Genomic DNA, 55,822 nt, shown 5'->3' on the forward strand with positions numbered 1-55,822 from the left:
GGTGAAGTACGCCTGATAGGGCGTCCCGCGGAACATGTGTACGGCGACGTAGGCGCTGTCCCGGCCGGACGCCGTGGACAGGGCGATGTCGTCGGCGGGGGCGGTACGCACCTCGACGGGGAAGCTGATGCGCAGGTCCGACCGGTCGACCATGGCCTTCAGTTCGCGCAGCGTCTCCACCAGGGCCTCGCGCGGGACGGCGTACTCCATCTCCACGAACCGCACCCGGCGCGGGGAGGTGAAAACCTTGTAGGGGATGTCGGTGTACGTACGGGCCGACAGGGCGCGGCTCGATATCCGGGCGATCGCCGGGATCGTGGCGGGCACCGCTTGGCCGACCCAGTTGGCCACCTGGAAGACGCCGTTGGAGAGGAACTCGTCCTCGAACCAGCCGCTCACCTGCCCGATCGGCCGACGGGGGCCGAGGCTGCGGTTGTTGCGCTTGGTGTTCGTGTTCCCGGTGTGGGGGAACCAGTAGAACTCGAAGTGCTCGTTCTCGGCCCACAGTTCGTCGAACTCGGCGGTTACCTTCTCGAACGGCATCGGCTCTTCGCGCGCGGTGAGCAGGAAGAGGGGCTCCACCGCGAAGGTGATCGCGGTGATGATCCCGAGTGCGCCCAGGCCGATGCGGGCGGCGGCGAAGACGTCCGGGGTCTCCCGCTCCGAACAGGTGAGCACCGAGCCGTCCGCCGTCACCAGTTCGAGCCCCTTGATCTGCGCGGCGATCGAGCCGGAGTCCCGGCCGGTGCCGTGCGTGCCGGTGCTGATGGCGCCCGAGACGGTCTGCTCCATGATGTCGCCCATGTTCGTGAGGGACAGTCCCTCACGCGCGAGCGCCGTGTTGAGTCTCTTGAGGGGAGTGCCCGCCTCGACGGTGACCGTGCCGGCCGCACGGTCGATGCCACGGATCCCGGTCAGCAGGTGCGGGCGGATCAACACGCCGTCGGTGGCGGCGGTGGCCGTGAAGGAGTGTCCGGTGCCGACGGCCTTCACTCTGAGCCCGTCCTCGGCCGCCTTCCGCACGGCGGCGGAGAGCTCCTCGACCGAGGCGGGGGTGACCGCCCGTACCGGCCGGGCGGTGACGTTCCCCGCCCAGTTACGCCACGTGCCGTTCTTCCCGCTCACTGTGGTGCTCATGGGACCCTCCCCGCCGCGGATCCGGCCTGCCCGGCCGGTGACGCCCGTACGGCCGTTCGGCGAGGGCCGTTGTGATCACCGGGGGTGCGACGGACAGGCCCGCAACGAACAGCGCCATGGTCGGAGACAGTAAGTTTCCGACCAGTAGGAAGGGGATCATACTCACGGCCTCGGCACATGCGCCCAGCAATCGTCGGCGGCGGGTGGCCGGTCCTCGTGTCGGTGGTGGGTGGCAGGATCGGAGACATGCCCGACGCACTCGACGCCAGCCCGTACGACGCCCTGCTGCTCCTCTCGTTCGGAGGCCCGGAGGGCCCGGACGACGTGGTCCCGTTCCTGGAGAACGTGACCCGGGGACGGGGCATCCCCAAGGAGCGCCTGAAGGAGGTGGGGCAGCACTACTTCCTCTTCGGCGGGGTCAGCCCCATCAACAGCCAGAACCGCGCCCTGCTCGACACCCTCCGCAAGGACTTCGCCGACCACGGCCTGGACCTGCCCGTCTACTGGGGCAACCGCAACTGGGCCCCCTATGCGACCGACACCCTGCGCGAGATGGTCGCCGACGGGCACCGTCGCATCCTGGTCCTCGCCACCAGCGCGTACGCCTCGTACTCCGGCTGCCGTCAGTACCGCGAGGACCTCGCGGACGCCCTGGCCACCCTGGAGGCCGAGGGTCTGGAGCTGCCGCGGGTGGACAAGCTGCGGCACTACTTCAACCATCCGGGCTTCGTGGAGCCGATGATCGAGGGCGTCCTGAAGTCGCTGGCCGACCTCCCCGAGGACGTCCGGGCCGAGGCGCACATCGCCTTCACCACGCACTCCATCCCGACCTCCGCGGCGGACACCTCCGGTCCCGCCGAGGAGCACGGGGACGGCGGGGCGTACGTGCGGCAGCACCTCGACATCGCACGGCTGATCGCCGACGCGGTGCGCGAGCGGACCGGCGTCGACCACCCGTGGCGACTCGTCTACCAGTCACGCTCGGGTGCCCCGCACATCCCGTGGCTGGAGCCGGACATCTGCGACCACCTGGAGCAGCTGCACGGTGCCGGGGTCCCGGCGGTCGTGATGGCACCCATCGGGTTCGTCTCGGACCACATGGAGGTGCTGTACGACCTCGACACGGAGGCCACGGCGAAGGCCGGGGAGCTGGGACTGCCGGTGCGCCGCTCGGCCACCGTGGGCGCCGACCCGCGGTTCGCCGCCGCGATCCGTGACCTGATCGTCGAGCGCGCCGCGACCGAGCGAGGGCAGCAGGTGACCCCCTGCGCCCTCGGCGCCCTGGGCCCGAGCCACAACGTCTGTCCGGTCGGGTGCTGCCCGGCCCGCGCCCCCAAGCCCGCCGCGGCGGGCGCCGACAGCCCGTACGCATGAGGAGCACCGTGACCGAGCAGTCCGAACCGAAACCGATCGAGCGGCTGAAGGCCGAACTCCTCGAGATCGCGCTGGAGGCCGCCACGCGCGCGGGCGCCTTCCTGCGCGACGGGCGCCCCGACGACCTCGGGGTGGCCGCCACCAAGTCCAGCGCCATCGACGTGGTCACCGAGATGGACATCGCCGCCGAGAAGCTGATCACCGGGCTGCTCGCCGACCGCCGACCCGACGACGGCCTGCTCGGCGAGGAGGGGGCGAGCGTCGAGGGCAGCAGCGGTGTCGAGTGGGTGATCGACCCGATCGACGGCACCGTCAACTACCTGTACGGACTGCCCAGTTGGGCGATCTCCATCGCGGCCCGCAAGGACGGGGAGACGCTCGTCGGGGTGGTCCACGCGCCCATGCGCCAGGAGACCTTCCGAGCCGTTCTGGGCGGGGGCGCGTTCCTGAACGACCACCCCGCGCGCGTGCGTCCCGCGCCCGAGCTGGGCCTCGCCCTGGTGGGCACCGGCTTCGGCTACCTCGCCGAGCGCAAGGCCCGGCAGGCCGAGGTGGTCCGGCGGATGATCCCCGAGGTGCGGGACATCCGCCGGGGCGGCTCCGCCGCGATCGATCTGTGCGACGTGGCGGCGGGGCGCCTGGACGCGTACTACGAGCGCGGCCTGAACCCCTGGGACTACGCGGCGGGCGAGCTGATCGCCCGCGAGGCGGGCGCCCGAACCGGCGGCCGCCCCGGGCAGCCGGTCTCCCCGGAACTGACGATAGCGGCCCCACCACCCCTCTTCGAACACCTCCAGACGCGGCTGGAGGAACTGGGGGCGTGGCACGACTGAGGACCCGACGACCCGCCCCGCGCGTGCGCCTCAGGGCGGCGACGGTGGGCGCAAGGGTGCCCGACGCCGGCCGGACCCGGCCCTGGAGGCCCGGACCGCCTTGCGCGCCCCCGTGGGGCCGCCGGGCCCTCGCGTCGCAGCAGGCTCCGGTACACACGAAGCGGGGCCCCGGCCTGGATCTGCCGGGGCCCCGCCTGCTGCGAGCTGATCAGACGCGCGTCGCGGTGACTTCCACACCGTGCTCGGCGGCAAGGCGGTGCAGGTCGTCGAGCTCCGACTGTTCGACCTCCGCGAGGAAGTCGTCGCCGGTTTCGCGAGCCCGCGTCAGGTCGGACTCGGTCGCCCGTATGCGCTGCAGAAGTCCTGCGGTGAATGCGTCCATGCTGCGCCCCCTCGTCCTGGGTCGTGGGTCGGTGGCACGGGGGTGTGCCGTATGGGAAGGGGCGATCACGTCTCCGTTGGGTGCCCAGCGCAGCCCTGGCTGGGCGGCGACGGTGCCGGACACCCACGCCCGCTCTACGGGAAGCGGTGAGCAGCCGACCACGTGGTGGTGTGCCACATGCAGAGCGTGATCGCGGGGTGTAAAGCCGTCCTCCCCCCGCTCCCTTCCGCGGAAACCTCAACCGCGCGAGAAAATTTCGCATTCCCGGACCTCCGGATCCGCCTCCGGATCCGCCCCCGGAGCCGCTTCCCGCCGCCTTACAGCCGGTTTACGGTCGAAAAGGGCAGGATGGAGCCCTCAACCCGTGACAGAACCTGCCCGTGGGCTGCCCGCAAACGGGTCACCCGGGTGGACAGAGGAAGGACAAGCGACGTGCGCGTACTCGTCGTCGAGGACGAGCAGCTGCTCGCCGATGCGGTGGCCACCGGACTGCGCCGGGAGGCCATGGCCGTCGACGTCGTGTACGACGGTGCGGCCGCCCTGGAGCGCATCGGCGTCAACGACTACGACGTGGTCGTTCTCGACCGTGACCTCCCGCTCGTGCACGGCGACGACGTCTGCCGCAAGATCGTCGAGCTCGGCATGCCCACGCGCGTGCTGATGCTCACCGCGTCCGGCGACGTCAGCGACCGCGTGGAGGGCCTGGAGATCGGCGCCGACGACTATCTCCCGAAGCCGTTCGCGTTCAGCGAGCTCATCGCGCGCGTGCGCGCCCTCGGCCGGCGTACGAGCGTGCCGCTGCCGCCCGTCCTGGAGCGCGCCGGGATCAAGCTCGACCCCAACCGCCGCGAGGTCTTCCGCGACGGGCGCGAGGTGCAGCTCGCCCCCAAGGAGTTCGCCGTCCTGGAGGTCCTCATGCGCAGCGAGGGCGCGGTCGTCTCGGCCGAGCAGCTGCTGGAGAAGGCCTGGGACGAGAACACCGACCCCTTCACCAACGTCGTACGCGTGACCGTGATGACCCTGCGCCGCAAGCTCGGCGAGCCGCCCGTCATCGTCACCGTTCCCGGCTCCGGATACCGGATCTGATGACCGTGGCCACGACACCCGCACCACCCACGGCACCGCCCAAGCCCACGTGGGACCCCCGCAGGCCGGAACTGCCGTTCCCCTGGCTGCGCCCGACCATCCGCATAAGGCTCACGCTGCTGTACGGCGGCATGTTCCTGATCGCCGGCATCCTGCTGCTGTCGATCATCTACCTGTTCGCGGCGCACGCCCTGAACGTGGGCAGTGAACTTCCGTTCAAGATCATCTCGGGCCAGGTCGCCAGCGACACGTGCAACCTCCCGCAGCAGACCTCGGCGAGCGTGCTCAACGACGCCCTGGACGCCTGCGTGAACGAGCAGCGCCAGCACGCCCTGGACAACCTGCTCAGCCAGTCGCTGCTGGCCCTGCTCGGCCTCGCCGTGATCGCCTTCGCCTTCGGGTACGCCATGGCCGGCCGCGTGCTCTCGCCGCTCGGCCGGATCACCCGCACCGCGCGCGCGGTGGCCGGCTCGGACCTGTCCCGCCGTATCGAGCTGGACGGCCCGGACGACGAGCTGAAGGAGCTCGCGGACACCTTCGACGACATGCTGGAACGGCTGCAGCGCGCGTTCATGGCCCAGCAACGGTTCGTCGGCAACGCCTCGCACGAGCTGCGCACCCCGCTCGCCATCAACCGCACGCTCCTCGAGGTGCACCTGTCCGACCCGGGGGCGCCCGACGAACTGCAGCAGCTCGGCAAGACGCTGCTGGCCACCAACGAGCGCAGCGAGCAGCTCGTGGAGGGCCTGCTGCTGCTCGCCCGCAGCGACAACCAGATCGTCGAGCGCAAGCCGGTCGACATCGCCGAGGTCGCCTCCCAGGCCATCGACCAGGTGCACGCCGAGGCGGAGGCCAAGGGCGTCGAGATCCGCGGCGAGCGAGCCCCCGTGGTCGTCCAGGGCAACGGCGTCCTGCTGGAGCGGATCGCCCTGAACCTCGTCCAGAACGCGGTGCGCTACAACATTCCGGAGGGCGGCTGGGTCGAGGTGACCACCCAGGCCCAGCACGGCCAGGCGGTACTGGTCGTCTCGAACACCGGCCCGGTGGTCCCCGCGTACGAGATCGACAACCTCTTCGAGCCCTTCACACGGCTGCGCACGGAGCGCACGGGCAGCGACAAGGGCGTGGGCCTCGGCCTGTCCATCGCGAGGTCCGTGGCGCGCGCCCACGGCGGCCACATCAGTGCACAGCCGCGCGAAGGGGGTGGGCTTGTGATGCGTGTCACCCTGCCGCTCTGACAGATGCCGGGATCTCGCCCGACGTTCGCTTTGCGCGGAATTTTCGGGCATGGGTTCCGGTTTGGTCATGTGTGATCAATCACAAGGATATTTTTCCAGCCACCTACTCTCCGTGACTCTGTGAGTGCCCACAAAGCCGGAATATCCGTGTTTTCCGGTGCCTTGATCACGGGTAGTACGCGGTGAGATGCCTTTGTACTGTGCCACCGGGACCGTGTACGGTCCGCTTCGCCATCCAAGCCGATCACTCTTGAGGGGTCCGGTTGGGTGTCGATTGAGTAACAGACCTTGATGTGAGGCAAAATCTCCGCCTCGAGGCGGGCACAAGTCCGGCCTCTCACGCGTTACGTGCGCTGGAGACACCGCAGACACCCAAGAGGGGGAGAGCGAAATGGCAACGGATTACGACACCCCACGCAAGACCGACGACGACGTGGACTCCGACAGCCTGGAAGAGCTGAAGGCCCGGCGGAACGACAAGTCCGCTTCCGCCGTAGACGTCGACGAGTTCGAGGCCGCCGAGGGCCTGGAACTGCCGGGCGCCGACCTTTCCAACGAGGAGCTGGCCGTCCGGGTGCTCCCGAAGCAGCAGGACGAGTTCACCTGCATGAGCTGCTTCCTGGTGCACCACCGCAGCCAGCTGGCCCGGGAGAAGAACGGTCAGCCGATCTGCCGCGACTGCGACTGAGGCAGGGTCGGCCGTGACCGGCTCGACCCCTCCTTGGAAGCGCCGCTTCTCGCACAGGGGAGCGGAGCAGGAGCCCGACGAGGGCTCCCACGGCGTACGTGACGACGAGCGGGGCTCTTCCGGTGAGGGAACAGCCTCGCTCGAACCGCACGCTCCGGCGGCCCCCGTGGGGCCCCTGGTGCCGGCCGATCCCCCGGCACCCGCCGCCCGACGCCGTGCGGTCGCCGTCCGCGAGGGAATCCGTACAGGAGTCCGGGAGGGCGTCCGCAAGGGCGGCAGTGCCGCCAGAGCGGCTCTGGCGTATCTCGCCGACCGGATCATCGACATGGCCCCGCGCATCCCGGTACGGGACCTCGAGACCCTGCGCAGGCAGTTCCCCGGCCTCGGGCCCGAGGAAATCGCCGACAAGCTCGTCGCGGGCGCGGCAGGGGCGACGGCCACGGTCGGGGCCGGAGTCGGCGCGGCGGCGATGCTGCCGGTGCCGCCCGCCCTGCCGACCGAGCTGGCCGCGGAGATCACCGGCGTCGCGGCGATCGAGCTGAAGCTGATCGCCGAACTGCACGAGGTGTACGGGCTGCGGCCGCCGGGCACTCTCGCTCAGCGCAGCACCCTGTATCTGAGGTCCTGGGCCGGCGAACGCGGGATCGACATGACCAACCCCGCCACGATCGACGCCGCCCTCGGCGGGCGCATGAAGCGGGAACTGCGGCAGCGGATCATGAAACGGATGGTGCGGGACCTGCCGAACCTGATGCCGTTCATGGTGGGGGCCGCGGTGGGCGCGGTCATGAACCGCCGTGACACGCGGAGGGTCGCGCAGCGCATCCGCAAGGACCTGCGCAGGATGCAGGTGCCGTGGGAGGCGCTGCCGGAACTGCCGCCCCTGGAAAGGGCACCGGGTCCCTCGCCGCTCGAGGAGTGAGCGGTCCTAGACCGTGCCCCGGCTCTCCGCCCGGGCCGCCTCGATCGCCGCCGCCAGCCTCTGCGGTTCCCTGGTCGACAGGTACAGGTACGGCGTCGGGTCCGCCGGATCCGTGACCTGCACCTTCAGCGCCGTCGGGATGTACGCGCGCAGCAGCATGAAGGCCCTCGTGTCCGCCTTGTACGTGCGCCAGGCGCGGGCCTCCTCCTGGTCCAGCACCTCCGCCGCGCCGAGCGCCGACACCGGGATCCTCGCCTCGCCCGCGATCAGCGCGTCGCCGACCACACGGATGCGGGGGGAGCCGTAGGAACTGGCCACGACCGCCGACGCCGCAGTGCCGCCGACCAGTCCACCGAGCAGCGGCAGCGTGCCGAACGGCAGCAGCACCAGGGCCATGGCGACGCCGACCAGGAGGCACATCAGCCACCAGGAACGGGGCGCGGTCAGACGTTCTTCGTACGGCGACGCGGAAAGCTGCATGGAGCCAAGCTTGGCACGGTGTCCGCGGCGCGTTCACGCGCGGGTAAGGTCTGCGCCTGTGAGTGGTACTTCCTCCGGTCTTACGCCCCCCGCCGACGCGGTGGCGCCCGTACGGCACCCCGACGCCCCGGCGCCCGGCGAGCCGCTCGGCGCGCACTACGGACAGTGCTTCGGGTGCGGGGAAGAGCAGCCGCACGGGCTGCGTCTCGAGGCGCGGGCCGGTGAGGGCGTGTCCGTCACCGCAGAGTTCACCGTCCGCCCCGCCCACCAGGGCGCGCCCGGCCTCGCCCACGGCGGGGTCCTCGCCACCGCCCTCGACGAGACCCTCGGCTCCCTGAACTGGCTGCTGCGCACCATCGCGGTGACAGGACGGCTGGAGACCGACTTCGTACGGCCCGTGCCGGTGGGTACCGTGCTGTATCTGGAAGCCGAAGTGACGGCGGTGGCGGGCCGGAAGATCTACTCGAGGGCGACCGGGCGGATCGGCGGCCCGGAGGGCCCCGTCGCCGTCCGTGCCGAGGCCCTGTTCATCGAGGTGAAGGTGGACCACTTCGCCGAGCACGGCCGCCCGCAGGAGATCCGGGCGGCCATGGACGACCCGGACCAGCTCCGGCGTGTACGAGCCTTCGAGGTGAACCCGTGAGCAGCGAGCCCGTGAACGTGCTGATCCGGCGTGTCGACCCGGAGGTACCGCTTCCGGCGTACGCGCATCCAGGTGACGCGGGAGCCGATCTGCGCACCACCGTCGGCTGCGAACTCGCGCCCGGGGAACGGGCCGTTCTGCCCACCGGCGTGTCTGTGGCGCTGCCCGAGGGGTACGCGGCCTTCGTGCATCCCCGGTCCGGTCTCGCCGCACGCTGCGGTGTCGCCCTCGTCAATGCCCCGGGGACGGTGGATGCCGGGTACCGTGGGGAGATCAAGGTGATCGTGGTGAATCTCGACCCGCGCGAGTCCGTGCGGTTCGAGCGCTTCGACCGGATTGCCCAACTGGTCGTCCAGCAGGTCGAGAGGGTCCGCTTCCAGGAGGTCGCGGAGCTTCCCGACTCCGCGCGGGCCGAGGGGGGCTTCGGGTCCACCGGCGGTCATGCCGCCGTGGGCGGCACAACGGGTGGGAATCGATACGCTTCGGTCGTATCCGACCGGGAAGGACAGTGACGTGTTCGGACGTCGCAAGAAGAAGGGTGCCGCCGAGGACGCGGCCGGCGAGGCCGAGCAGGTCGTCGACGGTGTCGACACTGAGGCGGACGACGAGGTCGAGCGCGAGCGCGTGAGGCTGGAGCCCGAGCCCCGGCCCGACGGACCCTGGGACGTGTCCGAGGTCCGGGAGCCCGGCGAGGGCCGGGTGGACCTGGGCGGGCTCTTCGTGCCCGGGGTCGAGGGCATGGAGCTGCGGGTCGAGGTCGCGGGCGACGCGATCGTCGCGGCGACCGTCGTGCTGCGTGACAGCGCCATTCAGCTCCAGGCGTTCGCCGCGCCCAAGCGAGAGGGCATCTGGGGCGAGGTGCGCGAGGAGATCGCCGGCGGCATCACCCAGCAGGGTGGCATCGTCGACGAGGTCGAGGGTCCGTTGGGCTGGGAGCTGCGCGCGCAGGTGCCGGTGCAGCTGCCGGACGGCACGAGCGGGTTCCAGGTCGTGCGGTTCGTGGGCGTGGACGGTCCCCGCTGGTTCCTGCGCGGCGTGATCTCCGGGCAGGGCGCCGTGCAGCCGCAGGCCGCCGGCCTGCTCGAGCAGATCTTCCGTGACACGGTCGTGGTCCGCGGCGAGGGCCCCATGGCACCGCGCGACCCGATCGTCCTGAAGCTGCCGAACGACGCCCAGATGGTGCCCGAGGGCGTCCAGCAGGAGGAGGGCTCCCGCTTCTCCGGCGGCATGGGCCAGCTGCAGCGCGGCCCGGAGATCACCGAAGTCCGCTGACAGCCGGGGCACCGCCGCCGGGCGGGCAACACCACGGGGCCGCATCCCTCGCCGAGGGGCGCGGCCCCACATGCTTTCCCCATGCCGGACGCCGGTCCACGCAGGGGTATCAGGGTTGCGTCAAAGATGCCCCGCCCCCCGTCGCCTGCCCCATATGCCGTGATTATTGGCCGTAAGGTCGACGCAGCGTGCGCAGCTGCGGCGGGAAGACACCGGAAGACAATGGGGCCATGGGACGCGGCAAGCTTCGGATCTACCTCGGTGCGGCACCGGGCGTCGGCAAGACCTACGCCATGCTGTCCGAGGCGCACCGGCGCGTCGAGCGTGGCACGGACTGCGTGGTCGGCTTCGTGGAGCACCACGACCGGCCGCGTACCGGGGTGATGCTGCACGGACTGGAGCAGGTCCCGCGCAGGGAGCTGGAGTACCGCGGAGCCTTCTTCACGGAGATGGACGTGGACGCCGTGCTGCGCCGCGCCCCCGCCGTCGCCCTGGTGGACGAACTCGCCCACACCAATGTCCCCGGCTCCCGTAACGCCAAGCGCTGGCAGGACGTCGAGGAGCTGCTGGCCGCGGGGATCGACGTCGTCTCCACCGTCAACATCCAGCACCTGGAGTCCCTCGGCGACGTGGTGGAGTCGATAACGGGCATACGGCAGCGTGAGACCGTCCCCGACGAGGTGGTGCGCCGCGCCGACCAGATAGAGCTCGTCGACATGTCTCCGCAGGCCCTGCGCCGCCGCATGGCGCACGGCAACGTCTACCAGTCCGACAAGATCGACGCCGCCCTGTCGAACTACTTCCGGCCCGGAAACCTGACCGCCCTGCGCGAGCTGGCCCTGCTGTGGGTGGCGGACCGGGTCGACGAATACCTGAACGAGTACCGCAGCCAGCACCAGGTGTCGGCGATCTGGGGCTCCCGCGAGCGGATCGTCGTCGGGCTCACCGGCGGCCCCGAGGGCCGGACCCTGATCCGCCGCGCCGCCCGTCTCGCGGAGAAGGGCGCCGGCGGCGAGGTGATGGCCGTCTACATCGCCCGCAGCGACGGGCTCACCTCCGCCTCGCCCAAGGAACTGGCCGTCCAGCGCACCCTCGTCGAGGACCTGGGCGGCACCTTCCACCACGTGGTGGGCGACGACATCCCGGCGGCGCTGCTCGACTTCGCCCGCGGGGTGAACGCCACCCAGATCGTCCTCGGCTCCTCGCGCCGCAAGGCCTGGCAGTACGTCTTCGGGCCCGGCGTCGGCGCCACGGTCGCCCGCGAGTCCGGCCCCGACCTCGACGTGCACATCGTCACCCACGAGGAGGTCGCCAAGGGCCGCGGTCTGCCGGTGGCCCGGGGCGCGCGCCTGGGCCGTACGCGCATCGTGGCCGGCTGGCTGGTCGGCGTCCTCGGCCCGGTCGTCCTCGGGCTGCTGCTGAGCACCGTCGACCTGGGCCTCGCCAACGACATGCTGCTGTTCCTGGCGCTGACCGTGGCGGCGGCCCTGCTCGGCGGGCTCTTCCCGGCGCTCGCCTCGGCGGCTTTGGGCTCGTTCCTGCTGAACTACTACTACACGCCTCCGCTGCACCGGCTGACGATCGCCGACCCCCGGAACATCGTCGCCATCGCGATCTTCGTCGCGGTCGGGGTGTCGGTGGCCTCGGTGGTGGACCTCGCCGCCCGGCGCACCCACCAGGCGGCCCGGCTGCGCGCCGAGTCCGAGATCCTCTCCTTCCTCGCGGGCAGCGTGCTGCGCGGCGAGACCAGCCTGGAGGCGCTGCTGGAGCGGGTGCGGGAGACCTTCGGCATGGAGTCCGTGGCGCTGCTGGAGCGCGAGAGCGACGTCGCGCCCTGGACCTGTGCGGGCAGCGTCGGCCCCCGTGCCTCGGTCGGGCGGCCCGAGGACGCCGACGTGGACGTGCCCGCCGGGGACCACATGGCGCTCGCGCTGTCCGGGCGCGTCCTGCCCGCCTCCGACCGCCGGGTGCTGGCCGCCTTCGCCGCGCAGGCCGCGGTGGTCCTGGACCGGCAGCGTCTGCAGCAGGAGGCCGAACGGGCCCGCACGCTCGCCGAGGGCAACCGCATCCGCACCGCCCTGCTGGCCGCCGTCAGCCATGACCTGCGCACCCCGCTCGCGGGCATCAAGGCATCGGTGACCTCCCTCAGGTCGGACGACGTGGAGTGGTCCGACGAGGACCGCGCGGAGCTGCTGGCGGCGATCGAGGAGGGCGCCGACCGGCTCGACCACCTGGTCGGCAACCTGCTCGACATGTCACGCCTCCAGACCGGCACCGTCACCCCGCTGATCCGGGAGATCGACGTCGACGAGGTGGTCCCGATGGCGCTCGGCGGGGTGCCGGAGGACAGCGTGGAACTCGACATCCCGGAGACGTTGCCGATGGTCGCCGTGGACGCCGGGCTGCTGGAGCGCACGGTGGCGAACCTCGTCGAGAACGCGGTCAAGTACAGCCCCCTCGGCACATCCGTCCTGGTCGCCGCCAGCGCCCTCGCCGACCGGGTCGAGGTGCGTGTCGTCGACCGCGGCCCCGGCGTCCCCGACGAGGCGAAGGAACGCATCTTCGAGCCCTTCCAGCGCTACGGCGACGCCCCCCGCGGCGCCGGCGTCGGCCTCGGCCTCGCGGTGGCCCGCGGCTTCGCCGAGGCCATGGGCGGCACCCTGAACGCGGAGGACACCCCCGGCGGAGGGCTCACCATGGTCCTCACCCTGCGGGCCGTGAACGGCGCCCACCACCCCGTACGAGTCGCCGAACCAGAAAGGCAGACCACATGACCCGGGTGCTCGTGGTCGATGACGAGCCGCAGATCGTGCGCGCCCTCGTGATCAACCTGAAGGCGCGCAAGTACGACGTCGACGCGGCCACCGACGGCGTGACCGCGCTGCAGCTCGCCGCCGCCCGCCACCCCGACGTCGTGGTGCTGGACCTCGGGCTGCCCGACCTGGACGGCGTCGAGGTGATCAAGGGGCTGCGCGGCTGGACCCGGGTGCCGATCATCGTGCTGTCCGCCCGCCACTCCTCCGACGAGAAGGTCCAGGCGCTGGACGCGGGTGCCGACGACTACGTCACCAAGCCGTTCGGCATGGACGAGCTGCTGGCCCGCCTGCGCGCCGCCGTCCGCCGCGCGGAGCCGAACGGGGGCGGCGAGGACGACGTGATCGTGGAGACCGAGGGCTTCACCGTCGACCTGGCCGCGAAGAAGGTCAACCGGGCCGGCAAGGACGTACGCCTCACCCCCACGGAGTGGCACCTGCTGGAGGTGCTGGTCCGCAACACGGGCCGCCTGGTCAGCCAGAAACAGCTGCTGCAGGAGGTGTGGGGGCCCTCGTACGGGACGGAGACGAACTACCTGCGGGTGTACATGGCCCAGCTGAGACGGAAGCTGGAGGCGGACCCGTCGCATCCGAAGCACTTCGTCACGGAGCCGGGGATGGGGTACCGGTTCGAGAAGTGAGCCGGGAGCCCGGTGGGGCAGCGAGGGGCCGTGCCGCCGGTACGTCCGTGTCGGCGCCCCCCGGTACGCTTTCTGTATGAGCGCTGTCCCTCGTTCCGAAAAGCCGGTGGGCCGCCTCCGGCGCATGCTGGACCGGCTCTCCTCGTCACAGGAGGACCTGGAGTCCGAGGAACTGCGGGAGGACGCCGAGACCGCGGGCTGTACGAGGATCGGCGACTGCCACGACCGACAGATCGTCACGGTTACTGGTACCTTGCGCACGGTCACGCTGCGCCCGCGGGCCGGTGTCCCGGCGCTGGAGGCCGAGCTGTTCGACGGTTCGGCCGCGCTGGACGTGGTGTGGCTCGGCAGGCGCTCGATCGTCGGGATAGAGCCGGGACGCAAGCTGATCGCGTCCGGCCGGATCTCGATGAGCCGGGGCCGCAGAGTGCTGTTCAATCCCAAGTACGAACTCAGACCGCTCGGACGGGAGTAGCCGGTGACGTCACTCGAGAAGCCGACCGAAGGCGCCCAGCAGGATTCGCGGGCGGTGACCGAGGCCGCGCTCTTCGAGGCGTTCGGCGGGGTCCGCGGCATGGTCGAGACCGTGGTGCCCGGCCTGTTCTTCGTCACGATCTTCACCGTCAACAAGAACCTGCACTGGTCGGCGATCGTCGCGCTCGCGGTGTCCCTGCTGCTGGTGGTGGTCCGCCTCGCCATGCGGGACACCGTGAAGCACGCGTTCAGCGGTGTCTTCGGCGTGGCGTTCGGTGTGGTCTTCGCGATGATGACCGGCAACGCGAAGGACTTCTACCTGCCGGGCATGCTCTACACGCTGGGCCTCGGGCTCGCGTACATCATCACCACGCTCGCCGGAGTCCCGCTGATCGGCCTGATCCTCGGCCCGGTCTTCAAGGAGAACCTCTCCTGGCGCACGCGCAACCCGGGCCGTAAGAGGGCCTACGGCAAGGCCAGCTGGGCCTGGGGGCTGATCCTGCTCGGCAAGTGCGCGATCCTGTTCCCCCTGTACTGGTGGGCGAACACCGCCCAACTGGGCTGGGTACTGATCGCGTTGAAGATCCCGCCGTTCCTGCTCGCCGTGTGGCTGACGTGGGTGTTCCTGGCGAAGGCGCCCGCACCGATCGACGTGTTCGCGGAGATGGAGGCCGAAGAGGCTGCGCAGGCGGCTGCCGCCAAGAGCGAAGGGGCCGGGCGGCACCGCCGGGAGGCTTAGTCCCCGGTGGTGGGGTGGCCGTCCGGGGACTGTCGCCCCCAGACCCCCGCTTGGCCTGAACGGCCTTGACCTCGATCTCCCCCAAGCCCTTCGAGCAGGGAGACCCCCGGACGGGCTGGTTCCGCCGACCACGCTGCCAATCGGACCCAAGGGTGCGCCCGGACGTCCCAGGCGCACCCGAACCGCACCTTCGCGGCCTAGCCCGCCGCATCCTCCCTGCGCACCGACAGCAGTTCCTCCAGCTGACCCTCGCGTGCCTGGGCCGCCACGAAGAGCAGTTCGTCGCCCGCCTCCAAAGAGTCCTCCTGGGACGGGGTCAGGACCCGGGTGCCGCGGATGATCGTCACCAGGGACGTGTCCTCAGGCCACTGCACATCGCCCACCTGCGTACCCGCCAGGGCCGACTCGGGCGGCAGGGTCAGCTCGACCAGGTTCGCGTCGCCGTGGCTGAAGCGGAGCAGACGGACCAGGTCGCCTACGCTCACCGCCTCCTCCACCAGCGCCGACATCAGGCGCGGGGTGGAGACGGCCACGTCCACGCCCCACGACTCGTTGAACAGCCACTCGTTCTTCGGGTTGTTGACCCGGGCGACGACGCGCGGGACGCCGTACTCCGTCTTCGCCAGCAGCGACACGACCAGGTTCACCTTGTCGTCGCCCGTCGCGGCGATGACCACGTTGCAGCGCTGGAGTGCCGCCTCGTCCAGGGACGTGATCTCACAGGCGTCGGCCAGCAGCCACTCCGCCTGCGGGACGCGCTCGACCGAGATCGCGGTCGGCGCCTTGTCGATGAGAAGGACCTCGTGGCCGTTCTCCAGCAGTTCGCCCGCGATCGAGCGACCGACCGCGCCGGCACCGGCAATGGCGACCCTCATCAGTGACCGCTCTCCTCTTCAGGGCCCTCGGCGAACGCCGACTCGACCTTCTCGACGTCGTCCGTCCGCATCATCACGTGCACGAGGTCGCCCTCCTGCAGCACCGTCTGCGATGTGGGCAGCATGGCCTCGCCCAGCCGGGTGAGGAACGCCACCCGGACGCCGGTCTCCTCCTGCAGCTTGCTGATCTTGTGGCCGACCCACTTCGGCGACGCGTGCACCTCGGCGAGCTGGACGCCGCCGGTGGGGTCGCGCCACAGCGGCTCCGCACCGGACGGCAGCAGACGCCGCAGCATCTGGTCCGCCGTCCAGCGGACCGTGGCGACGGTCGGGATGCCGAGCCGCTGGTAGACCTCGGCGCGGCGGGGGTCGTAGATCCGGGCCGCGACGTTCTCGATGCCGAACATCTCGCGGGCCACCCGCGCCGCGATGATGTTCGAGTTGTCGCCGCTCGAGACGGCGGCGAAGGCGCCGGCCTCCTCGATGCCCGCCTCACGCAGGGTGTCCTGATCGAAGCCGACGCCGGTGACACGACGGCCGCCGAACCCGGAGCCCAGTCGTCGGAAGGCGGTGGGGTCCTGGTCGATCACGGCGACCGTGTGCCCCTGTTGCTCCAGGGTCTGGGCCAGAGCGGAGCCCACTCTTCCGCAGCCCATGATGACGATGTGCACGACCGTCCTTCCGATGTCAATGGTTACGACTCAGTCCAAACAGGTTCTCAGACCGCCGCCCAAGCTACACACGCGCGGTGCGTACAGGGGACCCCTGTGCACCATGCCGGACCCGTCGTGCGGGCAACCTCCGGGCCGACAGCCGAAGGGGTTTTGTCATGGAGGCATGCCGAACTCCTCACCTGCGGAATCCGCAGCGCGCCCCCGCACGTGTTTCACTCGTGAGGCAGATCTCCTCCGGCGGGTGGAGGGGTGCCCGGACGACCCCTTACGATCCTCTGTTGTGTCCAAACTGACCGACGTGCCCAAACGGATCCTGATCGGGCGCGCACTGCGCAGCGACCGGCTGGGAGAAACGCTCCTGCCGAAGCGCATCGCACTCCCCGTCTTCGCCTCCGACCCGCTCTCCTCCGTCGCGTACGCGCCCGGAGAAGTTCTGCTGGTCCTCTCCATCGCGGGCGTGTCGGCCTACCACTTCAGCCCCTGGATCGCCGTCGCCGTCGTCGTGCTCATGTTCACGGTGGTCGCCTCCTACCGGCAGAACGTGCACGCGTACCCGAGCGGCGGCGGCGACTACGAGGTGGCCACGACGAACCTCGGCCCCAAGGCCGGCCTCACCGTCGCCAGCGCCCTGCTCGTCGACTACGTCCTCACGGTCGCCGTGTCGATCTCGTCCGGCATCGAGAACCTGGGCTCCGCGGTCCCGTTCGTCGTCGAGCACAAGGTGTTCTGCGCGGTCGCCGTGGTCGTGCTGCTCACGCTGATGAACCTGCGCGGCGTCAAGGAGTCCGGCACGCTGTTCGCGATCCCGACCTACGTCTTCGTCGCGGGCGTCTTCATCATGATCGCGTGGGGCGCGTTCCGCGGGCTGGTCCTCGACGACACCATGCGCGCGCCCACGGCCGCGTACCAGATCAAGGCCGAGCACCAGGGCCTGGCGGGCTTCGCGCTCGTCTTCCTCCTCCTGCGCGCCTTCTCCTCCGGCTGCGCCGCGCTCACCGGAGTGGAGGCGATCTCCAACGGCGTCCCGGCCTTCCGCAAGCCCAAGTCGAAGAACGCGGCGACCACGCTCGCGATGATGGGCCTGCTCGCCGTCACCATGTTCTGCGGCATCATCGTCCTCGCCATGACGACCAAGGTCCGCATGGCCGAGAACCCGGCCACCGACCTGATCCACAACGGCAACCCGCTCGGCTCGGGATACGTCCAGAACCCGGTGATCTCGCAGGTCGCCGAGGCCGTCTTCGGCAAGGGCAGCTTCCTGTTCGTGGTTCTTGCCGCCGCCACCGCGCTGGTGCTGTTCCTCGCCGCGAACACCGCCTACAACGGCTTCCCGCTGCTCGGCTCGATCCTCGCCCAGGACCGCTACCTGCCGCGCCAGCTGCACACCCGCGGCGACCGCCTCGCCTTCTCCAACGGCATCGTCCTGCTCGCCGGCACGGCGACATTGCTGATCTTCATCTACGGCGCCGACTCGACCCGGCTGATCCAGCTCTACATCGTGGGCGTGTTCGTGTCCTTCACGCTCAGCCAGACCGGCATGGTCAAGCACTGGAACCGCCACCTCGCCGTGGAGAAGGACCAGGCCAAGCGCAGCCACATGATCCGCTCGCGTGCCATCAACGCCTTCGGCGCCTTCTTCACCGGCCTGGTGCTGGTCGTCGTCCTGGTCACGAAGTTCACGCACGGCGCCTGGGTCGCCCTGCTCGGCATGTGCATCTTCTACGCGACGATGACCGCGATCCGCCGCCACTACGACGGCGTGGCCGAGGAGCTCGCCGCGCCCGAGGGCCCCAGCGACGACAGCGTGCGCCCCTCCCGGGTCCACTCGGTGGTGCTCATCTCCAAGATCCACCGCCCCACGCTGCGCGCCCTCGCCTACGCCAAACTGCTGCGCTCCGACAGCCTGGAGGCACTCAGCGTCAACGTCGACCCGGCGGAGACGAAGGCGCTGAGGGAGGAGTGGGAGCGGCGCGGCATCGACGTACCGCTTAAGGTCCTCGACTCGCCGTACCGGGAGATCACCCGGCCCGTGATCGAGTACGTCAAGGGCCTGCGCCGCGAGTCCCCGCGCGACGCCGTCTCGGTGATCATCCCCGAGTACGTGGTGGGCCGCTGGTACGAGCATCTGCTGCACAACCAGAGCGCGCTGCGGCTCAAGGGCCGGCTGCTGTTCACGCCGGGCATCATGGTGACCTCGGTGCCGTACCAGCTGGCGTCCTCGGAGGCGGCCAAGCGGCGCGCCCGCAAGCGGCAGGAGTGGAACGCGCCGGGCGCGGTGCGGCGTGGACCGGCGCAGGAGCGGACGCGGGAGTCGTCGGCTTCGCAGGCACCGCGGAGCTGAGGCCGCCCCCGGCCGTGGTGAACGGCCGGACGGCACCCACGTAGACTGGTGGGCTGTTGTCCGGCCGAGCCGTCGACGCGCCGTCGTCTTGTTCGCGCCCCTTTCCCGCATCTGGATCTGGAGTCGCCCCCCATGCAGGCAGAACCGAAGAAGTCGCTGGTGGGGGAGGAGTACGAGGTCGAGATCGGCCCCGTCGCCCACGGCGGTCACTGCATCGCCCGCACGGACGCCGGTCAGGTCCTCTTCGTCCGGCACGCACTGCCCGGCGAGCGGGTCGTGGCGCGGGTCACCGAGGGCGAGGAGGGAGCCCGTTTCCTGCGCGCGGACGCCGTACGCGTGCTGGAGGCGTCGAAGGACCGCGTGGAGGCGCCCTGCCCCTACGCCGGCCCCGGCCGTTGTGGCGGCTGTGACTGGCAGCACGCCAAGCCCGGCGCACAGCGCCGGCTGAAGGCCGAGGTGATCGCCGAGCAGCTGCGCCGGCTCGCGGGTCTCACGCCCGAGGAGGCGGGCTGGGACGGCACGGTGGTGCCGGCGGAGGGCGACAAGCTGCCCGCCGGCGAAGTGCCCCAGTGGCGTACGCGGGTGCAGTACGCGGTGGACGCGTCCGGCAGGGCGGGCCTGCGCCGGCACCGCTCGCACGAGGTGGAGCCGATCGACCACTGTCTGATCGCCGCCGAGGGCGTCAGCGAACTGGGCATCGAGAAGCGGGACTGGACGGGGATGGACTCCGTCGAGGCGATCGCGGCGACGGGCTCGCAGGACCGCCAGGTCGTCCTGACCCCGAAGCCGGGCGCGCGCCTGCCGCTGGTGGAACTGGACAAGCCGGTCTCCGTCCTGCGCGTGGACGAGAAGACGGGCGGCATCCACCGCGTCCACGGCCGCCCCTTCGTCCGCGAACGCGCCGACGGCCGTACGCACCGCGTCGGAGCCGGCGGCTTCTGGCAGGTCCACCCCAAGGCGGCGGACACCCTGGTCACGGCGGTGATGCAGGGCCTGCTTCCGCGCAAGGGTGACATGGCGCTCGACCTCTACTGCGGCGTCGGCCTCTTCGCGGGCGCGCTGGCCGACCGGATCGGCGAGAAGGGCGCGGTGCTCGGCATCGAGTCGGGCAGGCGCGCGGTCGAGGACGCCCGGCACAACCTCGCCGACTTCCCCCGCGTCCGCATCGAACAGGGCAAGGTCGAATCGGTCCTGCCGCGCACGGGCATCACGGAGGTCGACCTGATCGTCCTCGACCCGCCACGGGCAGGCGCGGGCCGCAGGACGGTCGCCCACCTCTCCTCGCTGAGCGCACGCAGGATCGCCTACGTCGCCTGCGACCCGGCCGCCCTGGCACGGGATCTGGCGTACTTCCGGGAGGGCGGGTACGGGGTGCGGACGCTGCGGGCGTTCGATCTGTTTCCGATGACGCATCATGTGGAGTGCGTGGCGATTCTCGAACCGGCCGCCAAGGGGTCCTGACCTGCGGGTTCGCCATCCCGGGTGCTTCCTTCGACCTGTTTCCCTCCGCACAACACATCGGGCAGGGAACCATCCGCTTTGGGCCTCTGAGCTGCGGTTTCAGGCACGGACGGCGTGCCGTCGCTCGTGCTCCCGACGCTATTTTTGGCACGATTGACGCTCAGGTGACGCTCGTGCTGAAACTTCGTCATGGCTTCCGTGAGCGGTGCTGATACCCAACGGCCCACCCTGACGTACTGGTCGCCTTGCGCGTGCGCAGCAACTGGGAGTGGCGCGCCGAGCACGCCTTCCCGCCTGAGGGATCAGCGTGTTTCTGAAGGCCCACCTGACGGTCGGGGATGGCAATGCCGTCGCGTCCCCCGAGAGTACTTTTGCGACTACACATCGCACGGCTAAGTCGGCTATTGCGATGCCGTCCTGACCCACACCAGCATCTGATTTCCCAGCAATCACCGAACGCGCCGTTCGTGCCTCGCGAGCGCCCCCCCGTGCGCACTGAGTCGGCCCCTTCGCCTCCAACAAGCTGTGTCTGTGGTGATCCACCGCCCGCGTCCACAGCTTGAAGGGGGACAAGATGCCGGAGGAATGGATACGGGCTCTTGTGGCGGACTTTGGATCCGAGTGCAGGGAGCGTCTGCGGGTCAGCGACACGGAGGCGTCCATCAGCCTGCCGGTGGCGAAGCTGGTGGAGACTTTCGGGGCCCGCCGGAAATTGAGTCCTCGCCTTCGTCCCGAGCACCCCTTGCCTGAGGCTCGGGTGCGTCCGGACTACGCCGTGGAGACCTCGGGGCGCATCACCGGCTTCCTTGAGCTGAAGGCTCCGGGGCACGACGTCACGCCCGACGGCTTCACGAAGCGGGACCGGGAGCAGTGGGAGCTGATGCGCCGGCTGCCCAATGTGCTGTACAGCAACGGTCACACCTGGTGCCTGTACCGAGGAGGTTCGCGGCCTCAACGCACGGTTCGGCTCGAAGGTGATCTGTACCGGTCCGGCAGCCGGTTGCGTACCGGCGATGCCGACGGAGCGGCGTTCCGTGATCTGCTTCGGTAATTTCTCGGGTGGCAGCCCCAACGCATTACCACCGTCAACCAGTTGGTGTCGTCCATCGCTCCGCTGTGCCAGTACCTGCGGGAGGAGGTGCGCGATCACATCCGCCAGGAGCCGCGTGTGCAGCTCCGGCATGTCCGTCACGCGACTGCCCGGGTGCGGGAGGCGAGCTGCGGGAAGGCGTCTTCCCATACGGCGCGCACGGTGCGACCGACGAGGGTGCGCAGCACAGGCCACAGCTGGAGGAGCAGGTCCCGGTTGAGGTACCGGGGCAGGTCATCACGCAGGCCCTCGTGCAGGACGGTGCGGTACAGGCCCATGCGCTGGCGAGGCTTGGTCAGGTCGTACGAGGTCATCCCCGACCAGGCCATGTGCAGCGGCAGCTCCACGATCCCCTGGGCCGGGCCGTACAACTCATCCAGGGACTCCGGCAGACGCCGCCGGAACTTCTCCCGATAGAGCGCGAGGTCCTCGGCGTCCGCCCCCCGGAGGTCCCTCGGCGCGGGTGCGGGGTGCAGGGCGAAGTTCGGACGGCCACGTTCGTCCGTGGTCTCGACGACGCAGGTGAGGGACGGGGTACGGCGGCTCGGTACGCCGTCCTCGGTCATGCCGCAGGTCTCGATGGAAACGTCATCCTCGGGGAATCCCGCGGCCAACGGCACCGGGTAGCGAACGTCAAATGTCCGGGGCGTGAGCGGGCGAGCCCGTCGTGGGGGCCCATACACGGAAGAGGGCGCGGCCGACGCGCGAACGGCACTGTCCGCGCCGGGCCGGGCGGCGGGCGCGGACAGCAGTACGTCACTGACGACCGGTCACCAGGTGTCCCGGGCCGCCCGCCCGCCCCGCCGCGTGGTCATGCCGCGGGGCGCTTGACCGACATGAGATGGGCGAACACCACCACGTTGGCCTCGTAGTCGTGAGCGCTGTGGTTGTAGTCGCCGCCGCAGGTGATCAGCCGCAGCTGAGGGGTCTGAGCGTCGGCGTACACCCGGTTGTCCGGGAAGCCGGCCTTGCTGAAGGTCTCGACCGAGTCGACCTTGAACCTGGCGACGGTGCCGTCCGCTCGGGTGATGTCCACCTTGCTTCCCCGTTTGAGGGTGCGCAGCAGTACGAACACCGCCGGGCCGGTCTTGGTGTCGACGTGCCCCACCACGATCGACGTGCCCCGCTCGCCCGGCGAGGCGCCGCCCCGGTACCAGCCCACCAGGTTGGTGTTGTTCCCGGGCGGCGGGTTCAGGTGCCCGGAGGCCCCCAGGGAGAGTTCCGTGAACGGCGCGTCCACCCCGATCTGCGGAATCTCGATCCGCTTCGGCGCCGACCGCGGCAGCCCCTGCTTCTGAGGACTCGCCGTCGCGTCCGGCCCCGGAGCCACCGGGGTGGCGGCCGCCGGCGGGGCGGCGTCCACGGGCGGAGCGGCGTCCACAGGAGGGTCCAGATTCGCGGGCGAGACGGCGACGGCGGGCGGGGCCGCCGGCTTGGGGTCCGCAGGGGTGCCGGTCAGTGAGTTGTGGATGAGCAGAACGCCCAGCCCCACCGCCACGGCCGGCCACAGCAGTGCTCGGCCGGCGGTACGGCGGGGCGCGGGTCCGCTCCGCGGCCGATCCGGTGGGGTGGGCTGCGAGAGGGCCATCGGACAATGCCTCTTCATCGACGGGGGCGAGGATCGGACTTCAGGGGCCGGCAGCGGCCGGCACAAGCGCCGCAGCCGCGGACGCCGTCACCCTTTCCAGGGCGACAGCGGCCGCGACCGCGCAGCAACCGGCGAGGGCCGCCGATCAGGCACTGGCGACACTCGACGCGCCCCGGCGCCGCAGCATGTACGCCCCCGCGCCGAGACCGCCGAGGAGCAGCACCGAGCCCGCGGCCAGGCCGCTGCCGGACTCCGCCAGCCCGCCGCCACCGGCCTTCACCCCACCGTGGGGCTTCTTCGACCCGCGCTCCTCGCTCCCGCTCGCGCCCTCCTCCTCGTCGCCCTTCGACCGCGAGCCACCATGGGCGCGCTCGCCGCCCTGCTCGTCGTCCTGCGAGAACTGCTCGTCCTCGCCCGACCAGCCGCCCTCCTCCTGCTTGGCCATGGCCAGGGCGCCGCCACCGGCCTTCACCCCACCGCGCGGCTTGTCCTTCGAACGGCCGTTCTCCTTGCCCTTCGACTCCCCACCCTTGTCGTTGTCGCCCTCCTCGCCCTTCTCCTCGCCGTTCTCCTCGCTCTTGCCGCCGTGCTCCTCGCCCCTGGACTCCTCGCCGTTCTCCTCGCTCTTGCCGCCGTGCTCCTCGCCCCTGGACTCCTCGCCGTTCTCCTCGCTCTTGCCGCCCTGCTCCTCGCCCTTGTACTCCTCGCTCTTGCCGCCCTGCTCCTCGTCGTTGGATTCCTCGCCCTTGTGGTGGCCGTGCTCCTTGCCCTTGTGGCCGCCGTGCTCCTCGCCGCCGTAGGAACCGCCGTCCGCGGCCCGAAGCTCGGGCGCCGACAGGGCGTACGCGGCGGGAGCGGAGAACACGACGGCAGCGGCGATCGCCGCGGAGGCGAACATGGTCCGGGTCGCTCGCATGAGAGGTAGTCCTTTCATCGCCACCACGAAGGCCGACACCACGTCGGCACGGGAAATCGCAGTGGTGACGTGATCACCTTCAACCCGAGGACCGCCTCTCACCACCGCAGAACACGGCAAGCGAGCCAGCTCGTACTCCCTCCGGGTGCCTGCGGGCCGAAAAGTAACCCGGTCGGCAGCACACCCGTTAGTACTAGTCCGACCACGAATGGACGCGGGGGAAGCGTGTCCGGACATCGATGTGCCGCACTCGTCGCTGCGATGACGCGGCATCAGGTCTCCGCACGACCGGGAGGCCGGCCACTCCAGGTGCGAAGGCATGTTCGACGTGCATTCAACTTGGTTCCTGTCATGTGAGTTGAGCGCGATTCGTGCGTCGCGCGACGCAGCGTCAGGATCCTTGTACCGCCGATTGCGGGGCGATGGCGCCGATCGGTCGCGTCGGGTCCCGGGCGGCGATGTCGGGGGCGGATCCCTCGGCGGGCCCGCCCATACCGGGCGAGCCGCGCTCCGGGCCGGGCGGGCGCCGGCGACCGGGCCGAGACGGATGCGGTGACCGCGGAGAGGTCTTCGGGTCGTGGCCGGAGGGGTGCGCCTCGTGATGCGCGCATGCCCCTGGTCCGCCGGCGATGGGCCCGCACGACCCTGGTCCGCCTGCGGACGGCCCGCATGGCGCCGCCCGGGTGACGGTCCCCCTCGCTTGCTTTGTCTCTTGCGCAATCCGGGAACTGATGGGCGTCCGGAAGCGTCGATCATGGTGGACGCGGACGACGACATGGCCGTGGAGGACATCGATGGGTGTGGCCCTGACCAAGGGCGGCAACGTGTCGCTGAGCAAGCAGGCCCCCGGCCTGACCGCCGTGACGGTGGGACTGGGCTGGCAGGCGGACACGGGCTACGAGCCGGACGCCGGCGCACTCCTGTGCGACGGGAGCGGCAAGGTGCTGTCCGACGAGCACTTCGTCTTCTTCAACAACCTGAGCAGCCCGGACGGTTCGGTCCGCCACTCCGGCAGCGGCGGCCCGGTCGGCGGTGACGACCAGCAGATCCACGTCGACCTCATGGGGGTCCCGGGTGAGGTCACGAGCATCGTCTTCCTGGTGTCGCTCTGCGACGCCCCGGCCCGCGGCCAGGCCTTCGAGCACCTCGGCGGCGCCCACATCCGGGTCGTCGACGAGGACGGCGGCGCCGAACTGGCCCGCTACGACCTCGCGACCGCCGGTCTGTCCGCGGAAACCGCCCTGGTCTTCGGTGAGTTGTACCGGCACGGCGCGGAGTGGAAGTTCCGCGCCGTCGGCCAGGGCTACGCCTCCGGGGTGGCGGGCATCGCCACCGACTACGGCGTGAACGTGCTGAAGGAGAGCGCGAGCCCGGCGCCACCGGTCACCATCGCCAAGTCCGCAGCGAAGACCGGTCCGTCGTATCCGCCCGCCCCCACCACCGCCCCACCGCCGCAGGCGGTCACCGCGCCGCCGCAACCCCCAGGGAGTTCCCTCGTGACGTGCTTCTTCGACCCGACCCACGGCCCCGGCACGACGACGGTGACGTGGTCGCCGCAGTGGGGCGTGCCCCGGCAGATCCAGACCTGCGGCGGCTGTGCGCAGCGCGTGCAGACGACGGTGCCGCCGTTCTACACCCCGCCACAGCAGGGCTACCCCCAGCCCGTGCAGCAGGGTTACCCGCAGCCCGTGCAGCAGGGTTACCCGCAGCCCGTGCAGCAGGGGTATCCGCAGCAGGGCCATCACGACCAGTACGCGGACCACCACCAGCACGGGGGCGGCCGCCGCTTCGGCACGGGCGCGCTCATCGGTGCGGGCGCGGCCGGACTGATCGGCGGAGCGCTGCTCAACGAGGCGTTCGACGACGACGAACCGGAGGTCGTGGTCAACAACTACTACGAGGACTGACGACGCGGGCGGCGGGGCCGGAGGGGACCTCGGGCCCCGCGTCCCGCGCACGCCACCGACTGCGCCCACACGGGCCTCAATGCGCCGGGTGCGGAAGGGGCGGGAGTACGTTCGGTACGGGCACGCGGTGCGTCGGGTGCCCGCCGGTTCCCCGGGTGCGAAGGCGCAGGGGGAGAGGGGCGAGAGATGGCCGAGTCCCGGCTGCGGCGCAAGTGGCTTCCCGTGCTGGTGCTGGCCCTCGCCCTGTACGTCATCGTCCGTGCCGCCGGCACCCCGCAGTCCAGCGCGCCGCCCCCCGCCGCCGCGTCCACCCCCGCCCCCACCCCGCCCTCCGCCTCCCCCTCTTCGAGTGCGTCCGCGTCGAAGAGCGCGTCGGCGTACGACCCGGTCGACTACGCCCCCCAGGTCCGGGCCCGGGCCCGCCAGGCGGGGATCGACGCCCGACTGCTGATGGCGATCCTCTACAACGAGGCCTACAAACCGCACGATCCGGCCCTGGAACGGGCCTGGCAGAAGTACAAACCGGATGCGTCCTTCGGCATCGCCGACATGCACCGCGCCACCTTCGACGCGGTCAAACAGGGCCGGGACTTCGCCGGTCGCCGCTGGGAGGACCTGCCCGACGACCGGGACCTGGCCATCGAGTCCGCGGCCTGGTACCTGCACGACCTGGCCGCGCAACTGCCCGCCACCTGGCCCGCCTCCTACACCAAGGACGACCTGCTGGCCCTCGGCTACAACGCCGGCGTGGGCAACATGCTCGCCTTCGCGCGCGGAGCGGCCCCGGGCGCCCAGGCCCGCTCCTACCTCGACCGCCTGCACGCCAACTGGACGAAGGCGGGCCAGGCGGTCGGAGCGTAGCGTTCTGTCACCCGTACGAGAGGTCGGAGCACGGGTCGTCGTCGGCGGAGCGGGCGTCGGCCTCCACCGAGGAGGGCAGGGCGGTGGGTGTGGGGGAGGCCGAGGGGGCGGCGGTGACATAGGACCGGCCCAGGACGACATCGATGCCCGCACCGGTGAGGGGCTTCAGCTGTGCGCCGCGGAAGAGCCGGGCGACCGTTTCGGCCCTGGTCTTCAGGTCCGCGCCGTACTCGATGACGGTGGTGGCGTGGTCCTGGCTGCTCGCGTTGGCGGTGCCGGTGACCGTGAAGCCGTGCCGGGTCAGGGTCGCCGCGGCGCGGGAGGCCAGGCCGCCGGTGGTCGTGCCGTTGTAGACCGCAACGTCGATGCCGGCCCCGGAAACGTCCGCGCTCGGGCTCGGTGAGGCGGAGGCGGCGGCCTTGCCCTTCGTGCCGGCGGCGTCCTTGCCGTCGATCGTGCGGTCCGCCCTGAGGCCGGCCCACAGCTCCGAAGCGTCCGGCTCGACGATCGCCACGCGCTCGCCGACGTACCGCCAGGGAATGGTGACGAACTTGGTGTTGTGCAGGTCGATGTCCTTCAGCGACATCGCGAAGGAGATCAGCTTGTTCGCCGAGCCGAGTCCGGGATCGACGGTCAGGGACTTGGTGGCGGCTTCGGCGAGCGGCAGCAGGTCGGTCGGGGTGAGCCCGTCGCTCTTCACCTTCTTGATCAGGCCGGCCACGAACGCCTGCTGACGCTTGATCCGGCCTATGTCCGACCCGTCCCCGATGCCGTGCCGGATGCGCACGTAGTCCAGGGCCTTCTCTCCCGACACGGTCTGCACGCCCTTCCTGAACAACAGCGCGCCCCGGGTTCTGAGGTTGGGGTTCAGATCGTTCTCGTACACCTCCTGCGGCACGCACACCTGCACCCCGCCCACCGCGTCCGTCAGAGCCGCGAAGCCCTTGAAGTCGACGACGACCGTGTGGTCGACGCGCAGCCCGGTGAGGCTCTCGACGGTGTTCTGGGTGCAGGCGGGGTTGCCCTTGGCGGTCTCCCCCACCGAGTAGGCCGCGTTGAACATCGTGTTCGGCTGCGCCTTGGTCCACGTGTCGTCCGGGAGCCTGCACGGCGGGATGGTCACCAGCGTGTCGCGGGGGATCGAGAGGGCGACGGCGTGCCGGTGGTCGGCGTAGATGTGCAGCAGAAAGGTGGTGTCGGAGCGGCCTATGTCGCTGCTGTCGCCCCCGCCGAGCGCGGAGTTGCCGTCGGTGCGCGCGTCCGTGCCGATGACGAGGACGTTCTCGCCCTTCGACGCCCCGGGCTCCGGTCGGTTCCTGGACAGCCCCCCGGCGTCGAAGGTGTCGATGTCGCTGTTCAGTTTGAGGTAGATCCATCCCAGGCCGGCCGTACCGAGCACCACGACGGTGAGCGCGACGGCCAGGGCTATGCGCAGCGTGCCCCGCTTGCGGCGCCGTGCGCCACCGCCGTGGTGGCTCGGAGGCTCGCTCCCGCGGCGGTGGCGGGACGGGGTGGCCTGGCGGCTCGTCGGCATGGCCGCGCCCTCATCCGTGAGACTCATACGGAGGGGACGACCGGCCCCACCTGATGGTTGTACAGTTGCGCAATGTAGCAATAATCTCAGGTGGTGCCGCGCTCCCGGCGGGCACCCCGGTCCGAGGAAGAGAAGGGGTGGGCGGGGATGCTCCGCAACGGCCTGGAACCCTGGCATCTGCTGATCGTGGCGATCGTCATCATCCTGCTGTTCGGTTCCAGGAAGCTCCCCGACACCGCACGCGCGCTGGGCAAGTCGATGCGCATCCTCAAGAGCGAGGCCAAGGCCATGAAGGAGGACGGCGTCACCGCGCAGTCCGCCTCGGCCGAGCCGTCGGCGCAGCGCCTGATCCAGCCGGCCCCCGGGGAGACGGCCTCGGCCCGCCCGGTGGGGGAGAGCGACGCGGTCCACTGAGCTCCCGGGTGCCGTCTGGAGGGTGACGAAGCGTCAGACGTCGACGGGCCGAGTCGTGTCACACCAGTGCGTGCCCCAGCAGTCGCAGCAGATCCCCCGTGGCGTCCGCCGCCCCCAACGCCGGCAGGGCGCCCAGCGCGAGTGTGGTCGCGGCCAGCGGCCACAGGTGCGGGGGAGGGCCCGCCTGGAGGGCGGCGATGCGGCGGGTGACCGCGCGGTCGGTGAAGGCCAACGCGCACGCCGGAGCACGGCGCCCGGCGCTGAGCGCGGCGCGCGCCAGGGCGCGGGCCGTGGTGCCACGGTCCCCGACCGCGTCGGCCGCCCGCTCGTCCGCCCACCGCTCCACCAGGAACGTCACCGTGGTACGGACCGGCGCCAGCAGGGGATCGGCCGCCGCGGCGAGCGCCACAGCCGTCGACAGGAACGCGTGCCGGTGGGTCAGATGCGCCCGCTCGTGCGCCAGCAGCACCCGGCGCTCCGACGGCTCCAGGGCGCTCAGCATCGCCGAGGTGACCAGGATCCGGCCAGGCGCGCCGCCACCGCCGGGAATGGCGAACGCCCGCGGCACGGGTGAGGCGGCGACGACCAGTTCCGTGTCCGGCGGCTGTCCGGCACACAGTGCCCGCAGTGTGCGGCGCGTCACACGTTCCGTGCGGACGGCCCGGTACATGCGCAGGGCCACCCCTGCCAGAGCCAGGATCGCGGCGACGGCGATCGCCGCCGGGACCGGGTCCGGCAGTCGGTGGCCGTCCTCGCGGGCGTCCGTGGCGACCGGCGGCACCTGGCCCACCAGGGTGATCGCGAGCAGCGCCAGCGACCAGACAGTGGCGGCCGCGGTGAATACGGCGGAGACGGTCAGCACCCGGGCCGCGAGCGCGGGCGCCACTCGCCGGCCGACCAGCGGGCTGAGGGCGGCCAGCAGCAGCGACAGCAGGAGCGGGACGTAGACGTCGATCTTCATGCGCCACCCCTTTCGCGGAGGGGGCGCCCGCCGAGCAGGTCGCGCAGCGCCTGTTCCTCCTCGGGGCTGAGGCCGGAGACGAACTGCTGGAGCGTGGCGATCGGGTCCGGGCCGCGGTCCAGTGCCTCGTGCATCGCCTCGGCGGTCAGTTCGGCCGCGTTCTTCGCGGGCCGGTACGCGCCGCGCCGCCCGTCCACATCGCGCAGCACGAGCCCCTTGTCGTACAGCCGTTTGAGGATGGTGTGCACGGTGTTGTAGGCGAGGCCGCCGTCGATTTCGGCCTGGATCTCGGCCGGGGTGAGCGCCTCCTCGGTGGCCCACAGCGTCGCGAGCACCTCGCTCTCCAGCTCACCGCTGCTGCGTCGTTCCGCCCTGCCCCCAGGGCCTCTGCCGGCCATGCCCGCAACCTTACAGCGCGTAGGGGGCTTGTCGGTGGTGGGGCGGAGCGGCCCCCCGCGGACCGCCACGGCCCGACTCACTCCATCGGAGCAAGACCGCCCACGGGCAGGCCGGGTGACCGCCGTTCTCGCGCTGCACCCCCTGGCCGCGCGCGTTAGCTTGTCCGTGTTTTACCTGCTTCTTTCCTGATTTCCATCGTCAACCCTACGACCTGTAGGGTGTGATGCCCCTGCGGCCCGTAGGGGTGAGAGGTGGGTCATGGCCAACAGCTCGCGCACCACGCTCGCAGGCGTCCGCCGGCTCGCAGCGCCGTCGGTCGCCGGCATGTCGTGGCGGGACCGCGGCCAGGGCCTGATCGCAGCGGTCGCGGGCGCCTTCGCGCTGGCCCAGCTCGTCCTCGTACGGCCGGGCATGGGACTCGGCTGGGACGAGACGGTCTATGTCAGCCAGATCAGCGCCCACGCCCCCGCCGCGTACTTCAGCGCCCCCCGCGCTCGGGGCATATCCCTGCTGATCGCCCCCGTCACCTGGTGGTCCTCCTCCACCGCACTGCTCAGGGTCTATCTGGCGGTGCTCTCCTCCGCCGCCCTGTTCGTCGCGCTGCGCGTCTGGCGCCCGCTGTTCCCGGCCCGCGTCCTCGCCCTGGGGGGCGCCCTGTTCGCAAGCCTGTGGGTGACACTGTTCTACGGCCCGCAGGTCATGCCCAACTACTGGGTCGCGATCGGTGCCCTGGCCGGCACCGGCTGTTTCCTGCGCGCCCACGCCGACAGCACCGACCGGGCCGCCCTGTGGGGACTCGCCGCGGGCGCGGCACTGATGACGTGGATGCGGCCCACCGACGGTGTCTGGACCACCGCGCCGCTGCTGGCCCTGGCGCTGTTCTTCCCCCGCTGGCGCCGACTGCGGCTGCTGTCGGCCCTGGTGGGCGGGCTGGTCGCCGGCGCGGCCGAGTGGATCGCCGAGGCCTACGCCGACTACGGCGGCCTCCTGCACCGCCTCGCCGAGGGCTCCCGGATACAGGGCGGCCTGGGCTGGAGCATCGCCATAGGCGACCAGCTGCGCAGCCTCGGCGGGCGCGCCCTGTGCCGCCCGTGCGCCGGCCCACTGCCCAACCCGGCGGTGACCGCCTGGTGGTTCGTGCTGCCCCTGCTCGCGGTGCTCGCGGCGGCCGTCGCACTCCGGGCCCGCCGCCCGGCAGCCCCTTCCCGCACCCTGGTGCCCCTGACCTGCGCGGCGACGGCGGCCTTCCCGTACCTCTTCCTCATCGGCTACGCCGCACCCCGCTTCCTGCTCCCCTCCTACGCCCTGCTCGCGGTCCCCGTCGCCGACGCTCTCCTGCACCTGGTCACCGGGCGGGACGGCCGGTGGCGTCCGGTCACCGCGACGCTGGTGGCGATCGGGCTCGCCGGGCATCTGGCGGTCCAGTTCGCGGTGCTGCACCGCACGGTGGCCCGCACGACCGCCGACCACCGCGGCTGGTCCAGCACCGCAGCCGAACTGCACCGGCTCGGGGTCCGTCCGCCCTGCCTGCTCACCGGTGACGAAGCCGTCCCCATCGCCTTCTACGCCGGCTGTGCCTCCGCCGCCACCAGCGGCCACAACGTCAACGACACCGCCGCCGGCATCGCGAGCACCGCCCGGCGCATCCCCGTCGCCCACCTGGGCACCCCCACCGGCCGGCCGCCGTCGTACACCCGCGGCTGGAAGACGCACAGCTTCGACGGCGTCCGCATCCTCGTCTCGCCCACGGCGAAGGGCGGACACGGATGAGTCCTCCGCCGGCCACCGAGGCGGCGCCGGACACCCGGGCGGCGACCGCCCGGACCGGCACCGCGATCCTGCGCCGCCGCGCCCACTGGCAAGCGGCTCTCACCCTCGCCGTGCTCGCCGCCGCAGCCCTGCTCGCCCTGCGCCACTGGCCGGTGATCGCGTCCGGCGCGGACCGGCTCACCGGTGCCGACCCGGGCTGGCTGCTGCTCGGGGCGACGGCCGCGACGGCGACCTGGACGTGCTCGGCGCTCGCCCAGCAGGGGGCGGTGCCCGAGGCGCTGCCCGGCGGGCGGCTGGTGGCCGTGCAGTTCGCCGCGTCGGCCGCCAACCATCTGCTGCCCGCGGGCGTCGGCGCGGGCGCCGTCAACCTGCGCTTCCTGACCCGCTGCGGGCTGTCCGTGACCCGCTCGGCGACCGCGCTCGCGGTCAAGGCCACCGCCGGGGGCACGGCGCGCGGAGCGCTGATCGCCGTCCTCGCGCTCGCCGGGCCCGGGCTGCTGCGCCTGCCGCACGCTTCCACGGTCCTGGTGGTGGCCGCGGTCCTGGTGGCCGCCGCGCTCGCGCTGCTGCTGATCGGGCCGGTGCGCCGTGCCGCCGGGGCCGTGCTGGCGGACGTGCGGGCCGTGCACCGGCTGCCCGGGCGGGCGCTGGCCCTGTGGGGCGGCTCGCTCGCCTTCGCGTCGCTGCACGCGCTGGTGGTGATCGCGGTGACCCGGTCCCTCGCCGTGCCGCTGCCGCCCGAGCGGGTGGCGCTGGCCTACTTCGTGGCGAGCAGCGCGGCGGTCCTGCTGCCGACCCCGGGCGGCATCGGCGGGCTGGACGCCGCACTCGCCCTCGCCCTCTCGCTCAGCGGCGCACCGGGGTCAGCGGCGGCCTCCGTGGTCCTCGGTTACCGCCTGCTGACGGTCTGGCTGCCGCTGCTGCCAGGGTTGCTGGTGCTGGGCCTGCTGGTACGGCGCAGGGTGCTGTGACAGTGGTGCGCGCCGGGCGGTCGACCAGGAGACCTGTGACGCATGGTCGGGGCTCTACGTGGGAGTGCCCGTCCGCTCTGGGGCGGTGTCCTGGCCGGTCGTCGCGGACGCCACCAGCAGCGGACGCAGCCGAGTGGTCGCCAGGCGGTGGGACAGGGCGTCCGGGCGGCGACTGAGGGGGATCATCGTGAGCGACGCGACCAGGGCGCCGACCACGAACCCGGCCACCACGTCGTGCGGGTAGTGGGCGCCGACCCAGACCCGGGAGACCGCCATCGCACCGGCCGCCACCAGAGCGACGTACCCGATCCGGCGCGAGACGAGGAACAGGGCGACCGCGGCCGTCGCGGCTATCGCCGCGTGGTTGCTCGGGAACGACCAGTCGCCCGGCGCCGGACACGCCTCCAGCGTGACCACGTGCAGGCTCTGGCAGGGCCGGTCCTCACGGACCAGCAGCTTCAGCACGGAGTTCACGGCGTAGGCCAGCACCACCAGCAGCGGCACCGCCAGGGCGAGCAGCGCGGCCCCGGCGCCGGTGCGGCGCGCCCGCCACCAGGCGAGGACCATCAGCACGGCGAAGACCCCGAGCCCGTACGTCGACCAGGCGGAGATCAGCGCGTCCAGCCAGGAGGGGGTACGGCGGGCCAGGTCCACCACGTCCGTGTAGGCCCAGCCGTCGATCGGGGCACCGTCGAAGGCGTACGTCATCCGCGGACACCCTCCTTCGCGGCCCGGCGGGAGCGCAGGACCTCAAGGGCGACCGGGATCAGGGAGACCAGGACGATCACCGCGACCATCGGCAGCAGGTATTTGTCGACGTTCGGCACCGAGGACCCGAGCGCGTACGCGGCGAGGGTGAGACCGAGGCTCCACAGGAGGCCGCCGGTCACCTGCCAGACGGTGAAGGTCCGCACCGGCACCTGCAACGCACCCGCCATCGGGTTCAGCACCGTGCGCACCACGGGGACGAAGCGGGCCAGGACGATCGCCTTCGCGTGTCCGTACCGCTCCAGGAGCTCCTCGGCGCGGCGCGCGCCCTCGTGCAGGCGGGCCGAGCGGCTGCGGGTCAGCAGCGCGCCGCCCGCCTTGCGGCCGAGCAGATAACCGCACTGCGACCCGGCGAGCGCGCCCACGGCCGCGGCGACCAGCAGCGCGGGCAGCGACAGTTTCACCCCCTGCTGCCCGGAGCCGGTGCACAACAGGCCCGCGGTGAACAGCAGGGAGTCGCCGGGCAGGAAGAATCCGATCAGCAGGCCGGTCTCCGCGAACATCACCACGCCCACGCCCAGCACCCCGAAAGCGGCGAGCAGGGACTGGGCGTCCAGCACGTTCACCGCTAGTTGTGATCCCAGGAACAAGGAGGTGGCCATCGTCGCGAGCCCTTCCGGTACGGAGACCGGGCGCGACGCGGCGTCACCCGGCGGCTGACTACATTCGTGTAGACGTCTACGGAACTGTAGACGATGATCGGGTGGCGAACGTTCCCTTCAGGGCGTCGCGAGCGAGATCTCCGTCGACTTGATCAGTGCGACGACCGAGGAGCCGGGCAGGAGACCGAGGTCCTCCGCGGCGTCCTTGGTGATCACGGCCGTGAGCGCCCCGCCCACGATCGTCACCTTCACCGACGCCATGGCCCCGCCCGTGGTGATGCGGTCGACGGTACCGGGCAGTTGGGTCCGGATGGAAACGCCCTCCACAGCCTCGGTGGCGAGCGCCACCTCCGTCGACTTGACCAGGGCGTACACCGAGGCGCCCGGAGCGAGGTTCAGCTCGTCCACGGCCTCCACGGTGACCGCCGCCGTGATGTCCTGCCCCCCGTTCAGCCTGACCTTGACGGCCGCCATGACCTCACCCGGTGTGACGGACGTGACGGTGCCGGGAATCTGGTTGCGGATGCTCAGGTTCATGGGGGCCCTAGCGGAATGTGGAGAATGGCTGATTCTGTCCTGGCCGGTCCACGGTAGCGGGATGCGCGGGCCGCTTCCGGGCGGCGCGTCAGGCCGGATATGTCCCGGTCCGCGTCTCAGGTCGAACACGCACGATCCACGCATCAGCCCGGATAGGCGTGCGTCTGTGCCGCCTTGACCGTGGCCCACACCGCGGCGCCCGGATGCAGGCCGAGTTCGGCGGCGGCGACGGTGGTCAGGTCCGCGGCCAGGGGCAGCTCACCGGTGAGGTCGGCGCGGATCTGGTCGCCGTGCGTCTGGAGCCCCGCCACCCGGCAGCGCCACAGGTTGCGCGCGCTGGAGCCGTCGGGCCGGTCCCGGTACAGGGTCACCGCGCTCGGCCGGAACGCCACGAAGACGGGTCCGGACAGGTCTTCCGTAGTGGTGATCGAGCAACCGGCGTCGAGCCGTACGGCGTGCCCCTGCGCCGTCCCCCGGTACAGGTTGAGCCCGACGAGCTGGGCGATGTAGTCGGTGCGCGGACGGCGGGCGACGTCGGAGGGGGTGCCCTCCTGGACGATCCGGCCGTGCTCCACGACCACCAGCCGGTCGGCCAGGACCATCGCGTCCAGCGGATCGTGGGTGACCAGCACGGCCACCGCCTCGAAGTCGTCCAGATGGCGGCGGAGTCCGCCCCGCACCTCCAGCCGGGTGCGGGCGTCGAGCGCGGCGAGCGGTTCGTCGAGCAGCAGCAACCGGGGCCGGGTCGCCAGCGCCCGGGCCAGCGCGACGCGTTGCGCCTGGCCGCCGGAGAGCCGGCGCGGCTTGGCGCCCGCGTGCTCGGCGAGCCCCATGCGCTCCAGCCACCCTGCGGCGACCGCCCGCGCCTCGGCCTTGGACGCGCCCTGGCAGCGCGGGCCGAAGGCCACGTTGTCCAGCGCCGACAGGTGGGGGAAGAGCAGATAGTCCTGGAAGACGACGCCGACGGGGCGCGCCTCGGGGGGAGTGCGCTCCAGCGCGGCTCCGTCGAGCCGCAGATGACCGCCGGAGAGCGGGACCAGTCCGGCCAGTGCGCGCAGGGCGGTGGTCTTCCCGGCGCCGTTGGGCCCGAGCAGTGCCACCACCTCCCCGGGCGCGGCGGCCAGCGCCACGTCGAGCCGGAAGGAACCGCGCTCGACGACGATCCGCGCGTCGAGGCCGTCGCCGCGCACGCCGGTGGCGGTGCTGACGGTGCTGCGCGGGGTGGTCCGGTCGGCGTGGGTCATGACGCCGTCATCCAGCGGTCCCGCAGCCCCGCCAGGACCGCGATCGACACCGCGAGGAGGACCAGGCTCAGCGCGATCGCCGCCGCCGGGTCGTTCTGCAGGGCCAGGTAGACGGCCAGCGGCATGGTCTGCGTGCGGCCCGGGAAGTTGCCCGCGAAGGTGATCGTCGCCCCGAACTCGCCGAGTGCCCGCGCCCACGCCAGCACCGCGCCGGCCGCGACGCCGGGCGCTATGAGCGGCAGCGTCACCCGGCGGAACGCGGTGAAGCGGGACGCGCCGAGTGTCGTCGCGGCCTCCTCGTAGCGCGGATCGGCGGCCCGGAGCGTGCCCTCGACGCTGATCACCAGGAACGGCATCGCCACGAACGCCTCGGCGACCACCACACCGGCCGTCGTGAACGGCAGCGTGATCCCGAACCACGAGTCCAGCCACCGCCCCACCACGCCGTTGCGCCCGAGCGCCAGCAGCAGGGCCACACCGCCCACCACCGGCGGCAGCACCAGCGGCAGGGTCACCAGGGCCCGCACGAATCCCCGGCCCGGGAAGTCCGTACGGGCCAGCAGCCAGGCCAGCGGCACCCCGAGGACCAGACTCACGGCGGTCGCCGCGGTGGCGCTCACCAGGGACAGTCGCAGCGCCTGCCACACCTCCGCGCTGGTCAGCTGGTCCGGCAGGGTGTGCCAGGGAGCCCGCACGAGCAGCGCCACCAGCGGCAGCAGCAGGAACGCCAGGCCCGCGAGCGCGGGCAGCAGCAGTGGCAGCGGAACACCGGGCCGGCGGGCACGTCCGCGCCGCGGCCCGCCCACCAGGGTGTCGGCCGCGGCGTCGGACGCGTCGATCCGGGTCACGGCTGCAGGAACCCGGCCTCGGTCAGCACCTTGCGGCCCTCGGCGGAGGTCACCAGCGCGATGAACGCCCTCGCCGCCTCGGCGTTGGGCGCGTCCTTCAGCAGGGCGATCGGATAGTCGTTGACGGCCTTGGCCGACTCGGGGAACTCCACGCCCTGCACCTTGTCACCCGCCGCCTTCACATCGGTCCGGTAGACGACCGCGGCGTCGGCCTCCTTCAGCTCCACCTTGTTCAGGGCGCTCTTGACGTCCTGCTCGTACGACACCGGCGTCAGCTTCAGACCGCTCGCGGCCAGTGCCTTCTGCGCGGCGGCCCCGCACGGCACGGTCCTGTCGCACAGGACGACCTTCAGGCCGGACCTGGTGAGGTCCTTCAGGGACGAGACCTTGTCCGGGTTGCCCGGGAGGGTGGCGATCTCCAGTTGGTTGCGCACGAAGATCACCGGGGCGGTGGCCGTGTCCTTCTTGTCCGTCACGATCGCCATGGTCTTGGGGCTGGCCGCGGCGAAGACGTCCGCCGGGGCACCCCCGGTGATGCTCGCGGCGAGGGTGTCGCTGCCGCCGAAGCTGAAGGACACCTTCGTGCCGGGGTGCTCCTTCTCGAACTCCTTGCCCAGGGTCGTGAAGCTCTCCTTGAGGGAGGCGGCGGCGAAGACGGTGACCGTGCCGGACGGCTTCGGTGACGCGGACGCGGCGGACGTCCCCGTCCTGGGGGAGCCCGACGAGGAGGAGCAGGCGCTCAGGGCCAGCAGCGCGGCGGCCCCCGCGCCGGCCACCTGCACCATCCGGCGGGGCCGGCGCGCGGAACGGGTCATCACGGGTCCACTCCCTCTGCTCGTCCAGGAGGGAGCAGGGCACCCCTCCGATACGCCGATCATACTGGCGCAGATGCGACCCGAAAGTGCTCTGTCACATCGCACAAGCCGGTCTGCTGGGGAATCGGGTTGGCGTGTGCGTTCGTCCGGAGGTGCCGGCGCGGGACCGTCTCAGGCGGTGTCGATATGGACGTTCGTCGACTTCACCCGGGCGGTGGCCTCCATGCCGACCTCCAGACCCAGTTCCTCCACCGCCTCCCGGGTCAGCAGGGAGACCAGACGGTGCGGGCCCGCCTGGATCTCCACCTGGGCCGCCACGTCACCGAGCTTCACGGCGGTGACGATCCCCGGGAAGGCGTTGCGGACCGAGGTGTACGAAGGGGCGTCCTCCTCGCCGGCGCCGCCGCGCGCCAGCTCCACCGAGAACGCGGCCAGGTCCCTGCCGTCGATGACCCGCCGCCCGGTCTCGTCGCGCCGGGTCGCCACCCGCCCCGCGTCCGCCCACCGCCGCGCGGTGTCCGGGCTCACGCCGAGCAGCCGGGCGGCCTGGCCGATTGTGTAGGACTGCATGCGCGCCACGATAGGCGCCCGCGCCACCCCCTCCGCAACGCGTCCCTCGGCGCCTCCGGCGCGCCGGATCTGCGGAAACGGACATGATCGCGGGTGTCCGCATGGCAGGATCCCAACCCATGGACGTGTCCTGGACGGTGCGGAGCCTGCGCGCGGCGGTGTTCGCCGTCGTGTGCGTGCTGCTCGCCGTCGGCGGACACACGCTGGCCACCGGCGCGGTGCCGCCGGTGTGGGCGGACGCGGCGGGGTTCCTGCCCGTGTTCGCCGCCGGTGCGGCGCTCGCCGGGCGGGAGCGCTCGCTGCCCGGCATCGCCCTCGCGATGCTCCTCGTCCAGGGCGGGTTCCATCTCGCCTTCGACGCGGCCGGGCCGGCACAGATGCCGATGCGCATGCCGGGCATGGCGCACGGCATGCCCGGCATGTCCATGGCCGCCCCGCCGCACGCCATGACCTCGCACGCCGTCGCCGCCCACCTGGCCGCCGCCCTGCTGGCCTCCTGGTGTCTGCGGCGCGGTGAGGCCGCCCTGTGGTCGCTGCTGCGCAAGGCCGCCGCCTTCGTCCCGCGCCTCGCCGTCCGGTGGCGTACGGCACCGCTGCCCGCGTACGTCCCGCCGCCGCGCCCCTACGCCCGCCGACACCGGCTCCCCGGACAGACGCTGCTCCGCCACGCCCTCCATCGGCGCGGCCCGCCCCCGGCAACCCCGTACACCGTCTGAACCCCCAACGCCCAGTACCAGTACGGAGCTTGCCCACCCATGTCCCCGATGCGTACCACCCTGCGCCGCGCCATCACCGTCACCGCACTCGCCGCCGCCGGTGTCCTCACCGCGGCCGGCGCGGCCTTCGCCCATGTCACCGTCCACCCCGAGAGCTACGCCAAGGGCGCCACCGACGGTGTGCTGACCTTCCGGGTGCCCAACGAGGAGGACACCGCCGCGACCACCAAGGTGCAGGTCTTCCTGCCCACCGACCACCCGATCCTGGGGGTGCTGGTCAGCCCGCAGGACGGCTGGACGGCGCAGGTGACCACCACCAAGCTCAAGACCCCGGTCAAGACGGACGACGGCACCATCACCGACGCCGTCTCCCAGATCACCTGGACCGGCGGCCGCATCCGGCACGGCCAGTACCAGGACTTCAACGTCGCCTTCGGTCAACTTCCGCAGGACACCGACCAGTTGACGTTCAAGACGCTGCAGACCTACTCCGACGGAAACGTCGTCCGCTGGATCGAGGAGGCCCAGAAGGGGCAGGACGAGCCGGAGAACCCGGCGCCGGTGCTCCAGCTGACCGCCAAGGGCACGGCGAAGGGCGGCGGTTCCACCGCGGCACCCGCGGGTGCCGCGGAGAAGCCGAGTGCCACCACGACCAAGGCCGCGGCCACCAGTGACTCCACCGCCCGCGGGCTCGGCATCGCCGGTCTGGTCGTCGGTGTCCTGGGCCTTGCCGCCGCGGGCTTCGCGATCGCCCGCGGCCGCAGCGGCGGGTCCTCAGGCACCTCTCACACGCCCTCGTCCGAGTGACCGGATCCCGTCCCGCCGGCGTCACCTGCCGTCGGCGGGACGGGGAGCCCAGCGCTCCTCGACCTTCGCCAGCCGCCAGTACGTGAGGGCCGCCGCCCACACCGCCACGAACACCCCGACGATGACGAAGCCCACGTTGTCGAGATCCAGCCCGGCGATCCAGCCCGTCACCGCGTCCCGCAGGTCCAGCTTGTCGTGCAGCACTCCGACCAGCTCGATCGTGCCGATCAGGAAGGCCACCGCGATCGACAGCCCGGTGATGGTGAGGTTGTAGAACACCTTGCGCACCGGGTTGGAGAAGGCCCACTGGTAGGCGAAGTTCATGAACGTGCCGTCGAGGGTGTCGAAGAGGCTCATCCCGGCCGCGAACAGCAGCGGCAGGCACAGGATCGCGTACCAGGGCAGCCCGGCCGCCGCCCCGCTGCCCGCCATCACCATCAGCGTGACCTCGGTCGCGGTGTCGAAGCCCAGGCCGAACAGGAAGCCGAGCGGGAACATCTGCCCGGGGCGGCTGACGGACCTGGTGAGGCGGCCGAGGATCCGGTTCATGAACCCCCTGGAATTCAGGTGGGCTTCCAGCTCCCGCTCGTCGTACGTCCCCGCCCGCATCGCCCGGAACACCCGCAGGATGCCCATCAGCGCCACCAGGTTGAGGGCCGCGATGAGATAGAGGAACGAGCCGGAGATCGTCGTGCCCAGCACGCCGAGCACCTGGTGCGTACGGGAGTTCTCGTTCATCAGCCGCCCGGCGAGCTGGGTGCCCCCGGCGATCAGCGCGGCGAGCACCACCACCACGCTGGAGTGCCCGAGCGCGAACCAGAACCCGACCGACACCGGGCGCTTGCCGTCCGCCATCAGCTTGCGGGTGGTGTTGTCGATGGCCGCGATGTGGTCGGCGTCGAAGGCGTGCCGCATGCCCAGTGTGTACGCGGTGACGCCGAGCCCGATTCCGAACGCCTTGGAGCCCATCTCGTAGTGCTCGGGCACCACCAGCAGGAACAGTACGCCGAACGCGGCCACGTGCAGGGCGGCGATCACCGCCAGCAGCCCGGCGGTCCGCAGGGTGTCCTCGCGCCGCCAACGGAAGGAGGCGGCCTCGGGCAGGGCAGGGTCGGGCAGGGTCATACGGTCACGCTCCAGCACCTCGTGGATCACTTCGTGAGATGCCGTGGCCGGTCTCCTGGCTGACGGATCAACGCGCCCGCCCCTGCCTTCCCGGTCGACGTGCGACCAGTGGCGCCGCCCGCTGGAGGCGGGCGGCACGGGACGGGAACTCCCCGATCACAGTGGCGAGGGCCGCTCCGGCCTGAGTCCCTGGGGACTTTCACCGGTCTTCCCGAACACCACGGCCCGGCCACCTTAGGGCCGGGGCGGCGACGCCTGCAAGACTGCACAGTTGCGCAGGTATCCCCAGGTATCGAAGATCACACAGGGGCGCCTGGGAGAATGCGCGCATGCATCTCGTCCCCGCCGACCGCGCCGGCAGGCGCACCATCGACGGCCACCGGGTCTGCGAGGCCATCGAGGCCATCGGCGCCCCCGAGGCCGTACGCACCTGGGCCGACCGCTTCTCGCTGCTGGCCGACCCCGGTCGGCTCGCCCTGCTGCTGGCCCTGCACCGGGCCGGGCCGCTCGCCGTCTCCGACCTGGCGGTGGCGACGGGCATGAACGACCCGGCCGTCTCGCAGGCGCTGCGGCTGCTGCGGACGGCCGAGGTGGTGGCGGGTGAGAAGGAGGGGCGGATCGTCCGCTACCGCGTGATCGACCCCTTGGTGAACGAACTGCTCAGGCAAGTGACCTGATCAGGCATCACTTCTTATGCGAGGCCGGGACCTTCTGCGCTGCCAGGTGGATGTCCTGACTCGACAGCGTCATCGGCGACGCCGTGAAGGCCCGCAGCCGGATGCGGGTTCCCTTCTTGGGTATGGCGAAGCCCTTGCCCGGTGCCTGGATCCGGTACGTCGCCGAGGCGTGGGCGCCGACGGACGACGGGCCCTGGAGCACCTTCCAATAGCGGCTCATGCCCTGGCCGGTGGTCACCGCGAAGTGGGGCTCGACGGCGGAGTCGCCGGTGTTGTTCACCCGGACGGTGAGCGTCTTGACGGTCTGAGGGGTGGTCCGGGTCGAGCCGACGGCCTGCATCCGCAACGGCGGCTTACCGGTCGCCGCCACCGCCGCGGCCGCCAGGGCCGGCGCCACCAGGGCCCCGGCCAACACCGCGCGGGCCGTCCGCCGACCGTGCAGCAGCCGGGGCTGCCAGGCGGTGGCGAACGCGGAGGGCGGCACGGTGACCGCGGCCGCCAGCCACAGCGGCGTCATCATCAGGTAGTAGCCGTCCTGCGAACGGGTCGCCAGGAAGAACGCGCACCAGGGAAGCACGGTCGCCGCCGGACCCAACCGGCGCACGAACAGTACGAACAGAGCCAGCAGACCCGCCGCCAGCAGCATGCTGGCGTGCGAGTACCACGACAGGCGGTCGCTGCCGTCGGTGTAGTACAGGGAGATGCCGACCAGGCCCTGGCCGTGGATGATCGCGCCCTGGGTGAGCGGCAGCGCGATGCCCTCGATCCACGTGCGCGGCTCGGTCACGATGAAGTAGGCGTTGATCAGCAGCCACGTTCCGGCGGCGATGCCCACGATCCGCCCCACGGCGCGGGCCGCCTCGCGCGCCCCCAGTTCGCCGCGACGCAACGCGTAGACACCGGCGAGCAGGAACGGCGTCAGGAACCACGGCAGTTGCTGGCTGGCGCAGGCCGCGCCCAGGCAGGCCGCCCGCGCCCAGTCGGCCGGGCCGCCCGTGCCCATCCGCGTCCAGCGCACCACCACCGGGATCAGGAACGCCAGCGCGACGATCGCCGGGTAGCCGAGCCGGGCGTACATCGGGATCATGCCGAAGCCCAGGCAGACCATGGTGGCCGCCGAGCGCCACGGCGTCGGCAGCATCTTCCACATGACGATCGTGCCGAGCGCGATCGCGGTGGTGGGGACCAGGACCTCGGGCAGCGCGCCGTGGCCCATCCACAGCAGCGGCGCGGTGAGGATCGCGGTCAGCGGCGGATAGCCGTAGGTGAAGTCGTAGCCGCCGTCCACCGTCTGGGTGTAGGCGACGGTGCTGTGGTGCCCGAACAGCCAGGGCCAGGCCTGCCCGTACACCGGGTCGCCGTGCAGTAGTTCGCGGGCGGCCTGGATGGTGAGGATCGACTCGTCGCTGTAGTCGTGCAGCGCGCCGGCCGCGCAGTAGACGAGCGTGATCGCCGTCACCAGGACCACGAGATCCAGGCGCGCCAGCGAGCGGCTGCGCCGCACCACCAGCGTCAGGACGCCCGTCACCAGGATCGACGCGTAGCAGACGGAGATCACCGCGGCGATCGGCGGCTGATGGCTGGCAGCGCTGTTCCACACGTTGCGCGTGCCGATCAACAGGCTGATGTTCGCGAGCAACGTGAGAATGCGGTGCCACTGTGCGGGAGCCCCGTCCGGCTCCGCCTCCCCCCGTGCCACCAGCGGGAGCACCCAGCGGGCGCTTGTCGACGGCTTCACTTCTGCCACATGCACGGAAGGACGCTAGGAGGAGATCATGAACGTCGAGCGCCCGGAGGTGAAGAGCCCGGTAGCAGCGAGGTGAAGAGAGCTCGTACGGGGGGTTGCGCCGACGGTTGCCCGCTGCCTGCCGGCCACCGTCGAGGCCCTGTGCGCCGCCTCAGTAGATGTCATCGAGACACTGGGCGCCGCCTCAGTAGACGTCCCGCACATACCGCTTCTCCGCCGCGAGCTGCTTCACATACGCGGCCGCCTCCGCCTCGCTCAGGCCGCCGTGCAGGACGGCGATGTCCCGCAGCGCCTGGTCCACGTCCCTGGCCATGCGGGAGGCGTCCCCGCAGACGTAGAAGCGGGCGCCCTCCCGCAGCCAGTGCCACAGCTCGGGGCCGTGCTCGCGCATCCGGTCCTGGACGTAGACCTTGGCGCGCTGGTCGCGGGAGAAGGCGGTGTCGAGGCGCGTCAGCACGCCGTCCTCCCGCAGCTTCGTCAGCTCCTCCTCGTAGTAGAAGTCGGTGGCGCGGTGCTGCTCGCCGAAGAACAGCCAGTTCGGTGCGGTGTGCCCGAGTGCACGGCGTTCCTGGAGGAAACCGATGAAAGGGGCGACCCCGGTGCCCGGCCCGACCATCACCATCGGGGTCGAGCCGTCTGCCGGCGGCCGGAAGTTGGGCGAGCGCTGCACGAAGACCGGCACCGGCGCATCGGGCTCCGCGTCGGCGAGGAAGCCGCCGCACACCCCGGCGCGGGGCCGCCCGCGCAGGCTCTCGTAGCGCACCACGGACACGGTCAGCGACACCCGGTGGGGGTCGACGAGCGGGCTGGAGGAGATCGAGTACAGCCGCGGCTGCAAACGCTTGAGCACTCCGGCCCATTCCTCGGCCGTGGCCCGCACCGCGTACTCGGCCGCCACGTCGACGGCCTGCCGGCCCCAGCACCAGCGCGCCAGGCCGTCCTTGTTGTCGGGGCGCAGCAGCTGCCGCAGCTCCCGGTCGTCGCGGGCGCGTTCGGCGACGAAGCGCAGCAGGTCCGGGGTGATGCGGGTGATGTCGAGATGCCTGAGCAGGGCTTCGGCGAAGGGCACCTCTCCCGCTCCCGCGACCTCGACGTCGGCGGCTCGGTCGATGCCCGTCACCTCCAGCCATTCCTCCACGACCACGGGGGAGTTGACCGGGCGTACACCGAGCGCGTCCCCCGTCTCGTACGTGAGGCCGGTCCCGCTGGTGTCGAAGGTGAACCGGCGCACTTCCTTGCCCGCTCCGGGCAGGCTGAGCAGCCGGTTGCCGACGAGGCGGGCGGTCGCCGGGGCGGGTTTGCCCGGCTTCGGCTGCGCGGAGGCGGTCGCCGGGACGCCGCCGAGCGCCGTGAGGACCGACTCGAGCCAGGCGTCCGCTGACGGCTCGTAGTCGGGTTCGCAGTCGGTGCGCGGCGCGAGGCGCACCCCGCCCAGCTCCTGCAGGCGCGCGTCGAGACGGCGCCCGTGTCCGCAGAAGTCGTCGTACGACGAGTCGCCGAAGGCCAGCACGGCGAAGCGGACACCGTCCAGGCGCGGAGCCTCGTGACCGGAGAGGGCGTCCCAGAAGCCGGAGCCGTTGTCGGGCGCCTCGCCGTCGCCGAACGTACTCGTGATCAGCAACAGATCGGCACCACGGGGGAGTCGGCCGACATCGGCCTCGTCCATGCCGACCAGGGTCGCCCGGTGTCCGGTCGCGGTGAGCCGCTGGGCGGTTGCCGTGGCGAACTCCTCCGCGTTCCCGGTCTGCGAGGCCCACAGCACCACGACCTCACGGCCGGCCGGCTCCCGCTCCTCGGGGGCGCTGCCGGCCCGGGAGTACATGCCGGCGAGGACGCCGTTGACCCACAGGGCGTGCTCCGGGCTGAAGGGCGCGTCCGGCGGCAGCACGGGCACCCCGGGGGCGCCGGAACCGAGGCCCGCGAGGAAGCCGGTGAGGTACTGGCGCTCCTGGGAGCTCAGGACCGGCGGAGGGGCGGGGGTGAGGCCGAAGGGGTCGGCGGCGGTCGGGGCGGCGGGCACCGGGACCCGTGTGACCGCCGGGACGGGGGCCGCCGGAGGGCTCGCCGGCTCGGCCACCTTCGCCAGTGCCACCGCGCACACCTTGAACTCCGGCTGGAAGGAGACCGGGTCGAGCGCGTCACTTGTCACCGCGTTGACACTCAGATACTCGCCGAACAGGTCGTTCCAGTGGAAGGGGGCGAAACAGCCCCCGGGCCGCACCCGGTCCGTCACCACCGCCGGCAACACGGCCCGCCCGCGCCGCGAGGCCACCTCCACCCGGTCGCCGTCCGCGATCCCGAGCGCGGCCGCGTCCTCGGGGTGCACCTCCACGAAGGGCCCCGGGTTGAGCTTGTTGAGCTTCTCGACCTTCCCCGTCTTCGTCAGCGTGTGCCACTGGTGCTGCACCCGCCCGGTGTTCAGCAGGAACGGGAAGTCGTCGTCCGGCAGTTCGGCGGGCGGCAGGTGGGGCCGCGCGTGGAACACCGCCCGGCCGCTCGGAGTGGGAAACGTCAGTCCGCCGTCGACGTACCGGATCGGATTGCGCGCCGGCCCGTCCTCCCGGGCGGCCGGCCACTGCACGGGGCCGGTCCGCAGCCGGTCGTAGGTCACCCCGCGCAGGTCCCAGCCCGTCTTCGGGTTCCAGGCGCGCTTGATCTCCTCGAAGACCTCCTCGGCGCTGCCGTAGGAGAAGCCCTCCGCGTACCCCATCTCCCGCGCGACCGCCGCGATCAGCCGCCAGTCGGCCATCGCCTCGCCGGGCGGGTCCAGCGCGGGCCGGGCGAGGGTCAGCCCGCGCTCGCTGTTGACAAGTACGCCCTCTGCCTCGGCCCACAGCGCGCCGGGCAGGACCACGTCGGCGTAGGCGTTGGTCTCGGTCTCGGTGAAGACGTCCTGGGCGACGACGAACTCGGCGGCCTCCAGGCCTTCGATGACCGTCTTGCGGTTGGCCACGGACGCCACGGGGTTGGTGCACATGATCCAGCAGGCCTTGATCTCGCCGTCCGCCATCTTCTGGAACATCTCGACGGTCCCGCGCCCCACCCCGTCCGCACGCAACGCGCCCGGCTGGAGCCCCCACAGCTCCTCGACGAACGCCCGCTCCTCCTCCACGAGCACCGACCGCTGGCCCGGCAGCCCCGGCCCCATGTAGCCCATCTCGCGCCCGCCCATGGCGTTGGGCTGCCCGGTCAGGGAGAACGGACCGCTGCCCGGACGGCAGATGGCGCCGGTCGCCAGGTGCAGGTTGACGAGCGCGTTGGTGTTCCAGGTGCCGTGCGTGGACTGGTTGAGCCCCATGGTCCAGCAGCTCGTCCACTCCTTCGCCTCGCCGATGAGCCGGGCCGCCCGACGGAGGTCCTCCTCGGCCAGACCGGTGATCTCGGCGACCGCCGCGGGCGTGTAGTCGGCGAGGAAGGCGGGCATCGCCTCCCAGCCCTCGGTGTGGCGGGCGATGAAGTCCTCGTCCGTGTGCCCGTTCTCGTGCAACAGGTACAGCAGCCCGTTCAGCAGGGCGAGATCGGTGCCGGGCCGGATCTGCAGGAAGAGGTCCGCCTTCGCGGCGGTCGCGGTGCGCCGGGGGTCGACGACGATCAGCTTGGCGCCCGCCTTGACCCGGTCCATCAGACGCAGGAACAGGATCGGATGGCAGTCGGCCATGTTCGAGCCGATGACCAGGAAGACATCCGCCTCGTCCAGGTCGTCGTAGGAGCCCGGCGGTCCGTCGGCGCCCAGCGACAGCTTGTAGCCGGCGCCCGCGCTCGCCATGCACAGCCGGGAGTTCGACTCGATCTGGTTGGTCCGCACGAAGCCCTTGGCCAGCTTGTTGGCGAGGTACTGGGCCTCCAGGCTCAGCTGGCCCGACACATAGAAGGCGACGGCGTCCGGGCCGTGCTCGTCGACGATCTCCCGCAGTCGGCGGGCGGTCTCGCGCACGGCCGCGTCCACGGGAGCGGGCACCGGCTCCGCCCCCCGGTCGTCGCGCACGAGCGCCGTGGTCAGCCGCCCGGGCGCGGCCAGCATGTCCGCGGTGGTGGCGCCCTTGGTGCACAGCCGGCCGCGGTTGGCCGGGTGCTCCTTGTCGCCGGACGCCTTGACGACACGACGGCGGCCATCTGGACCGCTCGCGACGTCGAGCACGATCCCGCAGCCGACGCCGCAGTACGAGCAGACGGTCCGTATCTGCTGCGTTCCGGGGCTCGTGGTCATGCCGACGACCGTACGAATTGCCCGTTACGCGGATGTCACGCGCCGCGATCTTGAGCCGTTACGCGCGCTGCACACCGGGCACGGGGCCGGTGTGAGGCAACGCCGGCGTGGTACTGGAGGGGCGCCGTCCGGCCGAAGTGACCGAAGGAGTGTCGCGGTCCGTGTCGCTGTTGGGCCGAACGGGTGACCATGCGCAAGAATTGCCCGGTGCAGACGATGAGTGCGAGCCGACACGGGGAGGGCCGGTGAACAGCCACGATGTCACCGACGAACAGTGGGAGGGGCTCGCTCAGGTCGTTCCGCTGCGGGGCCGGGACGCCTGGCCGTCAGCGGTCGACCACCGCGCGCTGCCCGAGGCGGAGACCGAGGCGCGCCGCCGCTTCGTCGTCCTGCGGGTCAATGTGTTCGCCGACGCCCGCGACGTCGCCGAGACCCTGATGGCGGGCGTACCGGTCCTGCTCGACCTCACCGGCGCGGAGACGGACGTCGCCAAGCGGGTCCTGGACTTCAGCACCGGCGTCGTCTTCGGCCTGTCCAGCGGGATGCACCGGGTGGACCGCAACGTGTTCCTGCTGACGCCGCGGGGCACGGAAGTGCGGGGACTGATGGAGGAGGCAGGGGTTCCGGGGGTCTGAGCCGGGGCGCGAGTCGCCGACGGGCCCGGCCGGTCGCTCGATCGTAGGAAGCCCGCGGGGCCGGAACGGTTCGCCGGTCCGCAGGAGACCTACGGTCCCGGATATGACCCTGTCGCCTGCGCCACCCGCGCCCGCCGTCCCTGAGCAAGCCGCTGCCGCCGGCCCGCGTCCGGACCGGCCGTGCGTCACCGAACTGCGGCTGTCCGCCTTCGCCGGGCATCGGCGGGCCACCTTTTCACTGGGCCCGTTGACGCTGTTCACCGGGCCGAGCGGTTCGGGCAAGTCACGCGCGTTGCAGGCGTACGGGGCGCTCGCGCGGCTCGGCGGCGGTGCGGAGCTGGCCGAGGTGTTCACGGACCCGGTGGCCTGTGTCCCCGAGCGGGCGCGGCCCGACGCCCAGTGGCGGCGCGGCTTCCGGATCGGCTGCACGGCCGACGGCCCTCAAGGTCCCGTCCGGCTCGACGTCGCCGTGCAGGTCGAGCCCGAACTGCGCATCGTCGGCGAGAGGTTGACGTCCGGCGGTCTCGTCCTGCTGGAGACCGCACTGCGCGACCCGAGCCGCCCGGTGGTGCAGGCGGCCTGGCACACCGCCGGCGCCTCCCCGGTCACCCGGGGGCCGCTCCCCGACGACCGTCTCGGTACCGCCCTGCTGCCGCTGCGCGTCGCGGGGAAGACCGACGGCCAGCGCCGGGTGCTCGCCGCCGCCGAGCAGATGGTGGTCGCTCTGCGCTCGGTCTTCGCCTGCGACCCGAGCCCCCGCCGGATGCGCGCACCCGTCCCGCTGGGCGCGGGCCGGCTGCTGCCGGACTGCTCCAACCTCGCGGACGTCCTGTGGCGCACGCGCGCGGAGTGCGGCCGGCGGCACGCGCTGCTGACGGCGGCGGTCGCTGCCGGGTGCACGGGAGAAGTCGTCGACCTGCTGGCGGAGCCGCTGGGCGACGGCACGGTCCGCGCGCTGCTCGACAGGGGCGACGGACAGCGCACCCCGCTGAAGCTGCTGGGCGACGGCGAACTGCGGTACGTGGCCCTGGCCCTCGTCCTGCTCACCGGCCCGGGCGTCCTGGAGGTCGACCCGGTGGGAGAGGTCCCGGCGGCGCTGCAGACGCTCACGGTCCTGGCGGACGGCTTCGACCGCCGCATGGACCGGCTCCAGGCACGCGAACTGCTCCGGCTGGCGGCAAGGATGTGTGAGCGGGGCCACATCCGGCTGGTGGGCGCGGTGAGCGAGACGTCCCTGACGGCGGGGGTGGACGGGGTGACGGTGGTAGACCTGAGCGCGTGACAGAGGAACCCGGGCAGCGCAAGGACCTGACCGTGGCGCGGCTGCAGCGCCGGCTGGCCGACTTCGCGGCCGCCCGTGCCTGGCAGCGGTACCACACCCCCAAGAACCTGGTGGCCGCGCTCAGCGTGGAGGCGTCCGAACTCGTCGAGGTCTTCCAGTGGTTGACGCCGGAGGAGTCCGGGCGCGTCATGGAGGACCCGGACACGGCCCACCGGGTCACGGACGAGGTCGCGGACGTCCTGGCGTACCTGCTCCAGCTCTGCGAGGTACTGGGCATCGACGCGCTGGCGGCGCTGGACGCGAAGATCGACCGCAACGAGGAGAGGTTTCCGGCGCCCGGGAAGGAGTGATCACGGAAGCTCGGGCCGTCACGCTCCGAAGTCATTGAGTTGTCCACATCCCCCGGGTTGTCCACAGATTTCGTACCAGCTCTGGCTTTTCGGCCCGACTGCACTCACTCTGGGTAGTGGAGACCGGAGTTCGGGCAGACGTGCGAAAGCGCGCGTCGGACAGAGCGGGGGCAGGGCATGGATGCGGTGCGGCTCATCGTGGTGAGCAGGCGCGCCCTGGCGGGGAGCGAGGACGGGCCGAGGATCATGGCGGAGGCGTGGCAGGCGTACGCCCTGGCACAGGCGATCGGCAGCCGCCTGGCAGTCTCCGGCCCACCCGAACTGCGCGGCGAGGCACTGGGGTTGACGGAGCTGGCGGGCAGGGGCTGCGGCGTGCTGGACACGCCGCCCGTCGACGTGGCCGACCTGCGCGCGGCCCAGCTCACCGAGCTGGGCGACGCCCGCAAGGCGCTCCTTGACCTCGGCTCCCTCCTCATGGAACTGGGCATGGCCCTCGTCGCGGTGGCGAGCGCGGCGGACGACGAGAGCACGTACTGGCAGTGCATGGAGGCGATAGACGCGGCGGACGAGTCGAGGGACCGGGTCAAGGAGATGCTGCGCAGACTGGCGGCGAGAGACGGCGAGACACGGGAGCGGGACCGGGCGGCGGGCTGAGTGACGGCACCGTTCGACCCGGCCCGTGCAGGAGTGCGGCGGCTCAGCCTCGGTCGTCGTCGCCGGTCTTCGGCCCGCGCAGCTCCGCCCCAGTTCCGTCAGGTCCGCGGTGAGCGCCGCCATCAGCCTGTCCATCCGCTCCAGCAGCCCCTCGGACTGCCCGGAGGCAGCCTCGTGCGGCACTCCGCCGGGGGACACGGCTTCCTGGGACATGTGCTGGGACATGAGACCTCCTCGGCCCTGACGCCCCCGGACGCGGCCGCCGACGACGGGTGCCGGGCGGTCCGGCTCCGCACCAGCAACGATCACCACCGGACACGGTCACCGATCATCCGTACATCGGCCCGTCGGATGGACGGATTTTCACCCGCCCGGGGCCGGAGGGAAGCGGCGGGAGGGTTCGGGCACCCGGTGATCGACCGTGCAGGATGGAGGCATGGATCTTCGCATCTTCACCGAGCCCCAGCAGGGCGCCACCTACGACACGCTCCTCGCCGTCGCCAAGGCCACCGAGGACCTCGGCTTCGATGCCTTCTTCCGCTCCGACCACTATCTGAAGATGGGCAACGTGGACGGCCTCCCCGGCCCCACCGACGCCTGGATCACCCTGGCGGGCCTCGCCCGTGAGACCAAGCGCATCCGCCTCGGCACGCTGATGACCGCCGCCACCTTCCGGCTCCCCGGCGTGCTCGCCATCCAGGTCGCCCAGGTCGACCAGATGTCCGGCGGACGCGTCGAACTGGGCCTGGGCGCGGGTTGGTTCGAAGAGGAGCACAGGGCGTACGGCATCCCGTTCCCGGCGGAGAAGTTCGCCCGCCTCGAGGAGCAGCTGGAGATCGTCACCGGGCTGTGGGCGACCAAGACCGGCGAGACCTTCGACTTCCACGGGAGGTACTACGACCTGACCGACTCGCCCGCCCTGCCCAAGCCCGCCCAGGACAGCATCCCGGTGCTCATCGGCGGCCACGGCGCCACCCGCACCCCACGGCTCGCCGCCCGGTACGCCGACGAGTTCAATATCCCGTTCGGGTCGATCGAGGACAGCGAGCGTCAGTTCGGCCGGGTCCGGGCCGCCGCGGAGGAGGCCGGACGGGGCCCGAACGCCCTGACGTACTCGACGGCACTCGTGGTCTGCGTCGGCAAGGACGACCAGGAGGTCGCGCGCCGTGCCGCCGCGATCGGCCGCGAGGTCGACGAGCTGAAGGCCAACGGCCTGGCCGGCACCCCGGCCGAGGTCGTCGACAAGATCGGCCGGTATGCGGAGATCGGCGCCCAGCGTGTCTACCTCCAGATCCTCGACCTGGACGATCTGGACCACCTGGAGCTGATCTCCTCCCGGGTCCAGTCCCAGCTGAGGTAGCCCGGACGGCCCTCGAAGACGTGTGCGCCCCGCCCCTCGGGGTGGGGCGCCCGGTTCGAAATCCGGTGGTCCCCGGTGTCCCGCGACCGGGAGACTCAGGGCATGTTCCTGACCATCAGCACCACCGGCACGCCCGAACGCCCCGCGACCGACCTCGGCTTCCTGCTGCACAAGCACCCCGACACCGCGCAGGCGTTCTCCACCTCCTACGGCACGGCGCACGTCCTCTACCCTGAGGCGGACGCTGAGCGGTGCACGGCCGCGCTGCTGCTGGAGGTCGATGCGGTGGCGCTGGTGCGCAGGGGCAAGGGCAAGGGCCGCGGTGGCGCGCCCGACGCGGCGCTCGCGCAGTACGTCAACGACCGCCCCTACGCGGCGTCCTCCCTGCTCGCCGTGGCGCTGAGCAATGTGTTCTCCACCGCGATGAGGGGCGTGTGCAAGGCCCTGCCGGGGCGCGCCGAGCAGCCGCTGCCGTTGCGCATCGAGATACCCGCGCTGCCGGCCCGCGGCGGACCGGCTCTCGTAGAGCGGCTGTTCGAGCCCTTGGGGTGGGCGGTCGCCGCCGAACCGGTCGCGCTGGACGCCGAGTTCCCGGAGTGGGGCGACTCCCGCTATGTGCGTCTCGTTCTCGAGTCCGACGCCCTGAGGCTGGCGCAGGCCCTGCGCCACCTGTACGTGCTGCTGCCCGTCCTCGACGACGCCAAGCACTACTGGGTCTCCTCCGAGGAGGTCGACAAGCTGCTGCGGGCGGGTGAGGGCTGGCTGCCCGACCACCCGGAGCAGAAGCTGATCACCAGCCGCTACCTGGCGCGCCGCTGGTCTCTGACCCGGCAGGCAATGGAGCGGCTGGAGCTGGTGCGGCTCGCGGAGGCGGACGACAGCGAGGTGGAGGAGATCGACAACGCGGTCCTGGAGGCCGATGGCGCGGTCGAGGAGGCCGACGACGTGGTCGAGGGGGAGACCGGGACGCAGGAGAAGCCGGTTCCGCTCGCCGTGCAGCGCAGGGAGGCCGTCGTCGCGGCGCTGGAGGAGTCCGCCGCCGCCCGGGTCCTGGACCTCGGCTGTGGGCAGGGCCAGTTGGTGCAGGCACTGCTGAAGGACGCGCGGTTCACGGAGATCGTCGGTGTCGACGTCTCGATGCGAGCGCTCACCATTGCCTCCCGGCGGCTGAAACTGGACCGCATGGGGGAGCGGCAGGCGTCCCGCGTCAAGCTCTTGCAGAGCTCGCTCGCGTACACCGACCGCCGGCTCAAGGGCTACGACGCCGCCGTGCTGAGCGAGGTGATCGAGCACGTCGACCTGCCCCGGCTGTCCGCCCTGGAGTACGCGGTGTTCGGCGCGGCCCGCCCGCGCACGGTCCTCGTGACGACACCGAACGTCGAGTACAACGTGCGCTGGGAGAGCCTGCCGGCCGGCCACGTACGGCACGGCGACCACCGCTTCGAGTGGACGCGGGAGGAGTTCCGCGCCTGGGCGGTCCGGGTCGCCGAGCGGCACGGATACACCGTCGGGTTCCGGCCCGTGGGCCCCGACGACCCCGAGGTGGGGCCGCCCACGCAGATGGCCGTGTTCACCCTGACCACCACGGCGACCACGACCACCGCGAAGGAGGGGAAGGCGGCATGACCGTGACCGAGACCAAGGGGCGCACCCTGCCCGTCACCGACCTCTCCCTCGTGGTGCTGATCGGCGCCTCCGGATCGGGCAAGTCGACCTTCGCCCGCAGGCACTTCAAGCCGACCGAGGTCGTCTCCTCGGACTTCTGCCGCGGCCTGGTGTCCGACGACGAGAACGACCAGAGCGCCACGCGGGACGCCTTCGACGTCCTGCACTACATCGCCGGCAAGCGCCTCGCTGCCGGTCGCCGCACCGTCGTGGACGCGACGAGCGTGCAGCAGGACGCGCGCCGTCAGCTGATCGACCTGGCCAAGCAGTACGACGTCCTGCCCATCGCGATCGTGCTGGACGTACCGGAGGAGGTGTGCGCCGAGCGCAACGCGGTCCGCAGCGACCGGGCGGACATGCCCCGCCGGGTCATCCAGCGCCACACCCGCGAACTGCGCCGTTCGCTCAGGCACCTGGAGCGTGAGGGCTTCCGCAAGGTGCACGTCCTGCGGGGCGTGGAGGAGGTCGAGAACGCGACCGTCGTCACCGAGAAGCGCTTCAACGACCTGACCCACCTCACGGGTCCCTTCGACATCATCGGCGACGTCCACGGCTGCTCCGCGGAACTGGAGGCGTTGCTCGGCAGGCTGGGCTACGTCGACGGCGTGCACCCCGAGGGCCGTACGGCGGTCTTCGTCGGCGACCTGGTGGACCGCGGCCCGGACAGCCCGGGCGTGCTGCGCCGGGTGATGTCGATGGTGGAGTCGGGCGACGCGCTGTGCGTGCCGGGCAACCACGAGAACAAGTACGGCCGGTACCTCAAGGGTCGGGGCGTTCAGCACACCCACGGACTCGCCGAGACCATCGCGCAGATGGAGGACGAGAGCGAGGAGTTCAAGCAGCAGGTACGGGAGTTCATCGACGGACTGGTCAGCCACTACGTCCTCGACGGGGGCAGGCTGGTCGTCTGCCACGCCGGCCTGCCCGAGAAGTACCACGGCCGCACCTCCGGCCGGGTCCGCTCGCACGCGCTGTACGGCGACACCACGGGCGAGACGGACGAGTTCGGGCTGCCGGTGCGCTACCCGTGGGCGGAGGACTACCGGGGCCGGGCGGCGGTCGTCTACGGTCACACCCCGGTTCCGCAGGCCACCTGGCTCAACAACACGATCTGCCTGGACACCGGTGCCGTCTTCGGCGGGAGGCTGACCGCGCTGCGCTGGCCGGAGCGGGAGCTGGTCGACGTACCGGCGGAGCGGGTCTGGTACGAGCCGGCCCGGCCGCTGGCCACCGAGGCGCCCGGCGGCCACGAGGGCCGTCCGCTGGACCTGGCGGACGTCCACGGCCGCAGGGTGGTGGAGACCCGGCACGCGGGCCGGGTCTCGGTCCGTGAGGAGAACGCGGCGGCGGCCCTGGAGGTCATGAGCCGCTTCGCGGTGGACCCCCGGCTGCTGCCGTACCTGCCGCCGACCATGGCGCCCACGGCCACCTCGCGTGTCGAGGGCTACCTGGAACACCCGGAGGAGGCTTTCGCGCAGTACCGGGAGGACGGTGTCGCGCGGGTCGTGTGCGAGGAGAAGCACATGGGTTCGCGGGCGGTGGCTCTGGTGTGCCGGGACGCGGAGGCGGCCCGGAAGCGCTTCGGAGTCGACGGCCCGACGGGTTCGCTCTGTACGCGCACGGGCCGCCCGTTCTTCGACGACGAGTCGGTGACGGAGGAGATCCTCGGCCGGCTGCGCACGGCGATCGGCGGCGCGGGCCTGTGGGAGGAGCTCGAGACGGACTGGCTGCTGCTGGACGCGGAGCTGATGCCGTGGTCGCTCAAGGCGTCGGGGCTGCTGCGCGGTCAGTACGCGGCGGTGGGCGCCGCGTCCGGTGCCGCGTTCCCGGGCGCGCTGGCCGCGCTGGAGGGCGCGGCGGCCCGGGGCGTCGACGTCGCCGACCTGCTGGCCCGACAGCGGGAACGTGCTGCCGATGCGGCAGCCTTCACGGCGGCCTACCGTCGCTACTGCTGGTCGACGGACGGTCTTGAGGGCGTCCGGCTGGCCCCGTTCCAGCTGCTGGCGGTGCAGGGCAGCAGCCTCGCGGCCGTGCCGCACGACGAGCAGCTGGCGCTGATCGACCGCATGGTCGAGCACGAGGGAACCGACCTGCTGCAGACCACCCGCCGTCTGTACGTCGACACCGGCGACCCGGAGTCGGTGCGGGCCGGGGTCGACTGGTGGCTGGAACTGACCGGCCGGGGCGGCGAGGGCATGGTCGTCAAGCCGGTTCAGGCGCTGGTCCGCAGCACGGCCGGCCGCCTGGTGCAGCCGGGCATCAAGTGCCGTGGCCGCGAGTACCTCAGGATCATCTACGGGCCGGAGTACACGCGCTCGGACAACCTCGCCCGGCTCCGCCAGAGGTTCCTGAACCACAAGCGCTCCCTGGCGATCCGCGAGTACGCCCTGGGCCTCGAGGCCCTGGACCGCCTGGCGGAGGGCGAACCGCTGTGGCGGGTGCACGAGGCGGTGTTCGCGGTGCTGGCCCTGGAGTCGGAACCGGTGGATCCCCGCCTGTGACTCGACCGCGCCGCCGTGGGGGCCGGGGCACCGTCCCGGCCCCGTCGCGCGAAGTGTGCGTTCCGGCCGACGGCACCTGAAGCGTGGTCGCCGTACTCGTGCGCAGGCAGTCGGCGCCGGTCGGCGGCCGCCGCCATGCCCCGTGGCCGCCGCGCGGCCGGCCCCGGACCACGAACGGTCGAGCGGAAGCGGTATCTGTCCGATTCGGCGCGAACGAGGGGTGAACGC

At 71.7% G+C, this 55,822-nt stretch carries 52 protein-coding genes, 1 pseudogene and 1 riboswitch (1 of these 54 only partly in view); of the genes and pseudogenes, 31 read left to right on the plus strand and 22 right to left on the minus strand.

Going from position 1 to position 55,822, the window contains the following annotated elements; all coding sequences use genetic code 11:
- On the minus strand, window positions 1-1,137 hold the 5' portion of the coding sequence (locus ACZ7L1_RS00475) for a D-arabinono-1,4-lactone oxidase (protein WP_471432980.1). It extends 183 nt beyond the left edge of the window; 1,137 of the gene's 1,320 nt are visible here — the first part of the coding sequence; its start codon is at window positions 1,135-1,137; its stop codon lies off the left edge, out of view.
- A pseudogene (locus tag ACZ7L1_RS00480) lies at window positions 1,097-1,345 on the minus strand (hypothetical protein); the annotation flags it as partial. The pseudogene ACZ7L1_RS00480 and the gene ACZ7L1_RS00475, both read right to left, overlap by 41 nt.
- Before the next feature lie 38 nt (window positions 1,346-1,383).
- Here ACZ7L1_RS00480 and ACZ7L1_RS00485 point away from each other — a divergent pair.
- On the plus strand, window positions 1,384-2,511 hold the full coding sequence (locus tag ACZ7L1_RS00485; protein WP_471432981.1) for a ferrochelatase: 1,128 nt from the start codon (window positions 1,384-1,386) through the stop codon (window positions 2,509-2,511).
- Window positions 2,508-3,344 (plus strand): inositol monophosphatase family protein, encoded by an 837-nt coding sequence (locus ACZ7L1_RS00490; protein WP_471432982.1) that lies wholly within the window; start codon window positions 2,508-2,510, stop codon window positions 3,342-3,344. The genes ACZ7L1_RS00485 and ACZ7L1_RS00490 overlap by 4 nt, the downstream gene beginning before the upstream one ends.
- A gap of 208 nt (window positions 3,345-3,552) precedes the next feature.
- On the opposite strand, the gene ACZ7L1_RS00495 is transcribed toward ACZ7L1_RS00490, so the two are convergent.
- Window positions 3,553-3,726 (minus strand): hypothetical protein, encoded by a 174-nt coding sequence (locus tag ACZ7L1_RS00495; RefSeq protein WP_388561937.1) that lies wholly within the window; start codon window positions 3,724-3,726, stop codon window positions 3,553-3,555.
- Between the two features lie 432 nt (window positions 3,727-4,158).
- Between ACZ7L1_RS00495 and ACZ7L1_RS00500 the strand changes: the two genes are divergently transcribed.
- From ACZ7L1_RS00500 to ACZ7L1_RS00515, 4 genes are all read left to right on the plus strand, one after another.
- Complete coding sequence (locus ACZ7L1_RS00500) at window positions 4,159-4,812, plus strand: response regulator transcription factor (RefSeq protein ID WP_010353034.1); 654 nt, start codon at window positions 4,159-4,161, stop codon at window positions 4,810-4,812.
- Window positions 4,813-4,817: 5 nt separating this feature from the next.
- Window positions 4,818-6,050: a sensor histidine kinase gene (locus ACZ7L1_RS00505; protein WP_471433511.1), complete on the plus strand. Its 1,233-nt coding sequence runs from the start codon at window positions 4,818-4,820 to the stop codon at window positions 6,048-6,050.
- A gap of 391 nt (window positions 6,051-6,441) precedes the next feature.
- Window positions 6,442-6,738, plus strand: coding sequence for a DUF4193 domain-containing protein (locus tag ACZ7L1_RS00510; RefSeq protein WP_003993510.1), 297 nt, complete (start codon window positions 6,442-6,444; stop codon window positions 6,736-6,738).
- 13 nt (window positions 6,739-6,751) lie between these two features.
- Window positions 6,752-7,660: a hypothetical protein gene (locus ACZ7L1_RS00515; RefSeq protein WP_471432983.1), complete on the plus strand. Its 909-nt coding sequence runs from the start codon at window positions 6,752-6,754 to the stop codon at window positions 7,658-7,660.
- A gap of 6 nt (window positions 7,661-7,666) precedes the next feature.
- Here ACZ7L1_RS00515 and ACZ7L1_RS00520 read toward each other — a convergent pair whose 3' ends face one another.
- Window positions 7,667-8,140 (minus strand): DUF3093 domain-containing protein, encoded by a 474-nt coding sequence (locus ACZ7L1_RS00520; protein WP_471432984.1) that lies wholly within the window; start codon window positions 8,138-8,140, stop codon window positions 7,667-7,669.
- A gap of 58 nt (window positions 8,141-8,198) precedes the next feature.
- On the opposite strand from ACZ7L1_RS00520, the gene ACZ7L1_RS00525 reads away from it, so the two are divergent.
- The 7 genes from ACZ7L1_RS00525 to ACZ7L1_RS00555 all read left to right on the plus strand — a co-directional run bounded on the left by ACZ7L1_RS00525 (window position 8,199) and on the right by ACZ7L1_RS00555 (window position 14,722).
- Window positions 8,199-8,783 carry a PaaI family thioesterase gene (locus ACZ7L1_RS00525; protein ID WP_471432985.1) on the plus strand — a complete coding sequence of 195 codons (585 nt, stop codon included), beginning with the start codon at window positions 8,199-8,201 and terminating at the stop codon, window positions 8,781-8,783.
- Entirely contained in the window at window positions 8,780-9,295 is a 516-nt protein-coding gene (dut, locus tag ACZ7L1_RS00530) for a dUTP diphosphatase (RefSeq protein WP_471432986.1), read from the plus strand. Before ACZ7L1_RS00525 ends, dut begins: the two co-directional genes overlap by 4 nt.
- 1 nt (window position 9,296) lies before the next feature.
- The gene (locus ACZ7L1_RS00535; RefSeq protein ID WP_103839165.1) at window positions 9,297-10,055 is read left to right on the plus strand and encodes a DUF3710 domain-containing protein; all 759 of its coding nucleotides are present in this window, start codon (window positions 9,297-9,299) and stop codon (window positions 10,053-10,055) included.
- Between the two features lie 230 nt (window positions 10,056-10,285).
- On the plus strand, window positions 10,286-12,829 hold the full coding sequence (locus ACZ7L1_RS00540) for an ATP-binding protein (protein WP_471432987.1): 2,544 nt from the start codon (window positions 10,286-10,288) through the stop codon (window positions 12,827-12,829).
- Window positions 12,826-13,509, plus strand: a complete 684-nt coding sequence (locus tag ACZ7L1_RS00545) for a response regulator (RefSeq protein WP_471432988.1) — start codon at window positions 12,826-12,828, stop codon at window positions 13,507-13,509. The genes ACZ7L1_RS00540 and ACZ7L1_RS00545 overlap by 4 nt, the downstream gene beginning before the upstream one ends.
- 76 nt (window positions 13,510-13,585) lie before the next feature.
- Entirely contained in the window at window positions 13,586-13,984 is a 399-nt protein-coding gene (locus ACZ7L1_RS00550; protein WP_200418474.1) for an OB-fold nucleic acid binding domain-containing protein, read from the plus strand.
- Window positions 13,985-13,987: 3 nt separating this feature from the next.
- The gene (locus ACZ7L1_RS00555) at window positions 13,988-14,722 is read left to right on the plus strand and encodes a DUF3159 domain-containing protein (protein WP_471432989.1); all 735 of its coding nucleotides are present in this window, start codon (window positions 13,988-13,990) and stop codon (window positions 14,720-14,722) included.
- A gap of 197 nt (window positions 14,723-14,919) precedes the next feature.
- Here ACZ7L1_RS00555 and ACZ7L1_RS00560 read toward each other — a convergent pair whose 3' ends face one another.
- Both ACZ7L1_RS00560 and ACZ7L1_RS00565 read right to left on the minus strand, forming a co-directional pair.
- On the minus strand, window positions 14,920-15,597 hold the full coding sequence (locus tag ACZ7L1_RS00560) for a potassium channel family protein (RefSeq protein WP_471432990.1): 678 nt from the start codon (window positions 15,595-15,597) through the stop codon (window positions 14,920-14,922).
- The gene (locus tag ACZ7L1_RS00565) at window positions 15,597-16,268 is read right to left on the minus strand and encodes a potassium channel family protein (protein ID WP_388991719.1); all 672 of its coding nucleotides are present in this window, start codon (window positions 16,266-16,268) and stop codon (window positions 15,597-15,599) included. The genes ACZ7L1_RS00560 and ACZ7L1_RS00565 overlap by 1 nt, the downstream gene beginning before the upstream one ends.
- A gap of 283 nt (window positions 16,269-16,551) precedes the next feature.
- Here ACZ7L1_RS00565 and ACZ7L1_RS00570 point away from each other — a divergent pair, with 283 nt between their 5' ends.
- The 3 genes from ACZ7L1_RS00570 to ACZ7L1_RS00580 all read left to right on the plus strand — a co-directional run bounded on the left by ACZ7L1_RS00570 (window position 16,552) and on the right by ACZ7L1_RS00580 (window position 21,124).
- Window positions 16,552-18,612 carry an APC family permease gene (locus ACZ7L1_RS00570; RefSeq protein ID WP_471432991.1) on the plus strand — a complete coding sequence of 687 codons (2,061 nt, stop codon included), beginning with the start codon at window positions 16,552-16,554 and terminating at the stop codon, window positions 18,610-18,612.
- Between the two features lie 132 nt (window positions 18,613-18,744).
- The gene (locus tag ACZ7L1_RS00575) at window positions 18,745-20,073 is read left to right on the plus strand and encodes a class I SAM-dependent RNA methyltransferase (protein ID WP_471432992.1); all 1,329 of its coding nucleotides are present in this window, start codon (window positions 18,745-18,747) and stop codon (window positions 20,071-20,073) included.
- Between the two features lie 574 nt (window positions 20,074-20,647).
- Window positions 20,648-21,124: a hypothetical protein gene (locus ACZ7L1_RS00580; protein ID WP_471432993.1), complete on the plus strand. Its 477-nt coding sequence runs from the start codon at window positions 20,648-20,650 to the stop codon at window positions 21,122-21,124.
- Window positions 21,125-21,261: 137 nt separating this feature from the next.
- Here the strand turns inward: ACZ7L1_RS00580 and ACZ7L1_RS00585 are convergent, their stop codons facing one another.
- From ACZ7L1_RS00585 to ACZ7L1_RS00595, 3 genes are all read right to left on the minus strand, one after another.
- On the minus strand, window positions 21,262-21,639 hold the full coding sequence (locus tag ACZ7L1_RS00585) for a hypothetical protein (protein ID WP_471433513.1): 378 nt from the start codon (window positions 21,637-21,639) through the stop codon (window positions 21,262-21,264).
- A gap of 335 nt (window positions 21,640-21,974) precedes the next feature.
- Window positions 21,975-22,751, minus strand: coding sequence for a class F sortase (locus tag ACZ7L1_RS00590; RefSeq protein ID WP_471432994.1), 777 nt, complete (start codon window positions 22,749-22,751; stop codon window positions 21,975-21,977).
- Between the two features lie 145 nt (window positions 22,752-22,896).
- Window positions 22,897-23,667, minus strand: coding sequence for a hypothetical protein (locus ACZ7L1_RS00595; RefSeq protein ID WP_471432995.1), 771 nt, complete (start codon window positions 23,665-23,667; stop codon window positions 22,897-22,899).
- Between the two features lie 794 nt (window positions 23,668-24,461).
- On the opposite strand from ACZ7L1_RS00595, the gene ACZ7L1_RS00600 reads away from it, so the two are divergent.
- Together ACZ7L1_RS00600 and ACZ7L1_RS00605 are read left to right on the plus strand one after the other, a co-directional pair.
- Window positions 24,462-25,574: a TerD family protein gene (locus tag ACZ7L1_RS00600; protein WP_471432996.1), complete on the plus strand. Its 1,113-nt coding sequence runs from the start codon at window positions 24,462-24,464 to the stop codon at window positions 25,572-25,574.
- Between the two features lie 186 nt (window positions 25,575-25,760).
- Window positions 25,761-26,435 (plus strand): lytic transglycosylase domain-containing protein, encoded by a 675-nt coding sequence (locus ACZ7L1_RS00605; RefSeq protein ID WP_471432997.1) that lies wholly within the window; start codon window positions 25,761-25,763, stop codon window positions 26,433-26,435.
- A 7-nt stretch (window positions 26,436-26,442) separates the two neighbouring features.
- Here ACZ7L1_RS00605 and ACZ7L1_RS00610 read toward each other — a convergent pair whose 3' ends face one another.
- Window positions 26,443-27,996, minus strand: coding sequence for an LCP family protein (locus ACZ7L1_RS00610; RefSeq protein WP_471432998.1), 1,554 nt, complete (start codon window positions 27,994-27,996; stop codon window positions 26,443-26,445).
- Between the two features lie 120 nt (window positions 27,997-28,116).
- Between ACZ7L1_RS00610 and tatA the strand changes: the two genes are divergently transcribed.
- Complete coding sequence (gene tatA, locus ACZ7L1_RS00615; RefSeq protein ID WP_471432999.1) at window positions 28,117-28,383, plus strand: Sec-independent protein translocase subunit TatA; 267 nt, start codon at window positions 28,117-28,119, stop codon at window positions 28,381-28,383.
- Between the two features lie 58 nt (window positions 28,384-28,441).
- Here tatA and ACZ7L1_RS00620 read toward each other — a convergent pair whose 3' ends face one another.
- On the minus strand, window positions 28,442-29,344 hold the full coding sequence (locus ACZ7L1_RS00620; RefSeq protein WP_471433000.1) for a M48 family metalloprotease: 903 nt from the start codon (window positions 29,342-29,344) through the stop codon (window positions 28,442-28,444).
- The gene (locus ACZ7L1_RS00625; RefSeq protein ID WP_471433001.1) at window positions 29,341-29,742 is read right to left on the minus strand and encodes a BlaI/MecI/CopY family transcriptional regulator; all 402 of its coding nucleotides are present in this window, start codon (window positions 29,740-29,742) and stop codon (window positions 29,341-29,343) included. The genes ACZ7L1_RS00620 and ACZ7L1_RS00625 overlap by 4 nt, the downstream gene beginning before the upstream one ends.
- A 259-nt stretch (window positions 29,743-30,001) precedes the next feature.
- Here ACZ7L1_RS00625 and ACZ7L1_RS00630 point away from each other — a divergent pair, with 259 nt between their 5' ends.
- Both ACZ7L1_RS00630 and ACZ7L1_RS00635 read left to right on the plus strand, forming a co-directional pair.
- Window positions 30,002-31,513, plus strand: a complete 1,512-nt coding sequence (locus ACZ7L1_RS00630) for a hypothetical protein (protein WP_471433002.1) — start codon at window positions 30,002-30,004, stop codon at window positions 31,511-31,513.
- Entirely contained in the window at window positions 31,510-32,484 is a 975-nt protein-coding gene (locus ACZ7L1_RS00635; RefSeq protein WP_471433003.1) for a lysylphosphatidylglycerol synthase transmembrane domain-containing protein, read from the plus strand. The genes ACZ7L1_RS00630 and ACZ7L1_RS00635 overlap by 4 nt, the downstream gene beginning before the upstream one ends.
- A gap of 54 nt (window positions 32,485-32,538) precedes the next feature.
- Here ACZ7L1_RS00635 and ACZ7L1_RS00640 read toward each other — a convergent pair whose 3' ends face one another.
- The 7 genes from ACZ7L1_RS00640 to ACZ7L1_RS00670 all read right to left on the minus strand — a co-directional run bounded on the left by ACZ7L1_RS00640 (window position 32,539) and on the right by ACZ7L1_RS00670 (window position 37,868).
- The gene (locus ACZ7L1_RS00640; protein ID WP_471433004.1) at window positions 32,539-33,192 is read right to left on the minus strand and encodes a phosphatase PAP2 family protein; all 654 of its coding nucleotides are present in this window, start codon (window positions 33,190-33,192) and stop codon (window positions 32,539-32,541) included.
- On the minus strand, window positions 33,189-33,854 hold the full coding sequence (locus ACZ7L1_RS00645; protein ID WP_471433005.1) for a DedA family protein: 666 nt from the start codon (window positions 33,852-33,854) through the stop codon (window positions 33,189-33,191). The genes ACZ7L1_RS00640 and ACZ7L1_RS00645 overlap by 4 nt, the downstream gene beginning before the upstream one ends.
- 117 nt (window positions 33,855-33,971) lie before the next feature.
- Window positions 33,972-34,391 (minus strand): TOBE domain-containing protein, encoded by a 420-nt coding sequence (locus ACZ7L1_RS00650; RefSeq protein WP_471433006.1) that lies wholly within the window; start codon window positions 34,389-34,391, stop codon window positions 33,972-33,974.
- A gap of 143 nt (window positions 34,392-34,534) precedes the next feature.
- Window positions 34,535-35,635, minus strand: coding sequence for an ABC transporter ATP-binding protein (locus ACZ7L1_RS00655; protein ID WP_471433007.1), 1,101 nt, complete (start codon window positions 35,633-35,635; stop codon window positions 34,535-34,537).
- Entirely contained in the window at window positions 35,632-36,483 is an 852-nt protein-coding gene (modB, locus tag ACZ7L1_RS00660; protein WP_471433008.1) for a molybdate ABC transporter permease subunit, read from the minus strand. Before modB ends, ACZ7L1_RS00655 begins: the two co-directional genes overlap by 4 nt.
- A complete protein-coding gene (gene modA / locus ACZ7L1_RS00665) occupies window positions 36,480-37,298 on the minus strand; it encodes a molybdate ABC transporter substrate-binding protein (protein ID WP_471433515.1) in 819 nt (272 codons plus the stop codon). Before modA ends, modB begins: the two co-directional genes overlap by 4 nt.
- Before the next feature lie 171 nt (window positions 37,299-37,469).
- The gene (locus ACZ7L1_RS00670; protein WP_471433009.1) at window positions 37,470-37,868 is read right to left on the minus strand and encodes a TOBE domain-containing protein; all 399 of its coding nucleotides are present in this window, start codon (window positions 37,866-37,868) and stop codon (window positions 37,470-37,472) included.
- 101 nt (window positions 37,869-37,969) lie between these two features.
- Between ACZ7L1_RS00670 and ACZ7L1_RS00675 the strand changes: the two genes are divergently transcribed.
- Complete coding sequence (locus ACZ7L1_RS00675) at window positions 37,970-38,584, plus strand: hypothetical protein (RefSeq protein WP_471433010.1); 615 nt, start codon at window positions 37,970-37,972, stop codon at window positions 38,582-38,584.
- Between the two features lie 39 nt (window positions 38,585-38,623).
- The gene (locus ACZ7L1_RS00680) at window positions 38,624-39,391 is read left to right on the plus strand and encodes a YcnI family copper-binding membrane protein (RefSeq protein ID WP_471433011.1); all 768 of its coding nucleotides are present in this window, start codon (window positions 38,624-38,626) and stop codon (window positions 39,389-39,391) included.
- Window positions 39,392-39,412: 21 nt separating this feature from the next.
- Here ACZ7L1_RS00680 and nicT read toward each other — a convergent pair whose 3' ends face one another.
- The gene (gene nicT, locus ACZ7L1_RS00685; RefSeq protein ID WP_471433012.1) at window positions 39,413-40,516 is read right to left on the minus strand and encodes a Nickel transporter NicT; all 1,104 of its coding nucleotides are present in this window, start codon (window positions 40,514-40,516) and stop codon (window positions 39,413-39,415) included.
- 28 nt (window positions 40,517-40,544) lie between these two features.
- Window positions 40,545-40,754: riboswitch (cobalamin riboswitch) on the minus strand.
- Window positions 40,755-40,845: 91 nt separating this feature from the next.
- Between nicT and ACZ7L1_RS00690 the strand changes: the two genes are divergently transcribed.
- Entirely contained in the window at window positions 40,846-41,193 is a 348-nt protein-coding gene (locus ACZ7L1_RS00690; protein WP_471433013.1) for an ArsR/SmtB family transcription factor, read from the plus strand.
- Window positions 41,194-41,200: 7 nt separating this feature from the next.
- On the opposite strand, the gene ACZ7L1_RS00695 is transcribed toward ACZ7L1_RS00690, so the two are convergent.
- Complete coding sequence (locus ACZ7L1_RS00695; RefSeq protein ID WP_471433014.1) at window positions 41,201-42,946, minus strand: hypothetical protein; 1,746 nt, start codon at window positions 42,944-42,946, stop codon at window positions 41,201-41,203.
- 178 nt (window positions 42,947-43,124) lie between these two features.
- On the minus strand, window positions 43,125-47,147 hold the full coding sequence (locus tag ACZ7L1_RS00700; protein WP_471433015.1) for a molybdopterin-dependent oxidoreductase: 4,023 nt from the start codon (window positions 47,145-47,147) through the stop codon (window positions 43,125-43,127).
- Between the two features lie 245 nt (window positions 47,148-47,392).
- Here ACZ7L1_RS00700 and ACZ7L1_RS00705 point away from each other — a divergent pair, with 245 nt between their 5' ends.
- The 7 genes from ACZ7L1_RS00705 (at window position 47,393) to ACZ7L1_RS00735 (ending at window position 55,594) form a co-directional block, all read left to right on the plus strand.
- The gene (locus ACZ7L1_RS00705; protein ID WP_388561852.1) at window positions 47,393-47,782 is read left to right on the plus strand and encodes a cell division protein SepF; all 390 of its coding nucleotides are present in this window, start codon (window positions 47,393-47,395) and stop codon (window positions 47,780-47,782) included.
- 103 nt (window positions 47,783-47,885) lie between these two features.
- Window positions 47,886-49,064, plus strand: coding sequence for an AAA family ATPase (locus ACZ7L1_RS00710; protein ID WP_471433016.1), 1,179 nt, complete (start codon window positions 47,886-47,888; stop codon window positions 49,062-49,064).
- Window positions 49,061-49,414: a nucleotide pyrophosphohydrolase gene (locus tag ACZ7L1_RS00715; protein ID WP_471433017.1), complete on the plus strand. Its 354-nt coding sequence runs from the start codon at window positions 49,061-49,063 to the stop codon at window positions 49,412-49,414. The genes ACZ7L1_RS00710 and ACZ7L1_RS00715 overlap by 4 nt, the downstream gene beginning before the upstream one ends.
- 177 nt (window positions 49,415-49,591) lie before the next feature.
- Window positions 49,592-50,068, plus strand: coding sequence for a DUF6099 family protein (locus ACZ7L1_RS00720; RefSeq protein WP_471433018.1), 477 nt, complete (start codon window positions 49,592-49,594; stop codon window positions 50,066-50,068).
- 436 nt (window positions 50,069-50,504) lie between these two features.
- A complete protein-coding gene (locus tag ACZ7L1_RS00725; protein ID WP_471433019.1) occupies window positions 50,505-51,428 on the plus strand; it encodes an LLM class F420-dependent oxidoreductase in 924 nt (307 codons plus the stop codon).
- 102 nt (window positions 51,429-51,530) lie between these two features.
- Window positions 51,531-53,054 (plus strand): 3' terminal RNA ribose 2'-O-methyltransferase Hen1, encoded by a 1,524-nt coding sequence (locus ACZ7L1_RS00730; protein WP_471433020.1) that lies wholly within the window; start codon window positions 51,531-51,533, stop codon window positions 53,052-53,054.
- Complete coding sequence (locus ACZ7L1_RS00735; protein WP_471433021.1) at window positions 53,051-55,594, plus strand: polynucleotide kinase-phosphatase; 2,544 nt, start codon at window positions 53,051-53,053, stop codon at window positions 55,592-55,594. The genes ACZ7L1_RS00730 and ACZ7L1_RS00735 overlap by 4 nt, the downstream gene beginning before the upstream one ends.
- Window positions 55,595-55,822 lie beyond the last annotated feature (228 nt).

The organism is Streptomyces sp. NPDC107546 (genome assembly GCF_055639175.1).

Bases quoted from the DNA above. Each gene is read 5' to 3' on its own strand.
- ACZ7L1_RS00485 (WP_471432981.1), top strand. From the start codon at position 1,384: ATGCCCGACGCACTCGACGCCAGCCCGTACGACGCCCTGCTGCTCCTC.
- ACZ7L1_RS00490 (WP_471432982.1), top strand. From the start codon at position 2,508: ATGAGGAGCACCGTGACCGAGCAGTCCGAACCGAAACCGATCGAGCGG.
- ACZ7L1_RS00495 (WP_388561937.1), bottom strand. From the start codon at position 3,726: ATGGACGCATTCACCGCAGGACTTCTGCAGCGCATACGGGCGACCGAG.
- ACZ7L1_RS00510 (WP_003993510.1), top strand. From the start codon at position 6,442: ATGGCAACGGATTACGACACCCCACGCAAGACCGACGACGACGTGGAC.
- ACZ7L1_RS00520 (WP_471432984.1), bottom strand. From the start codon at position 8,140: ATGCAGCTTTCCGCGTCGCCGTACGAAGAACGTCTGACCGCGCCCCGT.
- ACZ7L1_RS00540 (WP_471432987.1), top strand. From the start codon at position 10,286: ATGGGACGCGGCAAGCTTCGGATCTACCTCGGTGCGGCACCGGGCGTC.
- ACZ7L1_RS00545 (WP_471432988.1), top strand. From the start codon at position 12,826: ATGACCCGGGTGCTCGTGGTCGATGACGAGCCGCAGATCGTGCGCGCC.
- ACZ7L1_RS00550 (WP_200418474.1), top strand. From the start codon at position 13,586: ATGAGCGCTGTCCCTCGTTCCGAAAAGCCGGTGGGCCGCCTCCGGCGC.
- ACZ7L1_RS00560 (WP_471432990.1), bottom strand. From the start codon at position 15,597: ATGAGGGTCGCCATTGCCGGTGCCGGCGCGGTCGGTCGCTCGATCGCG.
- ACZ7L1_RS00575 (WP_471432992.1), top strand. From the start codon at position 18,745: ATGCAGGCAGAACCGAAGAAGTCGCTGGTGGGGGAGGAGTACGAGGTC.
- ACZ7L1_RS00580 (WP_471432993.1), top strand. From the start codon at position 20,648: ATGCCGGAGGAATGGATACGGGCTCTTGTGGCGGACTTTGGATCCGAG.
- ACZ7L1_RS00590 (WP_471432994.1), bottom strand. From the start codon at position 22,751: ATGGCCCTCTCGCAGCCCACCCCACCGGATCGGCCGCGGAGCGGACCC.
- ACZ7L1_RS00595 (WP_471432995.1), bottom strand. From the start codon at position 23,667: ATGCGAGCGACCCGGACCATGTTCGCCTCCGCGGCGATCGCCGCTGCC.
- ACZ7L1_RS00600 (WP_471432996.1), top strand. From the start codon at position 24,462: ATGGGTGTGGCCCTGACCAAGGGCGGCAACGTGTCGCTGAGCAAGCAG.
- ACZ7L1_RS00605 (WP_471432997.1), top strand. From the start codon at position 25,761: ATGGCCGAGTCCCGGCTGCGGCGCAAGTGGCTTCCCGTGCTGGTGCTG.
- ACZ7L1_RS00610 (WP_471432998.1), bottom strand. From the start codon at position 27,996: ATGAGTCTCACGGATGAGGGCGCGGCCATGCCGACGAGCCGCCAGGCC.
- tatA (WP_471432999.1), top strand. From the start codon at position 28,117: ATGCTCCGCAACGGCCTGGAACCCTGGCATCTGCTGATCGTGGCGATC.
- ACZ7L1_RS00620 (WP_471433000.1), bottom strand. From the start codon at position 29,344: ATGAAGATCGACGTCTACGTCCCGCTCCTGCTGTCGCTGCTGCTGGCC.
- ACZ7L1_RS00625 (WP_471433001.1), bottom strand. From the start codon at position 29,742: ATGGCCGGCAGAGGCCCTGGGGGCAGGGCGGAACGACGCAGCAGCGGT.
- ACZ7L1_RS00630 (WP_471433002.1), top strand. From the start codon at position 30,002: ATGGCCAACAGCTCGCGCACCACGCTCGCAGGCGTCCGCCGGCTCGCA.
- ACZ7L1_RS00635 (WP_471433003.1), top strand. From the start codon at position 31,510: ATGAGTCCTCCGCCGGCCACCGAGGCGGCGCCGGACACCCGGGCGGCG.
- ACZ7L1_RS00640 (WP_471433004.1), bottom strand. From the start codon at position 33,192: ATGACGTACGCCTTCGACGGTGCCCCGATCGACGGCTGGGCCTACACG.
- ACZ7L1_RS00645 (WP_471433005.1), bottom strand. From the start codon at position 33,854: ATGGCCACCTCCTTGTTCCTGGGATCACAACTAGCGGTGAACGTGCTG.
- ACZ7L1_RS00650 (WP_471433006.1), bottom strand. From the start codon at position 34,391: ATGAACCTGAGCATCCGCAACCAGATTCCCGGCACCGTCACGTCCGTC.
- ACZ7L1_RS00655 (WP_471433007.1), bottom strand. From the start codon at position 35,635: ATGACCCACGCCGACCGGACCACCCCGCGCAGCACCGTCAGCACCGCC.
- modA (WP_471433515.1), bottom strand. From the start codon at position 37,298: ATGACCCGTTCCGCGCGCCGGCCCCGCCGGATGGTGCAGGTGGCCGGC.
- ACZ7L1_RS00670 (WP_471433009.1), bottom strand. From the start codon at position 37,868: ATGCAGTCCTACACAATCGGCCAGGCCGCCCGGCTGCTCGGCGTGAGC.
- ACZ7L1_RS00675 (WP_471433010.1), top strand. From the start codon at position 37,970: ATGGCAGGATCCCAACCCATGGACGTGTCCTGGACGGTGCGGAGCCTG.
- ACZ7L1_RS00680 (WP_471433011.1), top strand. From the start codon at position 38,624: ATGTCCCCGATGCGTACCACCCTGCGCCGCGCCATCACCGTCACCGCA.
- nicT (WP_471433012.1), bottom strand. From the start codon at position 40,516: ATGACCCTGCCCGACCCTGCCCTGCCCGAGGCCGCCTCCTTCCGTTGG.
- ACZ7L1_RS00690 (WP_471433013.1), top strand. From the start codon at position 40,846: ATGCATCTCGTCCCCGCCGACCGCGCCGGCAGGCGCACCATCGACGGC.
- ACZ7L1_RS00700 (WP_471433015.1), bottom strand. From the start codon at position 47,147: ATGACCACGAGCCCCGGAACGCAGCAGATACGGACCGTCTGCTCGTAC.
- ACZ7L1_RS00710 (WP_471433016.1), top strand. From the start codon at position 47,886: ATGACCCTGTCGCCTGCGCCACCCGCGCCCGCCGTCCCTGAGCAAGCC.
- ACZ7L1_RS00720 (WP_471433018.1), top strand. From the start codon at position 49,592: ATGGATGCGGTGCGGCTCATCGTGGTGAGCAGGCGCGCCCTGGCGGGG.
- ACZ7L1_RS00725 (WP_471433019.1), top strand. From the start codon at position 50,505: ATGGATCTTCGCATCTTCACCGAGCCCCAGCAGGGCGCCACCTACGAC.
- ACZ7L1_RS00730 (WP_471433020.1), top strand. From the start codon at position 51,531: ATGTTCCTGACCATCAGCACCACCGGCACGCCCGAACGCCCCGCGACC.
- ACZ7L1_RS00735 (WP_471433021.1), top strand. From the start codon at position 53,051: ATGACCGTGACCGAGACCAAGGGGCGCACCCTGCCCGTCACCGACCTC.